Raw genomic sequence first — 57671 nt, 5'->3', positions numbered from 1 at the left:
ACCGCCGGGGCGCGGCCGCCACGCCGGTCCACGGCATCCCGCCCCTGCGCGAACCCCCTCCGGTACGCGAACCCGCGCCCGTGCCGGAGCCCGCGCCCGGTCCCGCGCCGTCCGCCACCCGGCGCACGCCCCCGCCGCAGCGGGCGCCCGTGGCCGAGGAGGCGCCCCGGGCCCCGGCGGCGACCGGGGGGCAGGAGCGGGTGCAGCCCGCGCAGCGGGCGCCGGTGCTCGCCGGGGTCGCCCTGGTGCTGGCCGTCGCGTCGGTGGGCACCGCGGCGCGGGCCGTGTACAAGGCGAAGACGGCCGTACAGGCGCTGCACGACCTCAAGGGCGACCTCGGACAGCACATCAGCGACTCGGGGATGCTGCCCGCGCTCGTCGTCTCCCTGGTCACGGCGGCCGTGGCCCTGCTGCTGTGCGCGCTCGCCCGGCGCGACCTGACGACCCGACCCCGCCTCTACCCCGCGTCCACGGCGAGCACCACGACCTCCGTGGTCTGGACGGCGCGGCTGCTGGCCGTCCCGGCGCTCGTCGTCGGCGTGATCATGGCGATCGCGTACCCCATCACCAACAGCATCTGGTGAGCCGGGCGGCGCCGCCGCCCGGGGTCACTTCAGCAGCCGTGACATCCGCCGGTCGGCGAGCGGCTTGCCGCCCGTCTGGCAGGTGGGGCAGTACTGGAGCGAGGAGTCGCTGAAGGAGACCTCGCGGATGGTGTCGCCGCACACCGAACAGGCCTCCCCCGTACGGCCGTGGACCCGCAGCCCGCTCTTCTTCTCGGCCTTCAGCCGCCCGGCGGCCAGCCCCCGTGACCGCTCGACCGCCTCGGTGAGGGTGGTGCGCAGCGCCTCGTACAGGGTGTGGATCTCCGGCTCGGTCAGGGAGGCGGCGAGCTTGAACGGGGACATCCGCGCCGCGTGCAGGATCTCGTCGCTGTAGGCGTTGCCCACGCCCGCGAGCAGGCTCTGGTCGCGCAACGCGCCCTTGAGCTGCCGGCGTTCCCCCGAGAGGAGCGCGGCGAGGCGGGGTTCGTCGAAGTCGGCGGCGAGCGGGTCGGGGCCCAGCCGGGCGACCCCGGGGACCTGCTGCGGGTCATGCACGACGTACACCGCGAGCCGCTTCTGCGTGCCGGCCTCGGTGAGGTCGAAACCCTCGCCCGTCTCCAGGGCGACCCGCAGGGCGAGGGGGCCCTTGCCGGGCTTGGGCGGGCCGTCGGGGAGGCGGTCCCTCCAGTGCAGCCAGCCGGCCCGGGCGAGATGGGTGACGAGATGGAGGCCGCCGTCCGTCTCCAGGCCGAGGAACTTGCCGTACCGGTGCACGGCGGTGACCTCGTGCCCCTCGACGGCGGTGACGGGAGGGTCGTACGTCTTCAGGACGCTGACGGCGGCGGGCAGGACGCGCACGATCTCATGGCCGACGAGGTGCTCCGTCAGGAAGTCCTTCAGCGCTTCGACCTCGGGAAGTTCCGGCATGGGTCCAGGGTGCCACGGGAGGTCAGGCGCGCTCGCGCACCGCGAACTCGCACCACACGCACTTTCCGCCGCCGCGCGCCTCCACGCCCCACACGTCGGCGAGCAGGTCCACCAGGAGCAGCCCGCGTCCGGAGACCCCGTTCTCGCCGGCCTCGCGGCGGCGCGGCAGGGCGCTGGAGGAGTCCTCGACCTCGACGCGCAGCCGCCGCTCGCCACCGCCGGTGAGGACCCGCAGGGTGACGATCCCGGCGCCCTCGGTGTGCATGAGGGCGTTGGTGATCACTTCGTCGGCGACGAGTTCGACCTCGTCGGCGCGGTCCTCGGCGCCCCAGGCGCGCACGGCGGCCCGGATCATGTGCCGGGCCGCGGTGAGTGCCTCGGGGTCGCCGGGGGCGACGTGCTGCTGGAGCCGTGCGCCGGTCTGCGGGGTGTCGAGTCCGCGCCGGCGCAGCAGGAGCAGGGCCACGTCGTCGTCGCCGTCGCGCTCTTCGGCGACGTCGATCAACCGGTCGGCGAGGCCGCGTACGTCGTCCGGGCCGGCGGCGACGAGGGCGGCGAGTGCGCGCATGCCGTCGTCGAGGTCGGCCCCGGGCTCTTCGACCAGTCCGTCGGTGGCGAGCAGCAGGATGTGGCCGGGGTCGAGCTCGATGGTGCCGACCGGGTACTCCAGGCCGCCGAACTCGGCGGACAGCCCGAGCGGCAGCCCGCCGGGGACGTGGACGCGCCGGCAGGTGCCGTCGGCGGCGCGCAGCAGGGGGTCGATGTGGCCGGCCCGCACCAGTTGGACGACCCCGGTGGACAGGTCGGCCTCGGCGTACAGGCAGGTGGCGAAGCGGTCGGTGTCGAGTTCGTGCAGGAAGACGGAGGCGCGGGCCATGACGGTGGCCGGCGGGTGGCCCTCGGCGGCGTAGGCCCTCAGGACGATGCGGAGCTGGCCCATGACGGCGGCGGCGTGCGTGTCGTGGCCCTGGACGTCGCCGATGACGGCGCCGACCCGGCCGCCGGGCAGCGGGATCAGGTCGTACCAGTCGCCGCCGATGTCGCGGCCGAGGGTGCCGCCGATGGTGGCGGCGCGGTAGCGGACGGCGACGTCGGCGCCGTGCACGCTCGGGATGGTGCGCGGCAGCATGGCCTGCTGGAGGCCCTGGGCGATGTCCTTCTCCTGCTCGTAGAACATCGCGCGCTGGAGGCTCTGGGCGATGCTGCTGCCGAGGGCGACGAGGATGTTGCGCTCCTCCTGGGTGAAGCCCTGGCGGTTGCTGTAGAGCAGGCCCATGGCGCCGATCGGGCGGGCCTGGACGATCAGCGGGAGATAGGCGGCCGAGGTGATCCTGAGGTCGGTGAGGTGCGGCCACAGCACGGGGTAGCCGGCTGCGAACTCCTCCGCCGACTCGATGAAGCGGGGGGTGAGGGTGCGCACGACCTCGCTCATCGGGTACGGCTCGTCGATCCGGGTGACCAGGGTGCCGGGGACGAAGCTGCCCTCGGGGCCCTCGGCGACCAGCCGGATCCGCCCGGCCTCGACCAGGCCCATGACGAGGCTGGTGGCGCCGAGGTGGGTGAGGCCCTGGGTGTCCTTGAGGACGTCGATGACGTCCTGCACGGTCCGGGCGTGGGCGAGGGCCGCGGTGGTGAGCTGGACGACGTTGGTCTGCTCGCGGCGGGCGTCGTCGAGGGCGGCCGCCTCGTCGCGGGCGGCGAGGTCGCTCAGCTCGTCGGTGGCGTCGCGGAAGATGCCGACGATCCGGCGGGGCCGGCCGGTGGAGTCACGGCGGATGTAGCCCTGGGTGTGGGCCCAGCGCAGGGTGCCGTCGCGCAGCCGCAGGCGGAAGTAGGCGCCGTAGTTCTCGCTGCCGTCCTTGATGGCCTGGGCGACGACCTCGTCCAGCCGGATGGCCTCGTTCGGCGGCACCCGGACCGCGAGGGTGGCGGGGTCGTCGTCGTATTCGTCGGGCCGCAGGTCGAAGATCTCGTGGGCGCGCGCGTCCATGTGGAACAGCCCCGAGTCCAGGTCCCAGTCGAAGCTGCCCATGCCGTTGAGCGCCAGGATCGGATCCGGGTGGGCGGGCCAGTCGTCCGTGAGTGACAGGGCGCTCGCTCCCCGATCAACCATGGGGCCACCTTGCCAGGATTTGTCCGATTCTTCGACTTCTGCGGACTTCTGCCGACTTCCGCGACCGGCCCGGGCGACCGGCGGCGCGGCCCGGTCGGCTCAGTTCAGGGCGACGCCGTCGACCAGCTCGGTGGTGTCGGACTCGTCGGGCCCGTCCGGGACCAGCCCGCCGCCGTCGGGCAGGTCGGGGATCTCGGGGACCGCCTCGGGCCCGACGCCCTCGGCGTCGGGGAGTCCCTGTTCCTCCGTGGCGGGCTGGGCGACGGCCGCGTCCGGCGGCGTGCCGTTCTCCTCCGCCTCCCCCGCACCGGCGCGGCCGGCGACGAGGAGCACGGCCGAGAGCGCACAGGCGGTGGCGGTCACAACGGGTACTCGCACCTCGGGCCTCCCACAGAGTGCGGATATTTCGCCCACTATTGTCTGCTTCCCCCGCCCGGGTCACGCAAACGGAGCGAGCGGGCACACACCGTCACGATGATCGCAACGAGGTGAAGGAGCGCAGGGCCGTGGAGTGGTTCACCGCACCCGAGTACTGGCTGAGCCGCCTGGTGTTCCAGCGGGCGCTGGCCGGGGTGTATCTGGTGGCGTTCCTGACGGCGGCCCTGCAGTTCCGGGCGCTGCTGGGCGAGCGCGGAATGCTGCCGGTTCCCCGTTACGTCGAGCGGGTGCCGTTCCGGGCGGCGCCCAGTGTGTTCCAGTGGCGCTACTCCGACCGGATGTTCGCGGGCTGCGCCTGGACGGGGTGCGCGGTGGCGGCCGCGCTGCTGGTGGGGCTGGACTCTCTGGTGCCGCTGTGGGCGGGGATGCTGCTGTGGCTGGTGCCGTGGGCGCTGTACCTGTCGATCGTGAACGTCGGCCAGACCTGGTACTCCTTCGGCTGGGAGTCACTGCTGCTGGAGACCGGTTTCCTCGCGGTGTTCCTCGGCAACGACCGGGTGGACCCGCCGGTCGTGGTGCTCTTCCTGGTGCGCTGGCTGCTGTTCCGGGTGGAGTTCGGGGCGGGGCTGATCAAGATCCGGGGCGACGCCTGCTGGCGCAGGCTCACCTGTCTCTACCACCACCACGAGACCCAGCCGATGCCCGGCCCGCTGAGCTGGTTCTTCCACCATCTGCCGAGGCCGCTGCACCGGGTGGAGGCCGCCGCCAACCATGTCACCCAACTCGTGGTGCCGTTCCTGCTGTTCGCGCCGCAGCCGGTGGCCACGGCGGCCGCGGCGCTGATGATCCTGACCCAGCTGTGGCTGATCCTGTCGGGGAACTTCGCCTGGCTGAACTGGATCACGGTGGTGCTGGCGGTGCCCGCGCTGGACCTGCCCACGGACCACCGGCGGCTCGCCGCCCCGCCGCTCTGGTACGAGGTCGTGGTGCTCCTCGCGGCGGCGCTGATCGTCCTGCTGAGCTACCGCCCGGTGGTCAACATGCTCTCCCGCCGCCAGGTGATGAACCGCTCCTTCGACCCGCTGCACCTGGTGAACACCTACGGCGCGTTCGGCAGCGTGAGCCGGATCCGCTACGAGGTGGTGGTCGAGGGCACCCGGGACGACGTACCGCGGGAGGACTCCGACTGGCGGGAGTACGAGTTCCGGGGCAAGCCGGGCGATCCCCGGCACTGGCCGCGCCAGTTCGCGCCCGGCCATCTGCGCCTGGACTGGCTGATGTGGTTCGCGGCGCTCTCCCCCGCCTACGCCGGACCCTGGTTCGGCGCGCTGGTGGAACGGCTGCTGGCGGAGGACCGCGACACGCTGAGACTGCTGCGCCGCTCGCCGTTCCCGCCCGGCGAGCCGCCCCGGTACGTGCGCGCCCGTCTCTTCCGCTACCGGTACACCACCTGGCGGGAACTGCGCGAGACGGGCGCGTGCTGGGACCGCGCCTACGTGCGGGAGTACCTGCCACCGACCCGGCTGACGTCGGCGGCGCAGAGGCCGTAGACGCGGACGGCGGTGTGCTCTGCCGAAGGCGTCGAGGACCCTCTCGGCGTACGGGCGCAGGTCGTCCGCGCTCCGGTGGGCGGGGGCGGCCCCGGTGAGCAGTCCGGAGAGCTTGCGGACGGTGTCGGGGAGGCGGCGAGGGCGCGCACGTCGCGGGCCCAGGGTTCAGGGCCGGAGGCGACGGAGGGTTTCCCCGGGTGTCGAGGACGAAGGTGAGCTGCGGCAGGGCGGCGGCGGCCTCGGCGCAGGCGGGGGGCTGGTGTAGGCGGGGAGGTGGTGCGGGCGGGGAGCTGGTGCGGGCGGACGACGAAGGCGTAGACCAGGCCCGCCGCCGCCACGGCGGCCGGCCCCCGCCGGACGTCCGGGCGCAGCAGCCGCGGGGCCGGGTTCGCCCTGGACCTGGTGGCGGATCCCCTTGCGATACCGGCCGCCGGGCAGGGTGCGCAGCCGGGCGAGTGCGTCGGCGGTGTCCGGGCGGGTGAGATCGGGGCAGCCGACGACGCCCGCGTTCGGCGGGTGCGTGGCGGCGAGCGCGAGGAGCGCGTGGGTCTCCTCTGCGACGGTGAGGGTCTGGACGAGAACCGTGCGGTCCACGCCGGCCGCGCGGGCGCCGGGTTCCAGGGCGGCGAGGGGGAAGTCGCGCCGGAGCGAGCTGCCGGCCTCGATCCAGTCCTGGTCCCGTACGGACAGGTCCCAGACGTGGTGGTGGGCATCCACGGTCACGGCCGCTCCCGCACGACGGGCAGGCCGTCGGCGCCCCGGCCGGACTAGGGCGTGCTTCGAAACCTAGCTGGGGACCCCGTCGACGAGGTCGGCCCTCCGGGCCCGACCCACGTCGACCGGCAGTCTCTCCCGCTCGGCGCGGACCTTGGTGTGCTGGGCGACCCTCATGACGGCTCTTCGGGGTGCAGCAGTCCGGTGTCCCGCAGCTCCTGCCAGAAGGCTTCGGGGACGGGGATGGCGAACTGCTCGGCGCAGTCCTCGGCCTCCGCCGCCGAGCGGGCGCCGACCAGGACGCTCGCGACCGCCGGATGGGCGGCGCAGAAGGCCAGGGCGGCGGCGCGCAGCGTGATGCCGTGCCGGTCGGCCACCGCCTTCATCCGCAGCGCCCTGTCGAGGACGTCGGGCGGGGCGGGTGCGTAGTCGTACGTGGCCGAGGGGCGGGGATCGGCGAGCAGCCCGGAGTTGAAGGCGCCGCCGATGACGACGGACACGCCCCGCTCCAGGGCCGCCGGCAGCAGTGCGGCGGCGGCGCGCTGGTCGAGCAGGGTGTGGCGGCCCGCGCAGAGCACCACGTCGACGTCGGTCTCGCGGACGAAGCGGGTGAGCATCTCGGTCTGGTTCATGCCCGCGCCGATGGCCCCGACCACGCCCTCGGAGCGCAGCCTCTCCAGGGCGGGGTAGCCCTCACGGAAGGCCTGTTCGGCGTGGTCGTCGGGGTCGTGCAGATAGACGACGTCGACGCGGTCGAGGCCGAGGCGTTCGAGGGAGGCGTCCAGGGAGCGCCGTACGCCGTCGGCGCTGAAGTCCCAGACGCGGCGGTGGGTGGCGGGCACGGCGAAGCCGTCGGCGAGGTCGTCGCCCCCGGCCGCGGAGGGCTCCAGGAGGCGCCCCACCTTGGTGGAGACCGTGTACGCCGAACGCGGGTGCGCGCGCAGGGCGGCGCCGAGGCGGCGTTCGGCGAGGCCGAGTCCGTAGTGCGGTGCGGTGTCGAAGTAGCGCACGCCGTGGCGCCAGGCGGCGGCGACGGTGTCGTGGGCCTGTTCCTCGGTGACCTCGGTGTAGAGGTTGGCGAGGGGTGCGGTGCCGAGGGCCAGGCCGGTGACCTGGACGGGACTGCGGCCGAGGGCGGTCACCGGGCCGCCTCCGGGCGCAGGCGCAGGCCCTGCACCCCGCCGTCCACGGCGAGCGCGGTGCCGGTGGTGGCGCCGGAGAGGGGGCTCGCGAGGTAGGCGATGGCCCCGGCGACCTCAGCGGGGCTGACGAGGCGGCCGGTGGGCTGGCGGGCTTCCAGGGCGGCGCGTTCGGCGGCCGGGTCGTCGGCCGCGTCCAGCAGCCGGCTGACCCACGGGGTGTCGGCGGTGCCGGGGTTGACGCAGTTGACGCGGATGCCCTCGCGGACGTGGTCGGCGGCCATGGCGAGGGTGAGCGAGAGGACGGCCCCCTTGGCCGCGCTGTACAGCGCCCGTTGGGGCAGGCCTGCGGTGGCGGCGATGGAGCAGGTGTTGACGATCGCGGCGTGCGGCGACCGCCGCAGGTGGGGCAGGGCGGCGCGGGTCACCCGGACCAAGCCGATCACGTTGACGTCGAGGACGCGGTGCCATTCGGCGTCGTCGTTGTCCTCGACGGTGCCCTGGGCGCCGACGCCCGCGTTGTTGACCAGGACGTCCAGGCCGCCGAGGTCGGCGACGGCCGCCGCGACCGCCTCCCGGACGGCGGTGTCGTCGCCGACGTCGGCGCGGTAGCCGCGGATCGGCCCGTCGACGTCGGCGGGGTCCCGGTCGAGGACGGCGACCCGGGCGCCGCGCTCGGCCAGCAGTGCGGCGGTGGCCCGGCCGATGCCGGACGCGCCGCCGGTCACCAGGGCCCTCAGTCCCGCGAAGTCGCTCACGCCTCGTTTCCTTCCGTGCGGCGAGGTCGGCGGACCAGGAGGTGCCGCCGGAACAGGTGTGGCGCTCGTACTTGGTACGCCAGCCGCATATTTATCAGACCACTTCGCCCCGCAACAGGGTCTGAAGGCTTCGAGTGGCAGTTTTGCCCCCAAGTGGTCCGACCACATCGCGACTAGACTGCGCGGCACCGGCGAGGAGGAGTGGACACGTGGACGAGCCGCGGCAGGGTGGGAGCGCCGCCCCCAGGGGCACGGTGACGCAGCGCGCCATCGAGCGGATCAAGGCGATGATCGGCGAGGGACTGCTGGAGCCCGGCCAGCGTCTGCCGACCGAGCGCGATCTCGCGGCCCAGCTGGGCATCTCCCGCAGTTCGATGCGGGAGGCGATCCGGGCGCTGACGGTCCTCGGCGTGCTGGAGGCGCGGCACGGTTCCGGGATCTACGTCACCCAGCTCCAGGCCGGTGATCTGCTGGAGACGTTCGGGGTGGTCGCCGATCTCTCGCGCGGGCCGCGTCTGGTGGAGCTGCTGGAGGTGCGGCGGGTCCTGGAGTCGACGGCGACCGCGCTGGCCGCGGCCCGGATCACGCCCGGGCAACTGGCCGTGGTGGAGGGGCACCTGGCGGCGATGAACGCCACCGAGGACCCGGAGGAGATCCTCGCCCACGATCTCGCCTTCCACCGGGCGATCGCCGAGGCCGCGGGGAACGAGACGATGGCGGCGATCCTGGAGGGCCTGTCCTCGCGCACGTTCCGGGCCCGGGTGTGGCGCGGCTACGGCGAGGAGGGCGCGTTCGACCGCACCCGGCGCGAGCACGCGGCGATCCACCGCGCGCTCGCCGCGCACGATCCGGAGGCGGCCCGCGCGGCGGCGGCCGCGCATGTCGGCGAGGTGGAGGAGTGGCTCCGCACGCAGGTGGGGTCCTGACCGGATTACCCGGCGGCCTCTCGACGCGGGCCGTCCGGCCGGGCATGGTTTCTCCCTACGTACTCACCAGTAGCACCAAGGAGTCGCCGTGAGCACCTGGGTCGGCCGGACCGCCGTCGAGATCGCCGCCGCCGTGCGGGAGAAGCGGGTCACCCCGCGGGAGGTGGTGGCGGAGCACCTCGCCCGGATCGTCCGCCTGGACGACCGCGTCGGGGCGTTCCGGGTGGTGCGGTCCGAGGCCGCGCTCGCCGAGGCGGACGAGGTGGCGGCCCGCTCCGACCTGGCCGAGCTGCCGCTGGCCGGGGTGCCGGTGGCGGTCAAGGACAATCTGGCGGTGCGGGGCGAGTCGACCCGGGTCGGCTCGGCGGCGACCCGGGACACGCCGGCCGGCGCCGACCATGTGACCGTGGCCCGGCTGCGGGAGGCCGGTGCGGTGGTCGTGGGGCTGACGAACGTGCCGGAGCTGTGTGTCTTCGGCACCACCGAGGGCGTGCACGGCACGGCCCGCAACCCCTGGGACACCTCGCGCACGGCGGGCGGCTCCTCCGGCGGCAGCGCGGCGGCGGTGGCCGCCGGGATGGTGCCGATCGCGCTCGGCAACGACGGCATGGGCTCCCTGCGCATACCCGCCGCGAACTGCGGTCTGGTGACCATCAAGCCGGGGCACGGGGTGGTGCCGGCGGGCATAGGCGACGGCGACTGGTTCGGGATGTCGGAGAACGGCCCGCTCGCCACGACGGTGGAGGACGCCCGGCTGATGCTGTCGGTCCTGGCGGACGACACGGGAGCCGTACGGCCGGACGGCGAGCCCGGTGCGCTGCGGATCGCGGTGTCGGTGCGCAGCCCGCTGGCGGGGGTCACGGTGAGCGCCCCGTACGCGAACGCGGCGCGGGACGCCGCCGGGGTGCTGATGAAGGCGGGCCATCAGGTACGGCGGGCCGACCCGAGCTTCCCGCTGTCGCTGGGCGTGACGTCGCTGGCCCACTGGACGGCGGGCACGGCCGTGGACGCGGCCCCGCTGGACCCCCGGCTGCTGACCCGGCGCACCCGGGTGCACGCGGCCCTCGGCCGGCACTTCCTGAACGGGGTGCGGGGCGGCTCGGCGCGGGAGGAGCTGCGGCGGCGCCTGGAGCCGTTCTTCGAGGAGTACGACATCCTGCTCACGCCGGCGCTGGCGCGGCGTTCGCCGAGGGCGCAGGCGTGGCACGAGCGGGGCTGGCTGCGCAATGTGCTGGTGAACACGAACTACTCGCCGCTCACACCGCCGTGGAACCTGACCGGGTGGCCCGCGATGGCGGTGCCGTTCGGCGCGCTGCCCTCGGGGGTGCCGGCCGCCGTCCAGCTGGTGGGGCGGCCGGGGTCCGAGGGGGAACTGCTCCGGGTCGCGGAGCAGTTGGAGGGGCTGCGTCCCTGGACGCGGACGGCGCCGCTCGACTGAGCGCGCGCCGTCGGGGGCCGGGCGGCTCAGTCGACGCTGGGCAGGATGTGGTCCTCGGCGAGGTCGTCCTCGTAGCCGGCCAGGCGGATCGGGGCGGAGCGCGCCCACACGTCGAGGCTGCCGATCTCGCCGGGCCTGCGGCCGGCGCGCTCCGTGCGTTCCTTGGGGCGTTGGTCGCGATTCGTCTTCTCCGGTGTCACCGCGCACTCCTTATGTGTCGGGTCACCCTCGGGGCGGGCCGGCCGGTCTGCGGTCCGGCGCTTGACGCTCCCTCGGGTCGGGCTGGAGTCGGTGGCGACGCGGTGGTGCCGGTGACTCCCAGGAGAGCTGGCCGTGGTGAACCGGCTTGTCCCGGACGGACGGTGGGTGGGGGTGGCACTCCGTCCTGCTGTCCGTCGATACAGACTAACCAAATGAGCGGGGTACCGCTCGATAGCGCCGAAAATTTGAGGTAACCATGGCGTGTCACCTGCGTCTCCACTGAGGTGAATTGAACACTTTTCGGTGGTTTCGCGCCGGTCGAGTTCACTCGTCCGGCGGATAGAGGCCCGTTCGGGCGACGGCCGGCCGCGTCGTTCAGGTGCCGTTCGCCCCGTGGCAAGCACGCCATGATCTGCTGAGGTACCGAACGGCTGTCTCGCGGGAGGACTGACGCATGGAGCTGCGCAGCGTCGAGGAGCTGATGGACCTGCTGTACGCGTGCCGGGGCGTGCCCGAGTCCCCGGGCGGTCCGGCCCACGGGGTCGACCTGCACGACCACGCGCTGCAGACGGCGGCGCTGCTGCGCCGAAGTCGCCCCGCGGACAAGGAGCTCCAGCTGACCGGCCTGGTCCACCCCATCGGCCACCTCCTGCGCCCCGCCGACCCCACCGGCCGCGCCGAGCGCACAGCGGAGGCGGTACGCCCGCTGCTCGGCCCCCGCGTCGCCCGTCTGCTCCGGCTGCACCCCTGGCGCGGCGGCGACGACGACCTGGCCCGTCTCCACCAGGCCGACGAGGACGGCCGCTCCCCCGACGTCGACGCGGGGGTCCTGGAGGACTGGCGCACGGTCCTGGAGCTGATCGCCGCCCGCAACTCCCGTCTCGGGGCTGTCGATTGAGCGCAGGCCGTGAGACCGTACCCGGATGACCTCGTCGTACGGCTTGCACGGCAGGGCCGCCGTCGTCACGGGCGCCACCCGGGGCATCGGCCGGGCGGTGGCACAGGGGCTGGCGGAGGCGGGCGCACGGGTGTGCGTGAGCGCCCGTGACCCCGACGAGGTGCGGCGGACCGCCCGTGAGCTGGGCGGGGTGGGCCTGCCCGGGAGCGTCGCGGACCCCGGGCACCCCGAGGCGCTCACCGACCTGTGCCTGCGGGCCTTCGGCCGCCTGGACGTGCTGGTCAACAACGCGGCGACGAACCAGCCGTACGGGCCCCTCATGGAGGCCGACCCGGCCCTGTGGCGCGAGGCCTTCACCGTCAACGTGGAGGCTCCGCTGCGCCTCGCGCAGTGCGCCTGGCACGGCTGGATGCGCGAGCACGGCGGGACCGTGATCAACATCTGCACGGAGGGCGCGGGCCACGTGGGCCCCGGCGTCGGCGCCTACGGCACCGGCAAGGCGGCCCTCCTCCACCTCACCCAGCAGCTCGCGGGCGAACTCGGCCCGGCGGTCCGGGTCAACTCGGTCTCCCCCGGCCTCGTGCGCACCGAGATGGCGCGGTTCGTGTGGGAGCCGAAGGAGGGCGCCATCGCGGCGGACCTCCCCCTCGGCCGGATCGGCGAGCCGGAGGACGTGGCCCGGGCGGTCCTGTGGCTGTGCTCGGACGACGCCGGATGGATCACGGGCGCGGACCTCCTGGTGGACGGCGGCACCCGCGTGAGAGCGGCTCGCAACGCACCGTGAGGGGCGCGGGCCGCCGCGCGAGCGGCCCCGGCGCACCCGCGCCCGACGAACTCACCACTTGCCCGGCGCGTAATCCTTCAGGAAGACCCCGTAGACATCCTCGCCGGCCTCGCCCCGCACCACCGGGTCGTACACCCGGGCCGCCCCGTCGACCAGGTCCAGCGGCGCGTGGAAGCCCTCCTCCGCGAGCCGCAGCTTGTCGAAGTGCGGCCGCTCGTCGGTGATCCACCCGGTGTCGACGGACGTCATGAGGATCTGGTCGGTCTGGAACATCTCCTGCGCGCTGGTCCGCGTGACCATGTTCATCGCGGCCTTGGCGGCGTTGGTGTTCGGGTGCCCCGCGCCCTTGTAGCCCCGGCCGAAGACGCCCTCCATGGCGGAGACGTTCACGACGTAGGACCGCCCGCTGGCCGCCCGCCGGGCCGCCGCGGCCATCGCCGGCCGCAACGCGCTGATCAGGATGAACGGCGCGGTGTAGTTGCACAGCTGGGTCTCCAGCAGCTCCACCGGGGAGATCTGCTCGATGGTCTGCACCCAGGTGTTGCTCTCGACGACGTCGGGGACGAGCCCGCCCGCGTCGATGGCGGTGCCGTCCAGGTGCCGGGCGACGCTGGCGTTGCCCGCGACCAGGGCGAGGTCCGCGACCTTCTGCGCGTCCAGTCCGCTGGTGCCGACGGGCAGCGCGGCCAGCCCGTCGACCGCGCCGGAGTTGAAGGCGCCGATGACGTGGTGGGCGGGCAGCTCACCGGCGGGCAGCGGGGCGCTCTCCCCGTCGACCAGCGCGGCGTAGGCGGTCGGCAGGCGCCGTACCGTCTGTGTGGCGTTGTTGATCAGGACGTCCAGCGGACCCGCCGCGGACACCTGCTCGGCGAGGGCCACGGCCTGCGCCGGGTCGCGCAGGTCGATGCCGACGACCTCCAGCCGGTTGATCCAGTCGGCGGAGTCGTCCATGGCCTTGAAACGGCGGATGGCGTCCTTGGGGAAGCGCGTGGTGATCGTGGTGTGCGCGCCGTCGCGCAGCAGCCGCAGCGCGATGTACATGCCGATCTTGGCCCGGCCGCCGGTGAGCAGGGCCCGCTTGCCGGTGAGGTCGGCGCGGGCGTCGCGCTTGGCGCGGTTCAGCCGGGCGCAGTCCGGACAGAGCTGGTGGTAGAAGTAGTCGACCTCGACGTACCGCGTCTTGCAGGTGTAGCAGGAGCGCGGGCGCTGGAGTATCCCGGCGATCCGGCCCGCCTCGGTGACCGACGACGGCAGGATGCCCTCGGTCTCGTCGTCGATGCGCTGCGCGGAGCCGGTCGCGGTGGCCTCGGTGACCGCCTTGTCGTGGGCGGTCTTGGCGGCCCGGCGCTCCTGACGGCGGCGCTGCTTCACCGTGCGGTAGAGGCCGGCGGTGGCCCGGCGCACGGCGATCGCGTCCGGGTGGTCGACCTCCAGCTTGTCGAGTTCCTCGAGCACGCCGAGGCAGACGGCCAGCCGCTCGGGGTCGATGCCGGGGCCGTAGACCATCTCCTCGGTGGCGGCCGAGCCGTCCTCTGTCACCGTCATCGCGCTGCTGTTCCCTGCTGAGAAGTGCGGCGCTCCGACCGCGCCCGCTTTCGAACGGGGAAGTCTACGGAGCGCCGGGCCTCTCCTCCAAACCGCCGGCGGTCAGGAACCGCAGGCCGTGATGAGCGTCTCCACCTCGGTGATCAGCGCCTGCGCGAACCGGTCGAGATCGGGGACGGCCTCGCCGTCGGCGACCAGCCCGTAGTGGACCCGGCCGCGGTACGTCGAGACGGCGACCGCCAGGGACTGGCCGCGGGCCAGCGGGGCGTACGGGAACACCTCGGTGACCGGGTTCCCGCCGAGCCGCAGCCCGAGGCTGGGCAGCGGGACGCTGGTGACCAGGATGTCGAACCAGAGCCGGGCGGCCTGGCTGACCAGCGGTCCGCCGAGCCGGTGGCCGAGCGCCGGGACGTGGTCGGCGAGCAGGGCGACGGCGCCCGCGCCCCGGCCGGGCCCGGCGTCCTTGTTGGCGTCCATGGCGGTGCGCACCTGGGCGAGCCGGCCGAGCGGGTCGGGGTCGTCGACCGGAAGCCGTATCAGGTACCCGGAGAGCCGGTTGCCCTGCGGGTGCGCGGTGCGCGGGCGGCGCTTGGAGACGGGGATCAGCGCACGGGGACGTACGCCCTCGCTGCCGTCGCCGCGCTCGTCCAGCCAGCTGCGCAGGGCGCCGGCCACCACGGCGATCAGGACGTCGTTGACGGTGCCGCCGACGACCTTGCGGACGCGGTGCACGTCGTCGAGGTCGAGGACCACCCCGGCGGTGCGGCGGGTGCCGGTGGGCGCGGCGGCGAGCGCGGGGGTGGACCGTACGCCCAGCCGCGACACGGCGACGGAGGCGCCGATGTCGAGGGCGCGCCCCACGTCGGAGACGGCGCCGCGCAGCAGCCCGGGGAGTCTGCGCACATCGGGGATCAGCCCCCGGGCGGGCTCGGCGGGGCGTGGCCGGGGCGCGGGCAGGTCCATCGGGTCCAGGACGGCGGCGGCGAGCGTCAGGGCGCGCAGTCCGTCGGCGAGGGCGTGGTGGAACTTGAACAGCACGGCGAAGGACAGACCGTCCTCGCCGGGCAGGACGTGCGCCTCCCAGGGCGGGCGGTCGCGCTCCAGGGGGCGCTCCATGAGCCGGCCGGCCGCGGTCTGGAAGTCGGCCGTGGGCGCGTGCAGCAGGACGTGCCGGTGGGGGTCGAAGTCGGGGTCGCTCTCGCGCACCGCACCGCCCAGGGCGAGCGGACGGCGCAGGTCGAGGGGGAGGACGGGGTCGAAGGGCCGCCACACGTCGCGGATGCGCATGCGCAGCCCGGGGACGGCCGCCGCGCGCGCAGCGAGCAGATCGGCCGCGTGGGCGCCCGCGGTGGGCGACTGCGCGCCGAAGACGCCGAGGGCGCCGAGGTGCATCGGGTGCTCGGGGGACTCGATGTTCCAGAACGCCAGATCGAGGGGTGCCAGGAGATCATCAGCAGACAAGGGCTTGCCTCGCGTCGACGACGGGTGAGGCAGCAGTCAACCCCCTGGAGGCGATTACGGTCAAGCATCTTCAAGCTACGCTCAGTTAACAGCCGATTAAGTTCACGACACCTGCTGCCCCTTGCCGAGGCCGATGACGCCGTTCTCGGACACGGTGTACAGCTCTGCGTCGCGCTCGGGGTTGACCCCGATGGTCGCGCCCGGCGGGACCTCCACGTTCTTGTCGAGGACCGCGCCGCGCACCACCGCGCCCCGGCCGATGTGGACGTTGTCGTGCAGGATCGAACCCTGGACGACCGCCCCGGGGTCGACCCGGACACCGGGCGAGAGCACGGAGCGGGTGACCTGGCCGCGGATCAGGCAGCCCGCACTGATGATCGACTCGCTGGCCATGCCGCCCGCGTTGAACCGGGCCGGGGAGAGCTGGTAGGAGTGCGTGTAGATGGGCCAGCTGCGGTTGTACAGGTTGAACGCGGGGCGCTCGGCGATCAGGTCCATGTGGGCGTCGTAATAGGCGTCGAGCGTGCCCACGTCCCGCCAGTAGCCCTGGTCGCGGCTGGTCTCGCCGGGGACGTGGTTGGCGCTGAAGTCGTACAGGTGGGCCTCGCCCCGCCGGGTGAGCTGGGGCAGGATCGAGCCGCCCATGTCGTGCACGGAGTCCTCGTCCTCGGCGTCCCGCTGGAGGGCCTCGATGAGGGCCTTGGTGGTGAAGAGGTAGTTGCCCATCGACGCGAACACGGAGTCGGGGTCGTCGCGCAGGCCGGGCGGGTCGGCGGGCTTCTCCAGGAAGTTCTCGATCGTCTGGCCGTCCGAGCCGGGGGTGATCACCCCGAAGGAGGACGACTCGCCGCGCGGCACCCGGATCCCGGCCACCGTGACCCCGGCGCCGCTGTCGATGTGCTGGGTGAGCATCTGGCGCGGGTCCATGCGGTACACGTGGTCGGCGCCGAAGACGGCGACGTACTCGGGCCGCTCGTCGTAGACCAGGTTCAGCGATTGCAGGATGGCGTCGGCGCTGCCCAGGTACCAGCGCTTGCCGAGCCGCTGCTGGGCGGGCACCGGGGTGACGTAGTTGCCGAGCAGGCTGGACATCCGCCAGGTGGTGGTGATGTGCCGGTCGAGCGAGTGCGACTTGTACTGCGTGAGCACACAGATCCGCAGGATGTCGGCGTTGACGAGGTTGGACAGCACGAAGTCGACGAGCCGGTAGGTGCCGCCGAACGTGACGGCCGGTTTGGCGCGGTCCGCGGTCAGGGGCATCAGGCGCTTGCCCTCGCCGCCCGCCAGCACGATGCCGAGCACAGAAGGTCCACCACGACGCATTGGCCGCTCTCCTCACCCTGGTTGGAACCCATGGATGCCCCGCCGCGGGGCCCGCTACGCCTGTTTGACGATCTCCTGGTACAGCCGGACCGTCCGCCGGGCCACGGCGTCCCACCCGAACTCGCCCACCGCGCGCACCCGCCCGGCTTCACCCATCCGGCGTCCGGCCTCCGGATCGCCGAGGACCGCGTCCAGCGCCCGGGCGAGCCCCGCCTCGAACACGGCGGCCTCCTCGTCGAGCGGGACGAGGAGGCCGGTCACCCCGTCCTCGACGACCTCCGGTATCCCGCCGACCCGGGAGGCGACCACGGGGGTACCGCAGGCCATCGCCTCCAGGTTGACGATGCCCAGCGGCTCGTACACCGAGGGGCAGACGAACACGGCCGCGTGGGTGAGGAGTTGGATCACCTCCGGGCGCGGCAGCATGCGCGGGATCCAGTGCACGCCGTCGCGGGCGCGGCTCAACGCGGCGAACAGGTCGCGGAACTCCCGGTCGATCTCCGGCGTGTCGGGGGCGCCCGCGCAGAGCACCACCTGGGCGGCCGGATCGATGTCCCGCACGGCGCGCAGGAGATGGGGCACGCCCTTCTGGCGGGTGATGCGGCCGACGAACAGCACGAAGGGGCGGTCCGGGTCCAGTCCGATCCGGGCCAGGGCGTCGGTGCCGTGGTCCGGGCGGTAGAGACCGGTGTCGATGCCGTTGTGCACCACGTGCACCCGCTCCGGGGCGAGCGCGGGGTAGCAGGTGAGGATGTCCTCGCGCATCGCCGCCGATACGGCGATCACCGCGTCGGCGGCCTCCAGCGCGGTCCGCTCGGCCCAGCTCGACAGCGCGTAACCGCCGCCGAGTTGCTCGGCCTTCCACGGGCGCAGGGGTTCCAGGGAGTGCGCGGTCACCACGTGCGGCACGCCGTACAGCTGCTGGGCGAGACGGCCGGCGAGGTTGGCGTACCAGGTGTGGGAGTGGACGAGTTCGCGGCCTTCGAGGGCGGCGGCCATGGCGAGGTCCACGGAGAAGGTGCGCAGCGCGTCGTTGGCGTCGTCCAGGGCGGACCAGGGGCGGTGGCGCCGGACGCCCGCCGCGCGCTCCCGCAGCGAGCTCTCGCCCCAGCAGTGCACGTCGAGATCGACGAGGCGGTGCAACTCCCGGGCGAGGAACTCGACATGGACGCCCGCACCGCCGTACACGTCCGGGGGATACTCCCGGGTCAGCAGTCCCACTCGCACCCGGAACCCCCCATTCTCAGCGGCTGGTTCCCTTCATGGTCACCCAGACGGGGCGCGCGGGGAAGAGCGCGGGGGTCGTGTGAAGCAACAGTCACCGCAGACCCCGCCGCCGGGCACCCGGTAGTAGAGACAGCAGCTGCGGCGGCGGAAGGCGGTGCCGGCCGGGGTGTCGGTGCGGCTGCCGGTGTCCGCGAGGAGGGGATGGGCGAGCAGGTCGGCGGTGAGGGCACGCGCGCGTGCGGCGGTCGCGGGGCGCCCGTGCGCCCGCGCCCACTGTTCCAGCTGCCGGGCGGCCCCGGCCAGCGCGGAGGCGGCGTTGCCCCGCAGCAGACCGGGCGCGAGGCGGTGGTGGGCGCGCAGGGCCGCCGACAGCGGCACGAGATGCCCGTCCAGTACGGCGGTGGCGAGCGTCGCGGCGTCGGGGTCCCCGGGCAGCGCCCTGACCTCGGTCAGCCAGAGGTCGTCGGGGGCGCCGCCGTCCGGGTCCCAGTGCAGCAGCCGCGGATCCAGGTCGGGGACCACGCCGTACAGGACGGCACAGCCGAGGGCCGCCGACCACAGCCGGGCCGCGAGCCCCTGCTGGGCCACGGAGGCCCCGATCCGCTCCTCGGGGGCCCGGAGCGCCCCGCTCACCTTCCGGACACGAAAAGTCAGCGCATTTCCGTAAACATCCGACGACTGGTTCGCGTAGACCCCTGCGAGGGTCGGCAGCGGGCGCGGCGGCTGTGCGGCCACGCGTAGGAGGAAGAAGCCGCCGAGCGGGCGCAGCGCGGCGAGACGGGGGTCGAGGTCCACGAGGTGCAGTAGTACCAAGCGCGGCCGTAGCCGGGATCAGGGGGATCCCTCAGACGTCACCCGTCCGAGGGAGGACGGCCGTCCCGTCGTACTCCATCGGCAGTAGGACGCATTGAGTGCTCAGGGACGACGACGGGAACAGATCGACAGGGCATCGTGTTGGTCATGAAAGCCGACCGTTCGCCGCGCCGGGTCCCGGGCCCGGGCCTCACGCAGAGGAGCAGCTCATGAGCGCCCTCGCGTTGTCCGTGGTCCTGTCGCTGGTCTCCGCCGTGGCGTACGCCTCCGGCGCGATCGTGCAGGAGCAGGTCGCGGTCTCCTCGCCGGACGAGGAGTACGCGCCGCTGCGCCGCCCCGGCTGGTGGGCGGCGGTCCTGCTGAACGGCCTCGGCGGGCTGCTGCACGTGGTGGCGCTGGCCTACGGTCCGCTGAGCCTGGTGCAGCCGCTGGGTGCCCTGACCATCGTGTTCGCGCTGCCGATGGCCGCGCTGTTCGTCGGCCGCAGGGCCGGGGCGACGGCCTGGCGGGGAGCGATCATGGCGACCGTGGGTCTGGCCGGTCTGCTCTCCCTGGTCGGCGCCTCCGACGCGCAGTCCCTGAGCACCGCGCAGCGGGTGAGCCTGGCCGTGGTGACCGCCGGTGCGGTGGCGGCGCTGATGGTCGCGGGGCGGGCCGCGCACCGGCATCCGGCGGTGCGCAGCATGCTGCTGGCGACCGCGTCCGGCATAGCCTTCGGCATGTCGTCCGTCTTCACCAAGACCGTCGCGGTCGACTGGACCGACGGTGTCTCGACGGCCGACCTGCCCTCGCTGGCGGTGATCGGCGTGCTGGCCACGGCGGGCATGCTGCTGTCGCAGGCCTCCTACCGGGGCGCGGGCCTCGCGGCGCCGCTGGCCACGCTGACCGTGGTCAACCCGGTGGTGGCGGCCGCGGTCGGTATCACGATGTTCGGCGAGACCTTCCGGTACGGCACGACGGGCACCGTGCTCGCCCTGGGCTGTGGAGTGGTGGCGGCGGGTGGGCTCATCCTGCTGACCACCGAGCGTCTTCAAGGCGGATCCGCTGTGGCCGGGGCTGTGGCCGCGCCGGTGGAGACGGACGAGGTGGACGAGATGGTGGCGGCGGTGGCGGTGGAACCGCCGAAGCCGGCTGTGACGGCGGCGGACCCCGCCCCGGCACCGCTCGTGGCGGACCTGCCGGAGGATCTGCCGGCGGCCGTGGAACTGCGGGACGCCATGTGGCAGGAGGGGCGGGACCGGGCGGAGCAGCCGCTCGTGCCGGTCCAGGCCGGGGATCCCCTCGCCGCGCTGGACGCCCTCGACGCCCCGGCGTCCGGGGAGCCGGACCCGGGCGACCGGGCGATGGTCTTCCTGCAGAGCCCGTTGTGGAGCGCGACGTACATCCCGATGCCGGCCGTCGACCGGCATCGGGTGCGGGTCAAATCCTGACGCCGCCGGCCCGCAGATAGGCCAGCGGGTCGACATCCGAACCGAAGCCGGGCCCCGTCCGCACCTCGAAGTGCAGATGCGGGCCCGTGCTGTTGCCGGTGGAGCCGGAGCGCCCGATGCGCTGCCCGCCGCCCACCGACTGCCCGTCCCGCACCGAGATCGCGGACAGGTGGGCGTACTGGGTGTAGCGGCCGTCGGCGTGCCGTATGACCACCTGGTAGCCGAAGGACCCGCCCCAGCCCGCGCTGACGACCGTGCCCGCGGCGACCGCCTTCACGGAGGTCCCGGTGGGGACGGGGAAGTCGACGCCGGTGTGGTAGCCCTTCGACCAGTGGGAGCCGGTCGCGTGGTACGGGGTTCCGGTGGCCGCGGCGACGGGGGCGACCAGGGAATGGCCGGTATGCGCCTTGTCGTCGGCGTCGGATTCCTTCTCGGTGTGGTGTCTGGACGGGCTGTGACTCTTCGTGGGGGCCTTCGGGCCGGCCGGTGCGCTCAGTCTCAGGCGCTGGCCCGGCAGGATCAGGTCGGGATCGGCGCCGATCGTGGACCGGTTCGCGGCGTAGAGCCGGTGCCAGCCGCCCTTGACGTCCTCGGTGTCGGCGATGCCGGAGAGGGTGTCGCCGCGGACGACGGTGTACATCTCGGCGGTTCCGGCCCGGGACTGGGGCGTGGCCTGCGGCTGTACGTCCTTCAGGGACGTCCTGGCCTTCTTGCCGGCCTTGGCGGACGTGGCGGACGTGCCCGCGGAGGTGTGGCCCGAGGTGCCGTTCGGGTGGATGTCCGGGGTGTCGCCGCCCCGGGACAGTCCGGCCCGTACCGAGCACACCGGCCAGGCACCGGGGCCCTGGCCGTCCAGGACCTTCTCCGCGACGGCGATCTGCTGGTCCCTGGTGGCCAGGTCGGCGCGCTGGGCGTACCGCTTGCCGCCGTACGCGTCCCACGTCGACCGGGTGAACTGCAGGCCGCCGTAGTAGCCATTCCCGGTGTTGATGTGCCAGTTGCCGCTGGACTCGCAGGCGGCGACCTTGTTCCAGGTGTCCACGTCGGCCGCCTGGGCCGCGCCGGCGCCGATGAGCGGGATCGCCATACCGGCGCCGCCTGCGGTGACCGTGAGTGAGGCCCGGTTGATCCTGTTCGGCTGGTACCGGCGGTGCCGGCCGCGTACGGCCATGGAGTTCCCCCTCGACAAGCGTCAGGAGGGGCAAAAGTACGGGCCGTTCACAGCCCGTGACAAGACCGCAACCAGCCGCTCCGGGTTCACCCATGGAGGGCGGAAACCCGCAAGGATGGCCTCCAGGACGAAAACGACCGGCACCACCCCCTAGGAGCCAGCCCTATGAGCACTACAGCGCAGATCGGTGTGACGGGACTCGCCGTCATGGGCCGCAATCTCGCCCGCAACTTCGCGCGCAACGGTTACACGGTGGCGCTGCACAACCGGACGGCGGCGCGCACCCACGCGCTGGTGGAGGAGTTCGGGCACGAGGGAACATTCGTGGCGGCGGAGAGCGCCAAGGACTTCGTGGCGGCGCTGGAGCGGCCCCGCCGACTGGTGATCATGGTGAAGGCCGGGGAGCCGACCGACGCGGTCATCCGGGAGTTCGCCCCGCTCCTGGAACCAGGTGACATGATCATCGACGGCGGCAACGCGCACTTCGCGGACACCCGGCGCCGAGAGCGAGAACTGCGCGAGCAGGGACTGCACTTCGTCGGCACGGGGATCTCCGGCGGCGAGGAGGGAGCACTGCACGGGCCGAGCATCATGCCGGGCGGCTCGACGGAGTCGTACGGCTCGCTCGGACCGATGCTGGAGAAGATCTCCGCGAAGGCGGCGGACGGCGCGCCCTGTGTGACCCACGTGGGGCCGGACGGCGCCGGCCACTTCGTGAAGATGGTCCACAACGGCATCGAGTACGCCGACATGCAGCTGATCGGTGAGGCGTACCAGCTGCTGCGGGACGTCGCCGGGTACACGCCGGCGCAGATCGCGGAGATCTTCCGCACGTGGAACACGGGCCGGCTCGACTCCTACCTGATCGAGATCACGGCCGAGGTGCTGTCGCACGTGGACGCCGCGACCGGCGAGCCGTTCGTGGACGTGGTCGTCGACCAGGCCGAACAGAAGGGCACGGGCCGCTGGACGGTCCAGATCGCCCTCGACCTGGGGGTGCCGGTGTCCGGGATCGCGGAGGCGGTCTTCGCCCGCTCGCTGTCCGGGCACGCGGCGCTGCGGGAGGCGTCCCGGGGGCTGGCCGGGCCGAAGGCGGCCCCGCTGGGCGAGGCGGAGGCGGCGGCGTTCGCGGACCGGGTGGAGCAGGCGCTGTACGCGTCGAAGATCGTGTCGTACACGCAGGGGTTCCACGAGATCGCGGCGGGCAGCGAGGAGTACGGCTGGGACATCGACCTCGGCGCGGTCTCCGCGATCTGGCGGGGCGGGTGCATCATCCGGGCGGCGTTCCTGGACCGGATCCGGGAGGCGTACGACGCGCGGGCGGACCTGCCGAGTCTGCTGTCGGACGAGACGTTCGCGGCGGAGATCGGGGCCGCGCAGGACGACTGGCGCGAGGTGCTGGTGGCGGCGGTGCGCCAAGGCGTGCCCACGCCCGGCTTCGCGGCGGCGCTGGCGTACTACGACGCGCTGCGCGCGGAGCGGTTGCCCGCGGCGCTCACGCAGGGGCAGCGGGACTTCTTCGGGGCGCACACGTACCGGAGGGTGGACCGGGAGGGTGCGTTCCACACGCTGTGGGGTGGGGATCGGTCGGAGGTGGGGGCGTAGCGGTTTCGTCGGGTCGCGTCGGCGCGTCGGCGCGTTGGCGCGTCGGCGCGTTGGCGCGTCGGCGCGTTGGCGCGTTGGCGCGTCGGCGTCGGCTGCGGGATTGCGGGGGCGGCGCGTTTTCGGGCGCCGGCGGCGGGAGGGCGCGCACGGCGTACTTTCCGGCGCCGGCGGGGGCGGCGTGTTTTCCGGCACCGGCGGCGGGAGGCCCCGGGGGGCGCTTCGGGCGCTTTCTTGTGGCGCCGACGGCGGGATCGCAGGAGGGCCGCGTCTCTTCCCGCGCCGCCCCCTGACCTCGGCTCCGCTCTTCACCCCGCGCGCCCTGCCCTCCGAGCGGATGTCAGGTCAACGGTGGGCCCGGTTCCGGGGTGGGGGGTGGTTCCGGGCCGGGCGGGATGGGGGACGGGGACGGTCCGGGGGGTGGGCCCGGGACGGGTGGGGGCTGGGGGGCCGGAGGGGGTTCCGGGGAGGGAACCGGGCTGGGATACGGGTCCGGTGGGCCCGGAGGTGGGGCGGGGTCGGGGGGTGGGGTGGTCATCGTGTCCTCCGGCCAGTCGTGTCGCGGCTCTGGACTACTCCTCCGCGTACCCGGCACCGCCCCGGACACTCACCCGGGTGGGTCCGCCCGGCCGTCAGAAACGGCCGGGATGGGCGCGCAGCCAGTCCTTGGCCGCGGTCAGCAGCGCGGGGTCGGCCGGCGGGGCCTCCTCCGGGTGACGGGCGGCCCACTTCACGACGTACGGGCAGAGAGGCGCGACCGGGACGCCCTCGCGCGCGGCGATGCCGTACAGCTCGCGCGCGAGGGAGCCCGCGATGCCCCGGCCCTCGTGGGCCGGCTCCACGATGGTGTGCACCGGGACGAGGGCGCGGGCGGGCGACTCCAGCACGAAGTACTCGATCCGGCCCACGACCTCGGCCCCCTCGCCGAGGGCCTCGAGACGGCCCGCCGTCCGGTCGTCACGGATCTCGATGTCGCTCATGGGCACTCCCGGTGCGATGGCTGGCGGTCGGTACGTACGGCCGACGCGTCGCTCAGACGGACACCGCCTGCGGGCTGCGCCGCTGGTCGGAGCCCGGGACCGGCTCCGAGGCGTCGGCCCCGAGGGCCACGATCCGGTTGTCGCCGTCCACGTGCACGACCCGCGGTTGCAGCGCCCTCGCCTCGGCGTCGGTGACCTGAGCGTAACTGATGATGATCACCAGATCTCCGGGGTGGACGAGATGGGCGGCGGCGCCGTTGATCCCGACCACGCCCGAGCCTCGCTCGCCCTCGATGACGTACGTCTCCAGCCGCGCGCCGTTGGTGACGTCGACGATGTGGACCAGCTCCCCGGGCAGCAGATCGGCGGCGTCCAGCAGGTCGGCGTCGATGGTCACGGATCCCACGTAGTGCAGGTCGGCCTGGGTGACGGTGGCGCGGTGGATCTTGGACTTGAACAGAGTACGCAGCACTTTGGACTCCTGGAAGACGGCTCCCCGCCGGCTTTCTGCAGGTCAGGGGCGTTGTTCACTGTACACCGGCACTCCCCACCCTCGAAGATGCTGGGGAACATCGATCTTTCTTGGGCAAGAAGGTTCCCCACCTGCGCTTCCGCTGAGAATCCGGCTGTCGTGCCATCGCCGTCCCAGGACCCGCTCACGCACCCGCCTCGGATTATGCGAGGACTCATGCTGACCAGATGCTGACTTACCTGCCGTGGGCCCGGCGCACGGGAGTCGCCCACCAGCCTGGCGGTGGCCCCCTCGATGCAGTCGCCTGCATCAGACGACGGCCGAGGATCGCAACGTGAGCACTGGGTACGTGGAGCTCCGGGCACCACCGACCCTGTGCTCCGATCGTCCGGGCCCCCGCTCAGCACCTAGGACAGACGCTCAAGGGGTGAGCACGAACCGGATCGGGTCGCCGATCTCCTTCTCCAGCCGGCTGACGGCGTCGGCGGCTTCGGCCGGCGGGATGTGGGCGGTGATGGAGGGGGCCAGGTCGAGCAGGCCGGTGGAAGCCAGGCCGATGAGCTGGGTCACATGTTCAGGTCCGGAGCCGTAGTGGCCACGGATCTGGTTGCCGCGGAAGCAGAACTCTGTGCTGTCGGTGACGGTGAGGGGCTTGGGGGTGAGTCCAGCCAGTACCAGCACCCCGCCGGGGCCCAGGACGGCTGCGGCCTGATCCCGAACCACGGGGACGCCGGCGAAGTCGAAGGCGGCGTCCAGGCCACGGCCACCAGTGGCGTGGTCCACAGCAGCGGCGAAGTCCGCCGCGGCAGGGTCGAGCGCGAAGTCGGCGCCGAAGGCGAGGGCGCGCTCGCGGGCCTTCGGCAGCGGGTCGATGGCGATGACGGGGGGTCGCCCCGGCCAGGCGGGCGAGCCGGATGCCGTGCGCGCCCAGGCCGCCCGCACCCCAGATGCCGACGGCCTGCGCCGGGCGGACGGCACCCGTCTCGGCAATCGCGGCGTAGGGGGTGGAGACCGCTTCGGGGATGATCGCGGCCTGGTCGAACGGCAAGGGGTCGGGGATCGGGGCGAGCGTGTCCTCGCGGGCGATCGCGTACCCGGCCCAGCCGCCGTCGTAGTCGACTCCACGGGTCAGCGGCGTCCGACACGATGAGCGCCGCATGCAGTCGTCGCACTGGCCGCACGCCTGCCCGGCCTGCAGAGCGACACGCATGCCGGTGGCCCAATCCCCCATCAGGTCCGGGCCGAGGGTGTGGACAACGCCCGCGACCTCGTGCCCGAGGGTGACCGCACGCGAGCGGACCACCTCGTCAACAGGGAAGGACGAGCTGAGGCTGCCGTCGATCAAGTGGACGTCGGACAAACAGACTCCGGCGGCCCTGACTTCGACCAGCACCCGCGGCCCCGGCGGCGGGGTGTGGGCAGCGACGGACGGGGCCGCTGCGACGGTGAGTCGCGGGAGGGGCTTCGCGCCTTGCGGCGGCCGGTGGGTGGAGAGGTGTTTGCCCAGGCCTTGGTCCGGCCTGACGTTTCAAGGCCTCCGAACGTTCCCTCATCCGACCGTGTCGGGTGCCACAATCGAACGACATTGTCGAGCGACAATGTCGCATGTATGGTTCTGGCCAGCGACAGCCTGCGCCGAACGAAAGGCAAGCTCATGACTCACGAGACCGTGCGCGGAACCGAGCCGATCCCGCAGCGTCCCGCCCTGCCCCTGGTCGGCCACGCGTTCGACATCCCCAGCGGCGCCGACGGTCTGCACTACGTGATGAAAGAGGCCAAGGAGCTGGGGCCGCTGTTCAAGCTCCGCATCTTCGGCAACGAGATCAACTTCGCCTCGGGTCTCGACCTGGTCGCCGAGCTGGCGGACGAGAGCCGGTTCCGCAAGAACGTGCACCCCGACCTCGTGATCCTGCGAGATATCGGTGGCGACGGACTCTTCACCGCGTTCAACGACGAGCCCAACTGGCGCAAGGCGCACGACGTGCTGATGCCGGCGTTCTCCCTGGGTGCGATGCGCGGCTACCACGCGACGATGCTCCAGGTCGCCCGGGAGCTGATCGGGAAGTGGGACCAGGCCGCCGGTGCCGAGGCTGTGAACGTCGCCGATGACATGACGCGGCTGACCCTCGACACGATCGGCCTGTGCGGCTTCGGCTACGACTTCGAGTCCTTCAACCGCGACGAGCCGCACCCCTTCGTCACCGCCCTGTCGCGAGCGCTCGGCTTCGCCCAGGCCAAGGGGGAGTCCATCCCCGGCGCGGAGTTGTTCAAGTGGAAGCAGGCGGAGCAGTTCCGCGAGGACGTGGCCTTGATGGAGGGCCTGGTCGACGATGTGATCCGGCAGCGCCGGGCGTCGGGAGACCAGAGCACGAACGACCTGCTGGGGCGCATGCTGCACACCCGGGACGCGGTGACGGGCGAGCCCCTGGACGACGTCAACATCCGTTACCAGGCGATCACGTTCCTCATCGCCGGCCACGAGACCACCAGTGGCGCCCTGTCCTTCGCCCTCTACTACCTGACCAAGCACCCCGAGGTCCTCGCCCGCGCCCAGGCCGAGGTCGACACGCTCTGGGGCGACTCCGACGCCCCCGAGCCGGACTACGGGGACATCGGCAGGCTGACGTACATCCGCCAGGTGCTCAACGAGAGCCTGCGACTGTGGCCGACGGCCCCCGCGTATGCCGTGGAGCCGCTGGAGGACACCGTCATCGGCGGGAAGTACGCCGTCCGCAAGGGCGAGTCGATCCAGGTGCTCATCCCGCAGCTGCACCGGGATCCCGCCTGGGGCGAGAACGTCGAGCTGTTCGACCCCGACCGGTTCCTGCCCGAGCGGGAGGAGGAGCGGCCGGTCCACCTGTTCAAGCCGTTCGGCAGCGGCGAACGCGCCTGCATCGGCCGCCAGTTCGCGCTGCACGAGGCGACGCTGGTCCTCGCGCTGGTGATCCACCGCTACCGCCTGATCGACCACACCAACTACCAGCTGAAGATCAAGCAGTCCCTCACCATCAAGCCCGACGCGTTCACCCTGAACCTCGCCCGGCGCACCAGCGGCGAGCGCCGCCTGCCCACCGCCGCGGCCCTCGCCGCGGGCAACGCCCCCGCCGACCAGGACCGGACCGCCGTCCGGCGCGCCGCCGGCACCGCGCTGACCCTCCTGCACGGCTCCAACCTCGGCACCTGCGCCGGCATCGCCCGCGACCTCGCGGCGGACGGCGACGAGCGCGGCTTCGCCCCGTCCGTCGCCCCCCTCAACGACGCCGTCGGCAAGCTCTCCCCCGGTGGCGGACCGGTCGTGATCGTCGCCGCCTCCTACAACGGCAGGCCCACCGACGACGCCACCGCTTTCCTCGCATGGCTGGAGGGCCAGGCACCCGGCGCGCTCGACGGCCTTCAGTACGCCGTGCTCGGGGTCGGCGACCGCAACTGGGCCGCCACCTACCAGCGCGTCCCCACCCTCATCGACGAGCGGCTCACCGCCGCGGGCGCCACCCCCCTGCTGGCGCGCGGCGCCGCGGACGCCGCCGGCGACTTCGCCGGCACGGTGGACCGGTTCACCGGCGACCTGTGGACCGCCCTGCTGGAACGGTACGGAGCCGCCGCCGAGGCGGGGAAGGCGGAGCCGGCCGCCGACCAGGAGACAGGACTGTACGAGCTGGAGGACACGACCGACTCGGTCATCGGCGGGCTCGCGGCACGGCACGGCGTCCAGCCGACGGAGGTCCTCGACGCCTACGAACTGGTCGACCTGAATCACGAACTGGGCCGCTCCAAGCGCTTCCTCAAGCTGCGGCTGCCCGAAGGCGTCACCTACCGCACCGGCGACCACCTGGCCGTGCTCCCGAGCAACCCGGACGCCCTCGTCCAGCGGGTGGCCGACCGCTTCTCCCTCGACCTGGACCGCACCGTCCGGCTCCGTGCCCGCCGCCGCAGCCGGGGCGCCCTGCCCGTGGACCGCCCGCTCACCCTGCGCCGTCTGCTCACCGACTTCGTCGAACTGCAGGATGCCGCCACCCAGGAGCAGATCGCCGTACTCGCCGAGCACACCGCCTGCCCGCCCGAGAAGCGCCCCCTGGCCGCACTCGCGACGGCGGACGCGGAGACCTTCCGCGAGCAGGTGACCGCCACCGGACACAGCCTCCTCGACCTGCTGGAGCGCTACCGCGCCTGCGAGCTGCCCTTCGAGGTCTTCCTGGAACTGCTGCCCGTTCTGCGCCCGCGCCACTACTCGATCTCCTCGTCCGCCGCGGCCTCTCCCGGCGAGGTCGACCTGATGGTGTCGCTGCTCGCCGCGCCCCACCGCTCCGGCGAGGGCACCTTCCGCGGCATCGGCTCGCACTACCTGCAGACCGTGAACGCCGGCGACACCGTCCAGGCCCGGGTGCTGCCCTGCAGCGAGGCCTTCCGCCTGCCCGAGGACGACTCCGTTCCGGTGATCCTGGTCAGCGCGGGCACCGGTCTGGCGCCCTTCCGCGGCGCGGTCCTGGACCGCCAGCACGCCCGGTCCACCGGCACACTGCTGTGCTACTTCGGCTGCGACCACCCCGACGTCGACTACCTCCACCGTACGGAGTTCGAGGCGGCCGAGGCCGCCGGAGCCGTCAGCATGCGGCCCACCTTCTCCTGCGCCCCCGAGGACGGGGCGCGCTACGTCCAGGACCGCATCGCCAAGGAGAGCGACGAGGTCTGGGCGGTGCTGGAGGCCGGCGGACGTGTCTACATCTGCGGTGACGGCCGCCGCATGGCCCCCGCCGTGCGGGAGGCGTTCATGAAGATCTACCGCGACCGCACGGGCAGCGACGACGCCGAGGCCAGCGCCTGGCTGAACGCCCTGATCGAGTCCGGCATCTACGTCGAGGACGTCTGGGCCGGCTGACCCGTCCACCGTGCGCGGCCGGCACCCACCGCCGCCCCGCCGACCCCACAGACCGACAGGGCCACGGACACCCACTCCCCCAACGTCCGTGGCCCTGTCTTCTTCGAAACGTGTCCCGCCCCCTCCTGAACTCGTGAGGCTCTCATGCTCGTCGCGCACTCGGCACCCCGCCGAGGAACGGTGGTAGTCCCCAACTCCTCGCAGAGGAGCGGTCGGTGAACGCGCGCAGCGGCTCCGCCCTGACCTTCGGCGTGGCTGTCGCACTCATCGCCGGAGTGACCCTGGGCAACGGCGGAGCGAACGTGATGCCCGTCTTCGTCGACGACTTCGCCTCACGCTTCGCGCTGTCGGACTCCGCCGCCGGACTCGTCGCCGCCACCCAGCTGATGGCGACCGCCATCGTCACCCTGCTGCTGGCCAAACGGGCCGCACGCCCGGGGCGAGTGCTGATGACCCGCTTCGGCCTGGCCGTCTCGGGAGCCGGATTCCTGGGAGCAGCGGCGGCCACCGGCCCGGTGACCCTGGTCATGGCCAACCTGGTCCTGGGCGCCGGGCTGGGCGCGGTCTACGCCGCGGCCACGGCCGCGCTCGCCGCCACTGACGACGCCGACAAGGCCTCGGCCGTCACCATCTGCGGCGTGGTCGGCGTGACCGCACTGCTGATCATGGGCGTCCCCGCAGCCAACCACGATCTGGGCGAGGGCACCGGCTTCCTGCTCATGGCGCTGTGCTGCCTGTTCGCCTGGCCACTGACACGCCGGCTCCCCGATGGCCCGGCGGTTCCGGCCTCCGCAACCGCCAGCACGGCAGAGACGGTCTCGGCCAAGCCGGCGGTCGTGCTACTCGTCGGCACCGGGCTCCTGTGGACCGTCACCCAGGGCGCATGGTCGTACGCCTCGGTCCTCGGTCGCCAGCACACGGGCATGTCCCACTCCGCCGTGTCCGCCGTCCTCGCCATCTCCAGCGTCGTCGCGCTCGTCGGCGCGGCGGTGGGGCCCACGGCGGCGCGCCGCTTCGGGCGCATGCGGTCCATGGCCGTCTTCGTCACCGGGCAGGCCCTCGCGATGCCGGTCCTGGTCCTCACTCACGACCCCGTGTTCTTCACCGTCGCGGCGGTCCTCTGGCAGGCCTGCCAACTGGCCGTCCTGGTGCAGATGCTCGCCGCCGCGGCGCTCATCGACCCGACCGGACGCCTGGTCGCCTCCCTCAGCGGCGCGGGCGCCCTGGGCACCGGTATCGGGCCCCTGGCCGTCGGCGCCGTCCTCGACGGCGCCGGGGCCGACGTGCTCGGTCTCGTCCTGGCGATCGGCACCTGCGTCGCCTCGCTGCCCTTGCTGAGGATGACGGTGGCCAGTGGGGAAGCCACCAACGAACCGCGGCGCGGACGCGTACCGGCGGTCTGAAGACGTCGTCCGACCTCGCGGAACGGCCGCTGCCCCTGATGGATGTCAGGGGCAGCGGCCGCTGGGCGTTGAGGACCGGTTGCCTCGGCAACGGGGCGCGGACGCTGCTCCAGTGCGGAGATGACAGCGCCGGAACCCGGAGGTCTACGACCGGCCCCTCACCGTGGAACCGGGCACCTTCCGGCCGGCCGACGTCCGCAGCACATCGCTCTGCGACGGCGACAAGGGCGAGGCCGGCCTGTGCCATCCTGCCGTCAGCTCGTCGGCAGGGTCACGAGCTCCATTCGGCCTCCGGCAAGAGCGACGACAGCGGAGACCAGGGCCTGCAGACAGGTGAGCTCGGCCTTCTCGTCGGGCAGTGAGAGATGCTGCGCCGAGAGGCCGTCGAAGCCGGCCAGGAAGAACCGGGCGATGGTCTCCGCCGGCTGGGCCAGCTGGTGACCGGTGCGCTCGGCCGCCTCGGTCACCAGCCTCGTTGTCACGGCCGTCACCTCGCCGTAGTGGCCCTCAAGGGCCTCCTGCAGCCGTGGTGTCCGGAGCGCGAACATGGACAGTTCGGTGAGCAGCTGGTGGGTGGTCGGCTGCTCGCGCACGGTCTGCCACAGGGCGGCGGCGAGTGTCGCGACCGTCTCCTCGAAGCCCGCGTCCGCGGGCGCCGCCCGTTCGACCTGTGCGATCAGATTGTGGGTGAGCTGCTTCATCACGGCTCCGTACAGATCTTCCTTGGTGCCGAAGGTGTAGTGCACCGTAGCCTGGGCCACGCCCAGCTCGGCCGCGATCGCACGGGTGCTTCCGGCAGCCACACCCTCCCTGGTCATGAGGTCGATGGCGGCCTTGATCAGCTGAGGGCGGCGCTCAGCCGCAGAAACATGAGCCATGCAGACATCATAGCGACTTAGTCCAGTGAATGAATCGGTCGATCAGGTCACGTTTTCCGGCACTCCTTCTTGCAGGGGGTGCCACAACGGTGATTCCACCAGCGGTCCCATCCCGGTCCCATCCCGAAAGGCAGGTCGACGACGGTCGTACCGCTGCCGGAAGGAGCCAGACGGGCGGCACGCTCAGAGAGCACACCCACCCGGTCGGTGCCCGCGATGAGGTGGGCAGGGAGAGGAGGTTCTCGGTGCAACAACATCGCCGAGACCCTGCTGCGGATGACCGCGCCGCGCGCCGGGCAGCCCGCCACGTTCGAGGGCGGCGTAGCGGTCGTACGCGAGGTGCTGAGCCGGCGGTACGGAGTGTCGCTGGATAACTTCGAGATGTACGACGGGAGCGGCCTCTCCCGTGCCAACCGCATCCCGTCCCGGACACATAGAGAACGGCTCCACGGCCAAAAGCCGCCATCAAGGACGCGATGGGCGGCCTCGCCGCGACCGTGAACGGCTGCCGGGCATAACGACTGCTGGACCTGACGCGAACGTACGCCCCGGGGCGCACGTTCTCTGTGCATGCCTCTCCTGGAGGACCCTCGACACCGCGGTCTGCGGCGCGAGGACGCGATGGCAGGCCGGTACGGCACCGTGAGGCTGCGTCGGCTCGTCGGCCTGGAGACCGACCGGGGGACGGCTACTTCCGCGCGGCCGAGGAGCGGCTCCGCCAAGCGTCCGCTCGCCTGGACGCTTGGCATCCGGCCAAGCCTGCGCCGCCACATGAGCCAAGCCGGCTTCGGGTAGCGCGAGATACCAGTCGTCGCCGATTCGAAACGGTGCCTCTCCCAGTTGGTCACGATTCTTGGCATAAGGTGCGGTCGAGTTGACGTTCGAATCGTTCATCCATAGTGAGCAAAGGGCCGGTCAGTCATGCCGTTCACGGTGCCGCAGGCGGTGATACGCCGAACCGAAGGTTGGCTTGTCCGGCGAGGTGCACCCACGATGATCGAGGGGTACCGCTTCGTCGATCACGTGCTCCCCCGAATGCTGCCGTCGCTGGCCTTCGTGGCGCTGGCCAGCCTGGCCTGGCTCGTCCCGCTCAGATCCGCGGGCTCGCACGGGTGGATCCTCCTCGGTGGCGTCGCCGTGATGACGCTGGCCGCGTGGGGCACAAGTACCGTTCTCGTCCGGCGGCTTCCCCGTTTCTCGCGCAGGGCCGCCACCGCATTCCTCGCCGTGTACGCCACGATGCCCGTCGCAGTACCTCTGTTGCAGCTCGCCGTCGACGGAGCCGTCACTCCGCCGGGCGGCAGAGTGGTCGGGCTGCTGGGTTTCGTGATCTTCTTCGCCGCCGTCTTCGTCTCCACGCTTCTGGCCACTACCTACGGTCTCGGCACGCTGCTGCGTCGGGCGGTCCGCCACTCGGTCTTCGACCTGCGCAACAGCGTGCACCTGCTTGGCCGGGCGCTGCCCGCGTTGCTCTTCGTCACGCTGTTCCTGTTCTTCACCGGCGAGTTGTGGCAGGCCATGAACCGGCTGGCGTGGTGGCGGGTCGTACTCGTCATCGTGCTGTTCGCCGCGATCACCGTGCTTGCCGCCGCTGCCCGCCTGCGTGACGAGATCGGCCGGGTCGAGCAGGACCTCAGCCGGCCCACGCTCGCGGCGGCGTGCCGGGGCACCCCCTTGGCCGGTGTGCGGTTCGAGCAGCTGGCGCCCGAGGGTCAACTGCCTGCGATGCCGCTGACCCCACGGCAGGAACGCAACCTGCTGTTGATGCTGGCCAGCCGCCAGCTCATGCAGGCAGCGGTGGTCGGCCTGACGCTGTTCACCTTCTTCCTCGCCTTGGGCGTGCTGGTGGTCACGCCCGAGACAGCGGAACAGTGGATCGGCGGGAAACCACAGATGTCTGCCCTTTTCCCCGTGATCCCCGTCGCGATGTTGCGGAACGCCACGCTCTTGGCTGCGTTCGGCAGCATGTACTTCGCGGTCACCTCGATGACGGACGCGGACCATCGACAGCGGTTCTTCGCGCCGATCATCGACGAGGTCGAGCACGTGCTCACGGTGCACGCGGTGTACCTGGCCGTGCGCGAACGGACCCCGGCCGCAGCCCATCGCCCGGGCATCGGATGACCTCCGGGCCGGCCAGGGGCATCACTCAGCGCCGCAACGGTGGGTTCGGCTGGAGAACCTGTCCGCCGAGCACGGTGCGTCCGATCAGGTGTAGTCGGCGGCGGCGACGTGTTCCTCGGCGCCGCGGATCTTGGCGAAGCGGCGGTCATCGGCCCCCTATCCTCCTGTGGTGGGCGGCGGGCGTTTCTACCGCCCCGGCGTCAGCCCGAGGCGCGGGGTGTGCGACCGGTGAAGCGCTGGTGGGTCAAGCGAAGTCAGTGGTGTCGCGCAGGGTGGCCAGAGCCGGGCCCGGAGGTCAGCGGCCCTCTTGCGGGGACGCGAAGAACATGCCGCGGATCACGAACTCGTACGTGCGATCTCGGGCTCCTTCTCCCGGGCTACCGAGGTCTTGATCGCCTCTCCGGCCTTGGTCGTGTCCTCCGCCCCAGCTTTCGCACCACGGCCCTTGCCGAGGCTGGGGCTCCGGAAGAAGCGGGGAGCGCGCCGCGGCGTTGTACGGGGGCCACAAGGGCAGGCGCGTGGCGATGGCCACGGTGCGCAGGGAGTACGGGGCACGGATCGGCTCGGTGCTTGTCAACGGGGTTCTGTGCCAGCCGCGGCAGCGGGTGTCGTGGAGATCAGCCGCCGCTCCGGCCGAGGCGGCGCGGACGGCCCGAATCGCTGTGTAGCAATGGAGTGGTTCGGGTGGCGTCAGCAGTGGTGTGACGCCACCCGGGGCGGGATCAGGCAGTCGGTTCGCCGGTCCTGGCGGGCTGGGGGTTGATCGCCTCGCGGAGCCTCTGCTCCTCGGCCAGGGTCAGTGAGGTGTGCAGGAGGTCACCGCCGTACGGGGCGATCCGGGGCAGCACCTTTTCCTCGGTGACATCGATGATCAGGGCGATCACGGCGGCGCCGCCGGGCTGAAGGCGGTGGCCGAGCTGGTTGATGAAGGCGGTGTTGTCGTCCTCGCCCTCGGACACGGCTGCCGTGACGCTGCCGGTGGCGGCGCCTATCGCGGCGCCCAGCAGCGGCTGGAGCAGGAGCAGCCCGATGAGGCCACCCCAGATCGCGCCGGAGACCGCACCGTCGACCACCGGGTTGTCCGAGGAGTGAATCTTGACCCTGCCCTCCTCGTTGCGGGTGACGAGAACCACATCGGCGAGGTGCAGGGAGTGTTCGGTCTTGAGGGCGTGCAATTCGGCCAGCACCTGCTTGGCGGTGGCCTCGTCGTTGTAGGCCACGGCGATCATGTCGGTCATGGGATGGCTCCTGTCGTGTCGGGACGTGCCTGCACACCGGGATCGCCGACAAACGCGATGCGGTGGTGCGCATCGGGAAGCTTTTTGTCCTGTCCGGGGCTCGGTGACGGCACTACTCTGGACTATGTCGAACGACAAAGTCAATCGAGTGACAAAGTCGCGAGTATTGCCGGGCGCGGGAGGCGGAAGCGTCGGTTCGCCGAAACGAACCAGTCGTTCATCAAGCAGGGCGATCTCCTCTTGACCTGTGGGCTGCCGGGCCACGCCCGAGCCGCGCACCGAGTCGTTCTGGCAGGTCAGGTCAGTACCAGGGGGCGGATCGTCGGCCCTCACGGAGGCAGAACACCGTGCGGCAGAGAAGGGTGGGCCCCAAGCAGCAGCCTGGCCGGCCGGCGATTGTCCGTCGGAGGCGGCGCCGGAGCATGGGCCAGCCCGCGCCGACGAGCGGGTCCCGAAAGGTTCGTGGGCTTGCTGCCCAGGGGGCGCTACAGGATCGGCGCGCTCGCGGGAACGGTTGGCTGATGGATGTCGGCGCCGGCCGTCACGGTGGCTGTGGCCCGGCGCGAAGATGCGGCAGAGGGTGTTGCGACTGGCTCTCGCGCCGATGCCTCGACGGGGAAGCCAGTGCCGAAGCGTCGCCCCCGAGTGAAGTGGCTTGCAGCGCAGGAAGAGCTGACTCGCTCGGGCAAGGACTTCGTATCGCCGGTGGGCATCGCATCCAAGGATGGGTGGTATCAGGATGAGGCTCGGTTACCTGGGCCTTTGGTGTAGTAAGCGGGCGAAAGGGTGATCGTCGAGGGGTCGCGCCCTCTCCTGGCTCGCATGCAGTCGCTGTGCGGCGGAGCTTCCCTATTCGGCACGGCGTCCAGTCCGTTCCTCCGGTCCTCCCTGCCGCGCATGTCGCGTTCCCATGTCGGAGAAGGAAACGGGAAACAGCATCGATCGTCTTGTCCGCCCCGGCCAGACTGCCGCACGCTACGTGCAGCGCCGACTCGGCCGATGGCGGAAGGGGTTGGAGGTTTCCGTGCCACAGCCGTCCACCGGGTTCGGCGAGGAGTTGAGGAAGCGGCGTCTGGAGGCAGGGCTCAGCCTCACCGCCCTGTCCGGCTCCGTGCACTACAGCAAGGCGCAGTTGAGCAAGGTGGAGCGGGGCCTGAAGGCCCCCAGCCGTGACCTCGCCCGCCTGTGTGACGCCGCCCTCGGGGCCGGCGGGGCCCTGCTGTCCCTGCTCGCACCAGAGACCACCGACCCGCCCGTCGATCCGGCGCCGGGCTTTGTCCACGAGGAGGACTGGATCATGCAGTTGTCGCCGGACGGCCCGAACACCTTCCAGCCCTTGAGTCGGCGGGACGCCATAGGCGCCGGAGCCGCTTCGCTGATGGCGTGGCGGTCCGACAGCGCGGGCCCGGCCTCGCTGGCCGCGGGCGCGGAAATGGTGGAAGCCTCCCGCTCGCTGTTCACCCACTACCGCAGACTCGGCCAGACGGTGGCGCCCGGTCTGCTCCTGCCCGTTCTGATCGCACAGACCCACACCCTGCGGGAACTGTCCGCCCACTGTGACAGCGGCACCCGTCGCCACCTGCTGGCCCTTGGCTCCCGGTACGCCGAATACGTCGGCTGGCTGGTGCAGGAGACCGGGGACGAGCGGGCGGCTCTGTGGTGGACGCAGCGCGCGGTCGATCTGGCGGCCGCCGGCGGCGACCGGGCACTGGCGGGTTACGCGCTGGTCCGCAGGGCGCTGATCACGCTGTACCGGGACGACGCCGAGCAGACAGTCGCTCTGGCCCGTCGCGCGCAGAGCAGGGCCCTGCCCCCGCGGATACGCGGGCTCGCTGCACAGCGCGAAGCCCAGGGCCACGCCCTGGCGGGTGACCGCCGGGCCTGTCTGGACGCGCTGGACCGCGCGCGTGCGCTTCTTTCTCTTCAGGACGAAGGGACCGACGAGCCGGTGATCGGCACCATGCACCTTCCCGATCCGGTCGGCATGGTCACCGGCTGGTGCCTGGTCGATCTCGGGCAGCCACGGGAGGCGAGCGAGGAACTGGACCGACAACTCGCCCTGGTCGGCGGGGACGCGATTCGCACCCAGGTCAGGTACGGCGTCCGCCGCGCACTCGCCTACGCGTCGGCCGGCGAGGTCGACCACGCCTGCGACCTGGCGGCGCCCCTGCTGGACGGAGTGGAGGCCGTGGGTTCCGCCACGGTCACGACCGACCTGAGACGGCTCGCCCGCGCCCTGGCGCGCCACGCGAACCATTCCTCCGTACGCCGGCTGGGACCGCGACTCGGCACGTTGTCGCGCCCCTCCACCATCTGAAGGAGTCACTGGCATGCCCCACGTGTTCATCAACTACCGCACCGGCGACGGCGAGCGGACCGCAGCCCTTCTCGACCAGGAGCTGTCACGTCGCTTCGGCCAGGACCGCGTCTTCCGCGCGTCCAGGTCCATCACCCCAGGGGAGGCCTACCCCGAGGTTCTCCTGACCGCGTTACGCCACAGCTGCGTGCTGCTGGCCGTCGTAGGACCGGACTGGACGAACTTCCGCAGTCGGTTGCAAGATCCCGACGACTGGGTGCGCAAGGAGATCGAGGCCGCGTTCGAGTGCGGGCTCATCGTCGTTCCCGTGCTGGACGGCCGCAAGACCGACCGGCTGAACAAAGCGGCCATGCCCCCCGAGCTGGCGCGGCTCGCCGATCTGCAGTCCGTACCGTTCGACACCCACGACACCGAGGCCGGCGTCCGGCGTATCGGCGATCTGATCGCCGAGCTGGTGCCCGAGCTGCGGGACCTGATCGAGCCCGGCGAGCCGTCGCCGACGTCGAACAGCGTGCACAACTCGATCGGGGACGTGAGTGGAACGTCCGTCCAAGCGGGCGACTTCAGCGGTGACGTCGGCGGCACGATCGTGAAGAACTCCCACGGCACGATCCACACGGGCAGCGGCAGCATCTACAACAACTCACGCCATGTGTCGGGCGACCGCTACATCTCGGGCACCGGGACGACGTACACCGAGGGCGACCACCACGGGGACGTCCACCAGCGGTTCGGGGAGCCGGAGCGGCCCCAGGACGACCGACGGTGAGCACAGAACACACCACCCGGGTCGAGAGCACGCGGGGCGTCACGCACACGGGCGACGGCCACATCTACGTCAACCTCGGCGCCGCTGCCGACGAACCCCGAAAGCCGGTCTTCCGGCAGCTTCCCGATGACCAACTGCGTTGGATCCGAAGGGCGTTAGTCGCTCCGGTCAACATGGGAAGGGCACGCAACACGCTCGAGGAGACGGGCACCGTCATCCTCGACGGGGCTCCCGGCAGCGGCCGCTCGGCCACGGCTCGCGTACTGTTGCGCGAACACCACCGTCCCGGCGGTGCCTTCCGCGAACTCCTGCCCGCCGAGCGGGACGAGCTGCCGCTGTACGACCCGGCCTTCGTCGACCCGGGCGACCGCCTGCTGCTCGACCTGTCCACCGCGGAGGCCGGTCTGTGGCATGCGGCCCGGGGCGGCCTTCCCGCCCTGCGCCAGAGGGTGCGCGAGCGGCGGGCCCATCTCGTCGTCGTCATGCCGCACGAAGGGGCCCTCGATCCCGACCTGCAGCACTTCCGTGTCGAGATCGGACCGCCGGCTTTCCCCATGGAGGTTCTCAGACGACACCTGCGCGCTCACGGCGTGCCGTGCGAGCAGTTCCTCCGGAACGACGTCACTGTCGACGAGTTCCTGAGCGAACGCAAACCCATGCGGGAGATCGCCGACTTCGCCGACCGCATACGCCGTGCCCGGGAAACGGCCGGGCCCGGCGTGGGATTCCCCGAGTGGTGCGCGGCCGCGAAACGTGCGCACGCCGGGCGCCGCGCCGAAGTCGCCGACCGCGTCGCCGGTCTGCCCGACGCCTCCCCACGCGCCCTGATGGTCGCCGTGTCCATGCTCCACGACGCGCACGCCGACGTCGTCCACCGGGCGGCCGCACTCCTGCTGAGCACGGTCGGGGCCCCCGAGGAGGACACTCCGCTCCTCCAGCGCAAGGACCTCGCCCAGCGGCTTTCGGAGATCTCGGCCCGCTCCGGGCCCGACGGTCGCGTGCGGTTCACCGAGCTGGACTACGACTCCGCCGTCCGCGCCCACTTCTGGGACCACATGCCCGACCTGCGGCCGCACCTCGGCGCGTGGGCCGCGCAGGTCGTCGAGTCGAGCGACCCGCATCTCGTGCCGGACGTCCGCGACGGACTGGTGGCCCGGCTGGCGGGTGAGTATCTGCGAACCGGGCGGCCCGACGCGCTCGCCGCGCTCGCCGAACGGTGGAGCGCGCAGGGAGCGGGCAGAGCCCGGTCGGAGGCCGCGGTTCAGGCGCTCACCTGCGGTCTCGCGGACCCCGCCCACGGCAGGGACTTCCGCGAGCGGATCTACCAGTGGTGCGCGTACCGCCGGCTGACCGGTGAGTTCGCAAAGGTGCTGGTCCAGGTCTGCGCCGACGTCCTCGCGCTGGACCATCCGGACCACGCCCTGATCCGGCTGCACCATCTCGCCCGGGGTGAGCGTGGCACGGCCCATGCGCTGCAGGCCCTGTGCGACCTGGTGGCCGGCAGCCGACGGCTACGCCGAAGGCTGCTCGACCGGCTGGCACGCGGCGACCTCGCACCGACCGACCTGGCCATCTTTCTGCGCGTCAGCGATCCGGAGCCGCTCACGGAAGGCTCCGTCGCCACTCGCGCCCTGGTCGACGAGGACGGGGTACGACGCTCGCTGATCACGTGCTGGCGTGCCGTGCTCACCCACGCGGTATCGCGGCCGGAAGGCCGACGCGTGGCACCACGGGCAGAGTTACGGAGCTGGCTGCACTGGGCGGCCGAGGGCGCCGGTGACCGGGGGGAGGTCCTCCTCGACCTGCTGGTCGCTGCCGCCGACCGATGCGGGGAGGACCGGGGCGCGGCGTTCGCCGCGTTGTACGCGTCCGCGCGCCAGGCGGAGTTCGCTTCTCAGGGCGCCGGCGCCCACTCCACCGAGACGACCGACCTGTTGCTCCACAAGATCGGCGTGGCACAGAACCTCGGTCCTGCCGCCCCGTCGGCATCGGCCGGAAGGGAGCGATCATGACGACCGCACGCAAGACGACGACCGTGTTCCTCACTGTTATGTGCGGCCTGCTGCTGACCATCGTCGGCCTGGTGCAGCGATGGCCCGGCTGGACGTGGCCGGCGCTGGCCGCGCTTCTTCTCGTGCTGCCCGCGGTGACCTTCCGGGTGGCCTCGCAGCGCCGCGGCCCGGTGCCGGTCAGCTTCGAGGAGCAGCTCACGGCTGCCCCGGTGGAGCGAACCGAGTACCGCGTCAACCGAGTCGCGCTCCCGAGCCTCTGGGACGACTACCACTTCGTCTTCTCGGCGACCGTACGGTGGTGCTTCGCCGACGGTCCGGGGCGCGGCACGGTCGTCAACCCGGCCGGCCTCGCCGTCGACGCGGTCCTCAGCCGGGCCCGCGCGATTGCCGAGAAACGGGAACCCGGCCACGCCTCGCTCCTTCAGCACGAACTCGGTGGCGCCCTCAGCCGCATGTGCCCCGATTCCACGGGCCACCTCCGGGCGATGGCGGAGGACGTCAACCTCACGTTGCCCGAAGAGGATCAGGAGCGTCTGGATCGGCTCGCCGGCGTACGCAAGGACGAGGCGGTCTGGGAGCACCAGCGCAAGTACGAGCAGAGCAAGCGCCGGTATCTGGGCGAGGACGCCCTCAAGGACACCCGCAGCGCCGTCGTGTGGTGGCTCACCAGGAACGACGAGCACGTGGCGAAGACCGTGGCCGACCTCCCCCTGCTGGCGCAGCTGACCTCCGCTGCCAACGACACCGACATCCCCGAGCGCCTGCTCGAGATGCTGCCGAACCGGCCAGGAGGACCCTGGACGCCGGACATCGGCACGGAGTCTGCCGATCTCCCGGCCCGTGAGCCCTCGGCTGCAGACCACCTGTCGGGGTTCTTCGAAGCCATGGGCTTCACGGAGGACGACGACCGGCGGGCGATGCTGGCCCGACAGTTCTCGCAGCTCGTCGAGCAGCACAACCGCCATGAGACAGCGGAGGACCTCCTACGCCGATTCGATCCGCCGAGACCTCCCGCTCCCGAGACCGGAGCGGAACCGGCGCCCGACCTGGGGCCGCCGGCCGGCACGGGCTGACCGTCGACCCGGACATTTCATCCCTGCGCATCCAGGAGGACGCGATGGACGCAGAACTGGCCGCGATCGCGGCATCGGGGGCCACCACCCTGGTCTCCCTCATGGTCACCGATTCCTGGACGCACGCCCGCGCACTGATGGGCCGGTTCCTGGCACGTGCGGGCGCGGACGCCGTCGCGATCACCGGCCTGGACGACGCGCGTGCGCGGCTGCTCCTCACGGACACCGCGGCGGACGAGCGCGCCGCGGCCGGCATCGCGGCCGAGTGGCAGACTCATCTCTGCGGGCTGGTGGAAGCCGGGGCGCTCACCGGCGAGGAACTGAGTGCTCTCGGGGCGTCGCTGCGCCGACTGGCGGCCGCCGCAGCGGGCCGCCCAGCGACGGTGCACAACACCGTCTCCGGCGGTACCCAGTACGGCCCGATCGTCCAGGCCGGCACCGTCACCGGCCTGGCCTTCCCGCCGGATCCGTCCCCGCACCGGGAATAGTCGCGGGGCGGGGCAGCAGGACCCCTGCCGCGGTGCAGGTCAGCAAGCCGGGAACCGTCCGGCCTGATGCTGACCGTTCGCTGACCCGAGCGGGGCTGCGCAGGTGCGTCAAACGATCACTGGCAACCGGGCGAGGCGCCAGTGTCCGGGCAGCTTCAGGCGCTCCCGGCGCTCCAGTTCCTCCGGGTCCCGAGCGAGCCGTATGTCCGGATAGCGTTCGAACAGGGCGGCGAAGGCGACCTCGGCTTCCTGCCGGGCGAGGGAGGCACCGAGGCAGTAGTGGATCCCGTGGCCGAAGCCGAGGTGGTTCTCGGCCTGGCCCGAGGGGTGGCGCCGCAGGTGGAGGCGTTCCGGATCGGTGTAGCGGCGTGGATCGTAGTTGGCCGAGACGAAGACCAGAAGGACGGCGTCGCCGCGGGGGATCCGGGTGCCGGCGACCTCCAGGTCCTCGGCGGCGTAGCGCAGTCGGCTCGTGTGCACCGGGCCGCACCACCGCATCAGCTCGTGCACCGCGCCGGGCACGGCCTCGGGGTGGGACCTGAGGTAGTCCAACTCGTCGGGGTGGGAGAGCAGGGCGGCCGTGCCGTTGCTGATGAGGTGGGCGGTCGTCTCGTGGCCGGCGAGGACGAGCGTCACGACGAACGTCACGATCTCCATGTCGCTGATGCTGCCGTCCGTCTCGTCCTGGCCCCGGATGAGTCCGCTCAGCAGATCGTCTCCGAGGTCGGCACGGCGTTTCCGGATCAGCTCGTGGGTGTGCTCGATCATGGCGGGGAACGACGTCGCGAGGCGCTCCGGCCTCATGGTGATCAAATCGTCGCCCCACTGCTGCCACCTGTCGCGCTCCGGCTCGGGAACGCCCACCAGGTCGCAGATCACCTGGATCGACAGCGGGTAGGCGTAGTGCGTGAGCAGGTCGGTGACGCCGTCGACTGCGTGCTCCGGCAGTCCGTCCAGCAGCCGCTTGGTGATGTGCTCGATCTGGGGCCGCAGGTTCAGCACGCGCCGCGCGGTGAACTCACGGAGCACCCGCCGGCGCAGCCGGGTGTGTTCCGGCGGATCGGTGTCGAGCATGGAACCGAGCAGGTAGGGACGCAGCTCCTCGGGAATGGCGAGCATGTCCATCATCTTCAGCCGCGGGTCCTCGCCGGTGGTACCGGGCACCGAGGCCGGTGTGTTGACGAGCCGGCGGTCGTGCAGCAGCGCGCGGACGTCGTCGTAACGCGTGACGAACCAGGCCGGTGTGCCGTCGAGATACCGTCCGTGCACGACGGGGGCCTGTTCCCGCAGCCGTCCGTAGCCGCCGAACGGATCGGTCATCAGGTCCTGGGACATGGCGTGCGGTTCCGCGTCAAGGTCCGCCTGTGAAACGGGTGGAGGCGTGGACATGCGCTTCGGTTCCTCCTCGTGACGTCAGTCCTCGACGACTGCGATGGCCTGCACCGGACAGGCGAGTTCCGCCTGTCGAATCAACCGGTTCTCCGCTTCCTCCGCACCGCCCGGCAGTACGTAGACGATTCCCACGTCGTCCTGGGCGAATACGTCGGGAGCGGTCAGCGCGCATTGTCCGCTGCCGATACAGCCGTCCCGGTCGATGCTGATGCGCACCTGTGCGACTCCTCTGGTCGGCATGGTTCGGAAGCTGCACGATTTCGTTGTACGCGTCATTCCGCCCAGGGAATTCCACGTTTCATCGATACCGGCACCGTTTGGCCGACGCTAGTGCAGCAAGATTCGATCAGGCAAGCTTGTCCGTGCTTCCCCCGGGCCAGTCCGGCTTTGTCCCGCCAGCGGGACAAAGCCGTTTCCAACCATGTCCGTCGGCGCGATTCGAGAGGCTGTATCTGAATGAGTTCCGGTGAAAGCGTCGTCAGCATTGACTCTACGCTGGCCGTCGTCGACTCCTGGCTGACCGAGTACATTTCGGCCCGCCATCCGGAGATCGGCCGCATCGGCCCGATCTGCCCGTTCGTCGCACCTTCACGCAAGAACAGGACCCTGGAGACACGGGTGCGGTTCGTAGGGCACTCGCCCACGCTCGAGCTCATCGAGGAGATCGCGCGGAGCAGCCTGCGCGAGTACGGGCTGATCTCCTGGCAGGGCCGGAACCCCATGCTGCGGTCGATGATCGTCGTCCTTCCCGACCTGCGCTCCGAGGACACCAAGCTGCTCGACGAGGCGCAGATACGCGTGAAGGACGAGTTCGTCGAGCAGGGTCTGATGGTGGGCCAGTTCCATGAGAACTGCGAGGTCACGGCGGCCAGGAATCCGGACTTCGCGGTGAGCAGGGCGCCGGTGCCCGTCCTCGCCATCCGTACGATCGCCCTGCACGACATCTTCTTCCTGTCCGAGCACCGGCACTGGTTCGAGAAGTACCGGGAGAAGTTCGGGAAGTTCTACACGCCCGAGTCGATGGAGTCGGACGATCAGTTCCGTGTGGAGCACTACCTGGGGGCGGCGCGGGCCTACGGCTACCCGACGTAGCGTACGGTCGGCGCGAGAAGGCACGCACGGGGCGGCGGACCGGAAGTGAATCCGGCCCGCCGCCTCGTGTGCCGTGACCGCGACGGGGGCGCGGTCGTCAGGAGGACGCCGCCCGCCCCGCGAGCCGGTCGAGGGCCATGCGGGCCAGTCGGTGGATCGCGGACGCGTCGGGGACGCGCACGTTGACGAACGACAGGACGTCGCCCTCGACGGCGACCGCCCAGGAGCCCTCGATCCGGTACTCCTCCGACGTCGTCACCCACCGTGTGACCACCGCGTCGCCGGTGCTCCCGTCGAGCGGTTCCACGGCGGCCTTGGAGACGTCGAACTGCATGCCGTCGTTCAACTGCATCCGGTAGGCGTCGCACTTGTGGAGGGCTTCCACGAACTCCTGGAAGACCCGCTGGGCGCCGGTGCCGGCGAACCGCGAGACGTTGTGGAAGACCACCGATCCGACGACGCTGGTGTAGAGCGCGGAGGCGTGGTCCGAGGCCTCCGGGTGCGAGCCGTGGGTGAGCATATTGATCAGGTCGATGAGCACCCTGCCCGACTCGTCGCCGGAGACGAAGACGGGATCGTACGCGACACTGGGCTCCTCGCCGAAGAACGACTCGTCCAGATCGTCCTCGGTCAGCAGGAACTGCTGCATGTCGGCGCCCATCACGCTTCTCCCATCTGCCGCACGAGGCTGAGCGGTCGCATATCGGTCCAGTGTTCCTCGACGTAGTCCAGGCACGATTGTCGATCGGTTTCCTGGAGGGCCACGGTCCAGCCCGCCGGCACCTCGGCGAAAGCCGGCCAGAGCGAATGCTGGCCTTCCTCGTTGACGAGCACGAGAAACGTGCCATCGGAGTCGTCGAACGGGTTGGACATTCTATGCTCCCTCAGTAGGACGGTGGACGCGAGGTTTTTCTTCTCACCAGAAAAGCAGCAAGGGAAGGAGGCTGAGCGGGCGTCTGCCGGCCGCCGCCGGCGCGATTTCCGGAATCACCTTATCCGGCGGCCGCGCGCCTGTCGTGTGTCCCGCCGGCGGGACGGACCGGTGCGTTCTTTGCGGTGCGGCGCGGGGTCAACGAGTCACCTCGTGCGGGAGGGATTCGCTCTGCTCCGGCGTGGGCGCGGCCGGGCGCGCGGGGTAGATCAGTTGCAGCAGCGGGCCGGCCATCGCCGTGGTGACGAGTGCCATCACCACCATGATCGAGTACAACTCCTCGTCCAGCAAGCCTAGTTGCAGACCGACGGTGAGGATGATGAGTTCCGTCAAACCGCGCGTGTTGATGAGGACGGCGAGCGCGCTCGCCGGCCGGTTCTTCATGCCGGTGGCGCGGGCCGCGAGGAAGGCTCCGGCGAACTTGCCGCCCACCGCCGCGGCCAGGATGAGTGCGAGCTCCACGACGTCGGTGCCGCTCATACCGGACAGGTCCACCTTCAGACCCGCCACGATGAAGAAGATGGGCAACAGCAGCAGATCGTTCAGGGTGGACATGTGCGTCCGGACCTGGCCGGTGACGTCCGACGGCTCGCCCGCGGAGGTACGTCGCGGCATGACCGCGCCGAAGGCGAAGGCGCCGAAGATGAAGTGCAGGCCGATCCACTCGGTGAAGGCGGCAGAGGTCAGCAGGCCGACGAGGACCACGACCAGCGCGGCCGAACGGCCCGGTCCGTCCATGCTCCGGTTCTCCAGGAGGCGGCGCAGGAGGGGCCGGACGACCGTGACCATCAGCAGCACGTACGGCACAAAGAGCAGGAGGAGCCACGGGGCACCGGTGCCCGCCCCGCTGACCGCCACCAAGACGGCCAACAGCGTCCAGGCCAGCACGTCGTCGATCGCGGCACAGGCCAGCGCGACGGTTCCCAGCCAGGTGCGCTGCATCCCGCGATCGGTGAGGATACGGGCCAGCACCGGGAACGCGGTGACCGACATCGCGGCGCCCATGAACAGCACGAATCCCGTCCGGTCGTCGGTCGGGTGAGCGTGGAACAGATACAGGGCGAGCAGCGCGCCGAGCGCGAAGGGCAGGGCGATGGAGCCGGCCGCGACGGTGCCGGCCACGACCCGGCGTCCGCGCATCATCCCCGCGTCCAGCTCCGCGCCCACACCGAACATGAACAGGGCCACGCCGATGTTCGCCAGGGCGGTGAGGAAGGGGCGGATCTCCGCGGGGAACAGCGTGTCCGAGACGGCGCCGTCGAGCAGCGTCGGGCCCAGCAGCACGCCGAGGAGGACCTCGCCGATGACCGGTGGCTGGCGCAGCCGCCGGGCCAGGGCCCCGGCGGCTGCCGCCAGGAGCGAGATCGCCGCCAGAGCGAGGAAGAGCATGGTCACCTGATGGGTGGTCATAGCCGTGCGCTCCCGGGGGATGCGGTCCGGAGATCGGTGGTGTCCAGAGATCGGTGGTCGAGACGTCCGTTCGCGACAGGCGGGCCTGATGTCAGGTGATGCGGGCCTTCTCGCGCGGCAGTCGGGTGTGCCGGCCGCTATCCACCAGGCGCCTGGTCCGGTCGAGCGCGTCCCAGACGTCCGTGAAGCGGGTGTACGCCGGGGACGGCCCGATGCGCAGCCGGTCGGGCTCCCGGTAGTCGCAGACGACGCCCGCTTCGTCGGCCAGTGCCCGGCAGATCCGCCAGGCCTCCGGGTGCCACAGGGTGATGTGCGAGCCGCGCCCGTCCGGATCCTCCGGGGAGGCCAGCCGGAACCCGAGCGATGCGAGCCAGCGGGCCGCGAGGTCCACGGCGAGTTCGCCGAGCAGGCGGCCTTTCGCCCGCAGCCGGTCGACGCCCGCCTCCTCGACCAGCCCGAGCGCGGGCACCAGTGCGGCCGTGGAGAGCATCGGCGGCGTGCCCGTCAGGAACCGGTCGATCCCCTCGACGGGATCGAAGTCCGCTGCCATCGCGAACTGGTCGCGCTGCCCGAACCAGCCCTGGACCGGCTGCCGGAGCCGCCGCTGCAGCGGGCGGCGGACATAGAGAAAGGCAGGCGAGCCGGGGCCGCCGTTGAGGTACTTGTAGGTGCAGCCGACGGCGAGGTCCGCGCCGTCCTCGGTGAGCCGGACCGGAACCGCCCCGGCGGCGTGGGACAGGTCCCACAGCACCAGCGCCCCGGCCTCGCGGGCCATGGCGTTGACGGCGGCCATGTCGGCCAGCGCCCCGCTGCGGTACGCCACGTGCGACAGGATGACGAGGGCGACCTCGTCGTCGAGCACGGCCCGCAGCCGCTCCAGGTCCATGCCCCGGTCCAGGTCGGAGTGGACCAGGCGCAGGCTGAGGCCGCGTTGCCGTGCGAGGCCCTGGGCGACGTACCTGTTGGTGGGGAAGTCGTCCGCGTCCACCACGAGGGCGTGCCGGTGCGGGGCGAGGTCGAGGGCCGCCCAGGCGAGCTTGTAGAGGTTGACGGTGGTCGAGTCGGACAGCGCCACCTCGCCCGGGCCGGCGCCGAGGACATGGGCCGCCAGCCGGTCGCCGATCCGCCCGCTCCAGTCGATCCAGTCGTTCCAGGAGCGGATCAGGCCGCGGCCCCAGCCGTCGCGCACGACGTCGGCCACGAAGTCCGCGGTGGCGGCGGGCAGTCGCCCGAGCGAGTTGCCGTCCAGGTAGATCAGGTCCGGCTCGGCGTGCACGAAGCGGTCGCGCAGAAACCCGAGCGGGTCGGCCCTGTCGTACCGTTCGGCCTCGTCGCGCGTGCCGTCGAAGCGGCCCACCACCGATGTGAACGCGTCTGTCGTCATGCTGTCACCTCCGCGGTCCGGTCGTCCCGCTCGTCGTCGAGGAGCCGCATCTGTGCCAGCACCGCGCGGCCGAGCGGCGTCGACGGGTCCGCGAGGTCGTAGGGCAGGTCGAAGTGGTTGCGGTCGGGTTCCACGACGTCCGCCGCCAGGGCGCCCCGGCGGCGCAGGGCGTCGCCCATGAGGGCGTGCTGGCGGACGTACTCCTCGGTCTCGATGCCACCCCGCGCCAGTACGACCGGCGGCAGTACGGCGGGCAGCAGACCGGGCGGGCTGTTGCGGCGGACCCCGTCGGCGTCCAGCCGCAGCGCCTCGTTGACGTAGGAACGGCTGACCGGGGCGAGGTCGTAGATGCCGCTGAGCAGGGCGGCACCGGCGAGGAGGCCGGCCGCTCCGGTATCGCGCGGGCCCGCCGGGACCAGGGCCATCGCGGCGAGGTGGGCGCCCGCCGAGGTGCCGCTGAGGTGCATCCGCCGCGGGTCGATCCCCAGGCCGTCGGCTTGCTCGTGGATCCATCGGACGCACCGGCGCACACTGGCCACGATCTCGTCCAACGGCGTGGCGGGGGCGAGTCCGTATCCGACGGCGGCGAACGCGGCGCCGGCGCGGCGGAACGGGAGCGCCGCGAACGCCGAGCTGCGTTCGGTGAGTTCCTGCCAGTTGCCGCCGTGCACGAAGATCTGGACCGGGGCGGGTCCGCGCTGCGCCGGCCAGAAGTCGAGCTTCTCCGCGGCCCCGGAGCCGTAGCGCAGGCCGGTCCGCACACCGGGTGCGCGGCGCGCCTCGGCGCTGAGGGCGGCGTACTCGTCGAGGTAGTGCGGCAGGCTCGGCACCAGATGGCTCGGCGCGTACTGGCGGTCCAGTTCGGCCCTGGTCAGGGGCGTCCGGGCGGTCATGAGAGGCCCGTTCCGCGCAGCGCCGCGGAGACGGCGGCACCGACCTGGGCCAGCGAGGCCGGGCGGGAGAGCAGGGTTCCGTGGTCACCGGCGACGACGTGGGTGTGTACCTCCCCGGTGAGGTAGGGGCGCCAGGCGGCGGCGGTGATCTCGGGGGCCTGCTGGTCGGTGGCGGCGAGCAGCAGGATGTCCCCGTCGAACACCGCGGGCCGGTAGTCGATCATCAGGTGGTTGTTGTTGGCGGAGATCGCCACGATCGAGCGCAGCCGGTCCTCGTCCAGGGCTCCCAGGGCGCTGCCGCGGCTCCGCAGCAGCTTCATGACCTCGTCGAAGACGAAGACGTCGTCGTCGAAGAGGTCGGGGTCGAAGCCGACCAGTCGCATCAGGAACTCCAGGTGGGGTCGCATGTTCTGGTCGTCCAGGGGAGGCACGTCGTCATGGGTCAGGCCCTGCCAGCCGGGGTGGACGTCGAGCACCGTGAGCAGGTCCACCGTCCTGCCGCGCCGTTGCAGTTCCGTGGCGAGGGCGTGCGCCGCCAGTCCGCCGAACGACCAGCCCAGGACGCGGTACGGCCCGGAGGGGTAGGTCGCCTCGAGGTGGTCCGCGTAGTCGGCCGCCATCTGCTCCATACCGGCCGGGCGCTTCTCCTCGGGCCGTGCGAGACTCCGCGCCTGGACCGCGAAGACGGGGATGTCCGGGTCGAGGTGGCGGATCAGGCCCATGAAGGACCAGCCGATGCCGCCGCCGGGATGCACACAGAACAGGGGCGGCTCGTTGCCGGTGGCCCGCAGCGGCAGGATGACGTCGTAGCCGCTGTCGGAGTCGTCCATGTCCAGCCGGCTCGCCACCCCGGCGGGTGTCGGCGACTCGAAGAGGGACCGCAGGCCGACGTCCACGCCGAAGGCCGACTTGATCCGCGCGATGAGCCGCGTGGCGAGCAGCGAGTGTCCGCCCAGGTCGAAGAAGTTGTCGTCGAGCCCGGCGGAGGGGACGCCGAGCAGTTCGGCGAACAGCTCGCACACGACCTGCTCGTGCGGTGTGCGCGGCGCCCGCGCGGCCGCACCCGGGCGGGGATCGTGGCGTGGCAGAGCGGCCCGGTCGAGCTTTCCGTTCGGAGTCAGCGGCAGCGCGTCCAGCGGGACGAACACCGACGGCACCATGAAGGCGGGCAGCCGCTCCTGGGCGAACTCGCGCAAGGACGTCACCAGGGCGGCGTCCCCGCGGGCCGCGGTCGGGTCGTTGGTGAAGCGCGCCGTCGGTTCCGGGGCGTCGGTTCCGGTGGCGCCGGGGGCGGGCAGCGCCGAGCCGAGAGTGGCCGGCAGGGGGTCGGGCGCCCCCTCCAGCGCGACGGCGTCGGCGAACACGACGTCCACGCGGTCGCGGGCTGTGGCCGACCAGGTGACCGCGACCCGGTACGACAGCCGCTCCCCCAGCTCGTACCAGTCGTCGACGGTGGTGCGGGCCTCGGCGGCGGGCGCCATCTCGCCGGAGCGCAGCGCGTCGGCGAGGGCCACGTCGGCGGTGACCCGGGGGTTGGGCACATCCGTGACGACCAGGGCCGCGGGCCGGGTCGACTCCAGCCGCTCCACCACCCCGGCCGGGCCGGCCGCGGTGGTCCAGTCCAGGGTTTCCGCGGCGAGGGCCGGCTTGGGGTTCCCGTCCCTCTTGCGCAGCACCACGTCGTAGCGGAAGCGGGACAGCTCGGTGTCGTGGCGGCCGCGCTTGAGCCGTACGGACACCTCCCCCAGTTCCGGCAGTTGGGCCCGCAGCGCGGTGAAGTAGTACGGGTCGATGAGGAGTTCGTTCTCCAGCCGGGTCATCTGGGCGACGGCGTCACGCAGGGCGGACAGGTCGTGCGTGCCCGTACGGCCGGCCTGCACCCCGGCGGCGAACGCGTCCAGCAGGCGGAGGTTGCGGACGTCACCGACGAATACCGAGCCGCCGGGGGCGAGCAGCCTGAGGGCGGTGTCGAGGACCTCGGCGAGGTAGTCGGCGTTCGGGAAGTACTGGACCACCGAGTTGATGACGACCGTGTCGAAGTGCCCCTCCGGCAGGCCGGCGAGCTCGTGCGCGGCCCGGGTCAGCAGGCGGACCCGGCCGGCCAGCGCGGGGTCGGCAGCCACCCGCCGCCGCAGCGCGTCCACGACCGTCGGGGAGAAGTCGGTCGCGACGTATTCCTCCGCGTCCGGTGCCAGGCGGGCGAGCAATAGGCCGGTGCCCACGCCGATCTCCAGGATCCGGGTGGGGTTCAGCTCCTGGATTCGCTCGACGGTGCGCTCGCGCCACTCGCGCATGGCGTGGCCGGCGACGGGCTGTCCGTCGTAGCTGCTGACCCAGCCCGTGAAGTCCTCGCCGAGGACCTCGTCGCGCTCGGATCCGTACAGGGAGTCGTGCACCTCGAGCCACTCGCCGACCTGATCGGCCTCGGCCTGCCGGTCCCGCTCGGCGTTCCCGGGCACGACGTAGGCGACCAGTTGTGCTTCCTCGGCGAGGTCGCGCCGCATCACCGCCGCGGCCTGTGTCACGCCCGGGTGTTCCAGCAGGATCGCCTCGATCTCGCCGGGCTCGATGCGGAAGCCGCGCAGCTTCACCTGCTGGTCGACGCGGCCGGCGTACTCCAGCACGTGGTCCGGTGTCCACCGGGCGAGGTCGCCGGTGCGGTACATGCGCAGGCCGGGCGGGCCGTAGGGGCAGGCGACGAACCGTTCGGCGGTGAGTCCGGGGCGGCTCAGGTATCCGCGGCCGACTCCGGTCCCGGCCAGGTACAGCTCGCCGACCACGCCCGGCGGGACCGGCCGCAGCGCGGCGTCGAGCACGTAGGTGCCCATGTTCGCCATCGGTCGCCCGATCGGCACCGACGTGCCGAGCGCGGCGGCCTCGGCGGCGGGCACGGGGTGGTAGCTGGCGAAGGTCGTCGCCTCGGTGGGGCCGTAACCGTCGACCACCAGCAGGTGGGGGTGCAGCTCGAGCAGCCGCCGGACGGAGGCGACGGACACCGGCTCGCCGCCCGCCCACGCCTGCTCGACCGCGGCGAAGCAACCCGGCTCCAGGTCGGCCATCAGGTTGAACAGCGAGCTGGTCAGCCACAGCGAGGTGATCCGCCGCCGCACGATGACGTCGGCGAGGGTGCGCGCGTCGAGTTCCCCGGGCGGGGCCAGCTCGATGCGCCCGCCGGTGAGGAGCGGCACCCACAGTTCGTACGTCGACAGATCGAACGCGAGAGGTGAGTGCAGCAGCACCCGGCGTTGGGCGCCGCCGTGCCAGCACGGGTCGGCGACGAAGTCGGCGATGTTGCGGTGGGTGACGACCACGCCCTTCGGGCGCCCCGTCGAGCCGGAGGTGTACATGATGTACGCCGCATCGTCGCCGTCGATCCGCACTGCGGGCGGTGCGGACGCCGCGAGGGAGTCCGGCTTCGGGTCGAGCACGAGGAGGGGTGTTCCGAAGTCGCCGAGGCCGGTCTGCGAGGCGGGGTCCGTCAGCAGCAGCGCGGCGGTCGTCTCCTCCAGCACCAGGCGCTGACGGGAGGCGGGATACCGGGAGTCGAGCGGGACATAGGCCGCCCCGGTCCGCAGCACCGCGAGGATGGCCGCGACCAGGACGGGCGAGCGCTGCATCAGCAGTGCCACCGTGCTGCCGCGGGTGACGCCGTGCTCGGCGAGCACGGCGGCCAGCCGGGCGGACCAGCCGTCGATCTCTGCGTAGGTGTAGGTGCTGTCGTCGTCGGCCACCGCGACGGCGTCGGGGGTCGCGGCGGCGCGGGCGGTGAACAGTTCGGGCAGTCCGGCCGCGCAGGGCGGCACGGTGGGCCCGACGGCGGCGGCGAGCATCTCGTGCCGCTCGTGCGGAGCCAGCAGCTCCAGCCTGCTGCACGGCCGGGCCGCGTCGGTCACCGCCGACTCCAGCAGCTGCACCCAGCGGGCGAACAGGTCGCGCACGGTCGCGGCTTCGTAGAGGTCGCCGGCGTATTCGACGACACCGGAGATGCCGTCCGCCGCTCCGTCCGGGCCGCGCTGCTCGGCGAGGCTGAAGAACAGGTCGAACTTGGCGGTGCCGGTGCGCCCGGGGACGACCTCGACGCGCAGGCCGGGGAGCTGGAAGGTGCCTTCCGCCGCGTTCTGGAGGGCGAACATGACACCGAAGAACGGATGCCTGCCCAGCGAGCGCGGCGGGTTCAGCTTCTCCACCAGGTACTCGAACGGCACGTCCTGGTGCGCGTACGCGGCCAGCGCGGTCTCCCGGACTCGTTCCACCAGTTGTTCGAACGTGGGGTCGTCGGAGAGATCGGTGCGCAGGACCAGCGTGTTGACGAAGAAGCCGACCAGTTCGTCCAGCGTCTGGTCGGTGCGCCCGGCGATCGGGCTGCCGGTGACGATGTCGGTGCCGGCGCCGAGCCGGTTCAGCAGGGCGGACAGGCCCGCCTGGAGCACCATGAACAGGGTCGCGCCCGACCGGCGTGCCAGGTCGGCCAGCCGCTCGTGCAGCGGGGCCGGGATCCGCACGGTGACGTAGTCGCCGCGGTAGGACGCCACCGTCGGCCGCGGCCGGTCCGTGGGCAGCTCCAGCGCCGCCGGGGCGTCGGCGAGCTGCTGTGTCCAGTAGGAGAGCTGGCGGGCGAGGAGACTGTCGGCGTCGTCCTGGTCGCCGAGCAGCTCGTTCTGCCACAGGGTGTAGTCGGCGTACTGGACCGGCAGTTCGGCCCAGTCCGGCTCGGCCCCGGCCGCGCGGACGGCGTAGGCCCGGGCCAGATCTCCGGCGAGCGGGCCGAGCGACCAGCCGTCCCCGGCGATGTGGTGCACCACCAGCAGCAGGACGTGCTCGTCCGGGGCCGCCTGGAACAGGTCCGCGCGGATCGGCGGCTCCGTCGCCAGGTCGAACGGGTAGCGCGCCGCCCTCTCCAGCGCTGCCGGAAGCTCCTCTGCGGTGAGCGCTCGGTCGTTCAGGACCAGCTTCGCCGACTCGGGCGCGAGGACCACCTGGCGCGGTACTCCCCCGTCGTCGGGGAACACCGTGCGCAGGCTCTCGTGCCGGCCGACGACGTCGGTCAGGGCGACCTGGAGGGCCTGCCGGTCCAGCGTGCCCGTCAGTCTCAGGCCGAGCGGGATGTTGTACATCCCGCCCAGCCCCTCCATCTGGTGGATGAACCACAGCCGGCGCTGGGCGAACGACAGCGGCAGCACCTCGGGACGCGGCCGGCGCACCAGTGCCGGGCGGGCCGCGCCCCCCTCGTCGAGCCGGGCGGCCACACCGGCCGGGGTGGAGGCCTCGAACAACACGCGCAGCGGCAGTTCGACGCCGAACATCGCCCGCAGCCGGGCGATGAACTGCGTGGCCAGCAGCGAGTGGCCGCCGAGGTCGAAGAAGCCGTCGTGGACGCCGACCCGCGCCAGACCGAGCACCTGCGCGAAGAGGTCGCAGACGATGTGCTCCTGCGGTGTACGTGCCTCGCGGGAAGAGCCGCTCACGGCGAAGTCCGGCGCGGGCAGCGCGTCCCGGTCGAGCTTGCGGTGGGGCGTGAGCGGAAGGGCGTTCAGCAGCACGAACGCCGCCGGCGTCATGTAGTCGGGGAGCTGCTCGCGCACGTGGTCCCGCAGGCGGCCGATGAGGGCTCCGCTGTCCCGTCCGGTCAGCGGACTGTTGGTGAACGACGACAGCTCGGCCCGGGAGGACGGGGAGACGGCCGGCCGGTACAGGTCCGCCGGCGGTCCCACCGCCGTCCCGGCGGCCGGGACGGCGCCGGGGTCGGCGAAGAGTGCCTCCAGGGCGTTCGGGTCGGACGCCGACCACGTGACCCACACCCGGTAGCCGTGCACGGCCGCGAGGTCGTACAGGTCCTCGGTCTCGACACCGGCGCCGACCGGTGCGTCGGGCAGGCGGGTGCCGTCCCGCACCGCCTTCGCGAGGGCCGCCTCGTGCGTGATCCGGCCGTTCGGGATCCCGGTCACGCGCACGGCCGCGGGCCGTTCGCCGCCGAGCAGTGCGGCCACCGCGGCGAAGCCGCCGTCGGACCAGGGCAGCTGCCCGGCCTCGGTGATCCGGTGCAGCGGGCGACCCTGCTTGGCCAGGACGACGTCGTACCGGTAGCGGGTCATCTCGTTGTGCGCCCGGCCGCGCCTGACCTGGATGGCGTGACCCGTCAGCTCGGGCACACGGCCCTGGAGCAGGGTGAAGTACTCCGGGTCGACCAGGAGTTCCTTCTCGAGGATCACTCCGTGCTCGACGGCCCGCCGCAATGCGTCGGGGTTGTCCCCGGTGCCCGCGCGGGCGGCCTGGACTCCGGTGACGAACGTGCGGTGCAGGCGCAGGTTGCGGACGTCACCGAGGAAGACCGCGCCGCCGGGGGCGAGCAGCCGCAGTGCGCCGCTGATCACGCGTTCGAGGTAGTCGGCATGGGGGAAGTACTGGATCACCGAGTTCAGGACGACGACATCGAAGTGCCCCTCGGGAAGCCCCTCTACGTCGTGCGCGGGCCGCACGAACAGGCGTACCCGCTCGGCGAGCTCGCGGTCGGCGGCCACGTGCCCGCGCAGCGTGTCGATCACCGACGGCGAGATGTCCGTGCCCCAGTAACTCTCGCAGTCGGCAGCCAGTCGCGACAGCAGCAGGCCGGTGCCCACGCCGATCTCCAGGACGTGCCGCGGCCGGAGTTCACCGATCCGCTCCACGGTGCGGTCGCGCCACTCGCGCATCTCGTCGAGCGGCACGGGTCGGCCGTCGTAGCTGCTGTTCCAGCTGGCGAAGTCCTCCCCGAAGGGCGCCTGGGCGGAGGAGGCGTACAGCGTGTCGTAAAGGTCCCGCCAGGCGTCGACCTGGTCGTGCTCCTGCGGCCGGCCCGCATCCGGCGCCTCCCCGTCGGCGCCGGGCACCACATACGCCACCAGGCGCCGGTCCCCCGGCCGGTCCTCACGGACCACCGCCGCCGCCTGGGCGACCCTCGGGTGGGCCGCGAGCACGGACTCGACCTCGCCCAGTTCGATCCGGAAACCGCGGAGCTTGACCTGGTGGTCCACCCGCCCGGCGAACTCCAGCTCGCCGTCGGCGGTCCAGCGGACGAGGTCGCCCGTGCGGTACATACGCGTTCCGGCCGGGCCGTACGGGTCCGCGGTGAAGCGCCCGGCGGTCAGCGACGGCCGGCCGAGGTAACCGCGGGCCAGCCCTTCACCGGCGATGTACAGCTCGCCGAGCGACCCGGAAGGCACCGGCTGGAGCCACTCGTCCAGCACGTAGAGCCGGGTGTTGCGAATCGGGCGGCCGATCGCGGTGTCGGTCCGGCCGGCCAGCGCGGCGGCGGTCGACCAGATCGTCGTCTCGGTCGGGCCGTAGACGTTGAGCACCTCGCGGCCGGTGTCCCGCATCCGGTCGGCCAGCGGCGCCGGCAGTGCCTCGCCGCCGACCAGCATGCGCAGGCCGCCGAGCCCGCCGAGGTCGTGCGAGGCGACCATCTGCCACCAGGACGGCGTCGCCTGGACCACGGTCACACCGGTCCGCCGGATCAGCTCGACCAGGGCGGCGGGCCGGGCGACCGTCTCCTCGGCCGCGAGCACCACCCGCGCTCCGCTGATCAGCGGCAGGTAGATCTCCAGCGCGGCGATGTCGAAGGCGATCGTCGTCACCGCGAGCAGCGCGTCCTCGGCCCCCATCGGGACGAGGTCCCGCATCCCCAGCAGGAGGTTGGCAAGCGCCCCGTGTTCGACGACGACGCCCTTCGGCCGGCCGGTCGACCCGGACGTGAAGATCACGTACGCCGCCTCCCTCAGCCCGGTCCGGGCCCGCGGAGCCTCCTGCGGCGCGTCCGCGACGGCGGCCCGCAGGTGCGGGTCGTCGAGGGCCACCGACGTCGTGCCGTGGTCGGGCAGGTCCGCCAGGGTCGGCCCTGTGCCCACGATCAGCGTGGGCCTCGCCTCCCGCAGAATCAGCCCGATCCGCGCGGCCGGGTGGGCGAGGTCCAGGGGGACGTAGGCGGCACCGGTCTTCGCGATCGCCAGCAGTACGGTGACCAGGTCCGCCGAGCGCGGCAGCGCCACCGCGACCAGCCGCCCCGGACTCGCTCCGCGCCGGGCGAGCACATGGGCCAGCCGGTTCGACCGCTCGTGCAGCACGCCGTAGGTCAGCTCCTCCTCGTCGGCCACGACCGCCGGGGCGTGCGGAGTCCGCTCGGCCTGCCGGGCGAACAACTCGACGAACGGCGTGCGAGCGCCCTCCGCCTGTGTCGCGTTCCGGTCGTGGAGGAGCGTGCGCCGTTCGGCGGCCCCCAGCACATCGATCTCGCCCAGCCGCTGGGACGGGTCGGCGGCGGCCTCGGTGAGCAGGCGCGTCCACCTGAGGAACAGGCCGCGCACGGTGTCGGCGTCGTACAGATCCGACGCGAACTCGACCGCGCCCTCGATGCCGTCCGGCGCCCCGTCGTCCGTCTTGCGCTCTGCGAGGCTGAAGAACAGGTCGAACTTCGCGGTGCCGGTGCGGGCCTGGAAGACGGTGGCTTCCAGGCCGGGCAGTTCGAAGCGGGCCTTGGGCGCGTTCTGCAGGGCCAGCATCACCTGGAACAGCGGGTGGTGTGTCAGCGACCGGGCCGGGTTGAGCACCTCGACGAGGTACTCGAACGGCAGGTCCTGGTGGGCGTAGGCGTTCAGGGCGGTGTCCCGGACGCGGCGGACCAGTTCCTCGAAGGTGGGATTTCCGGAGGTGTCGGTGCGCAGGACGAGGGTGTTGACGAAGAAGCCGATGAGGTCGTCCATGGCCTGGTCGGTGCGTCCGGCGATGGGGCTGCCGATGGGGATGTCGGTGCCGCAGCCCATGCGTGTCATCAGGGCGGCCAGTCCGGCCTGGAGGACCATGAAGAGGGTGGTGCCGTTGCGGCGGGCCAGCCCGGTGAGGGCGCGGTGCAGGGCGGGGTCGATCCGGACTTCGAGGTAGTCGCCGGTGTGGGTGGCGGCCGGTGGGCGGGGGCGGTCGGAGGGCAGGGTGACTTCTTCGGGCAGGCCGTCCAGCGTGGTGCG

41 protein-coding genes and 3 pseudogenes (1 of these 44 running past the window's edge) are annotated in these 57671 nt (G+C 72.1%); 18 read left to right on the top strand and 26 right to left on the bottom strand.

Annotated elements, in window-relative coordinates; translation table 11 throughout:
• On the top strand, positions 1-584 hold the 3' end of the coding sequence (locus AQJ58_RS26335; protein WP_067254398.1) for a caspase family protein. The gene continues 1690 nt to the left of window position 1, outside the view; the window shows 584 of its 2274 coding nt (coding positions 1691-2274); its start codon lies beyond the left edge, outside the window; its stop codon occupies positions 582-584.
• A gap of 24 nt (positions 585-608) precedes the next feature.
• Here AQJ58_RS26335 and AQJ58_RS26330 read toward each other — a convergent pair whose 3' ends face one another.
• From AQJ58_RS26330 to AQJ58_RS26320, 3 genes are all read right to left on the bottom strand, one after another.
• Positions 609-1472, bottom strand: coding sequence for an Fpg/Nei family DNA glycosylase (locus AQJ58_RS26330; RefSeq protein ID WP_067254395.1), 864 nt, complete (start codon positions 1470-1472; stop codon positions 609-611).
• A gap of 22 nt (positions 1473-1494) precedes the next feature.
• Positions 1495-3585 (bottom strand): SpoIIE family protein phosphatase, encoded by a 2091-nt coding sequence (locus AQJ58_RS26325; RefSeq protein ID WP_067254393.1) that lies wholly within the window; start codon positions 3583-3585, stop codon positions 1495-1497.
• Positions 3586-3684: 99 nt separating this feature from the next.
• Positions 3685-3963, bottom strand: a complete 279-nt coding sequence (locus AQJ58_RS26320) for a hypothetical protein (RefSeq protein WP_159056342.1) — start codon at positions 3961-3963, stop codon at positions 3685-3687.
• Positions 3964-4091: 128 nt separating this feature from the next.
• On the opposite strand from AQJ58_RS26320, the gene AQJ58_RS26315 reads away from it, so the two are divergent.
• A complete protein-coding gene (locus AQJ58_RS26315; protein WP_067254388.1) occupies positions 4092-5513 on the top strand; it encodes a lipase maturation factor family protein in 1422 nt (473 codons plus the stop codon).
• 21 nt (positions 5514-5534) lie between these two features.
• Here AQJ58_RS26315 and AQJ58_RS41565 read toward each other — a convergent pair.
• The 3 genes and pseudogenes from AQJ58_RS41565 to AQJ58_RS26300 all read right to left on the bottom strand — a co-directional run.
• A pseudogene (locus tag AQJ58_RS41565) lies at positions 5535-6236 on the bottom strand (amidohydrolase family protein); the annotation flags it as partial.
• 164 nt (positions 6237-6400) lie between these two features.
• Complete coding sequence (locus AQJ58_RS26305) at positions 6401-7369, bottom strand: aldo/keto reductase (protein ID WP_067254383.1); 969 nt, start codon at positions 7367-7369, stop codon at positions 6401-6403.
• Entirely contained in the window at positions 7366-8124 is a 759-nt protein-coding gene (locus AQJ58_RS26300; RefSeq protein WP_067254380.1) for an SDR family NAD(P)-dependent oxidoreductase, read from the bottom strand. Before AQJ58_RS26300 ends, AQJ58_RS26305 begins: the two co-directional genes overlap by 4 nt.
• Before the next feature lie 209 nt (positions 8125-8333).
• Here AQJ58_RS26300 and AQJ58_RS26295 point away from each other — a divergent pair, with 209 nt between their 5' ends.
• Together AQJ58_RS26295 and AQJ58_RS26290 are read left to right on the top strand one after the other, a co-directional pair.
• Positions 8334-9050, top strand: coding sequence for a FadR/GntR family transcriptional regulator (locus tag AQJ58_RS26295; protein WP_067254377.1), 717 nt, complete (start codon positions 8334-8336; stop codon positions 9048-9050).
• Between the two features lie 88 nt (positions 9051-9138).
• Positions 9139-10488, top strand: a complete 1350-nt coding sequence (locus AQJ58_RS26290) for an amidase (RefSeq protein ID WP_067254376.1) — start codon at positions 9139-9141, stop codon at positions 10486-10488.
• 26 nt (positions 10489-10514) lie between these two features.
• On the opposite strand, the gene AQJ58_RS42850 is transcribed toward AQJ58_RS26290, so the two are convergent.
• Complete coding sequence (locus AQJ58_RS42850) at positions 10515-10688, bottom strand: hypothetical protein (RefSeq protein ID WP_107122162.1); 174 nt, start codon at positions 10686-10688, stop codon at positions 10515-10517.
• Between the two features lie 455 nt (positions 10689-11143).
• Between AQJ58_RS42850 and AQJ58_RS26285 the strand changes: the two genes are divergently transcribed.
• Entirely contained in the window at positions 11144-11587 is a 444-nt protein-coding gene (locus tag AQJ58_RS26285) for an inositol oxygenase family protein (RefSeq protein WP_067254374.1), read from the top strand.
• A 25-nt stretch (positions 11588-11612) separates the two neighbouring features.
• A complete protein-coding gene (locus AQJ58_RS26280) occupies positions 11613-12371 on the top strand; it encodes an SDR family oxidoreductase (RefSeq protein ID WP_067254372.1) in 759 nt (252 codons plus the stop codon).
• Between the two features lie 51 nt (positions 12372-12422).
• Here the strand turns inward: AQJ58_RS26280 and AQJ58_RS26275 are convergent, their stop codons facing one another.
• From AQJ58_RS26275 to AQJ58_RS26255, 5 genes are all read right to left on the bottom strand, one after another.
• Positions 12423-13916: an SDR family NAD(P)-dependent oxidoreductase gene (locus tag AQJ58_RS26275; RefSeq protein ID WP_067254369.1), complete on the bottom strand. Its 1494-nt coding sequence runs from the start codon at positions 13914-13916 to the stop codon at positions 12423-12425.
• Positions 13917-14018: 102 nt separating this feature from the next.
• On the bottom strand, positions 14019-15377 hold the full coding sequence (locus AQJ58_RS26270) for a wax ester/triacylglycerol synthase family O-acyltransferase (protein WP_067254367.1): 1359 nt from the start codon (positions 15375-15377) through the stop codon (positions 14019-14021).
• 102 nt (positions 15378-15479) lie between these two features.
• Entirely contained in the window at positions 15480-16700 is a 1221-nt protein-coding gene (glgC, locus tag AQJ58_RS26265; protein WP_067254365.1) for a glucose-1-phosphate adenylyltransferase, read from the bottom strand.
• A gap of 54 nt (positions 16701-16754) precedes the next feature.
• On the bottom strand, positions 16755-17927 hold the full coding sequence (gene glgA, locus AQJ58_RS26260; RefSeq protein ID WP_067254364.1) for a glycogen synthase: 1173 nt from the start codon (positions 17925-17927) through the stop codon (positions 16755-16757).
• 39 nt (positions 17928-17966) lie between these two features.
• Positions 17967-18740 carry a (2Fe-2S)-binding protein gene (locus AQJ58_RS26255; protein ID WP_079079253.1) on the bottom strand — a complete coding sequence of 258 codons (774 nt, stop codon included), beginning with the start codon at positions 18738-18740 and terminating at the stop codon, positions 17967-17969.
• A gap of 209 nt (positions 18741-18949) precedes the next feature.
• On the opposite strand from AQJ58_RS26255, the gene AQJ58_RS26250 reads away from it, so the two are divergent.
• Positions 18950-20170, top strand: coding sequence for a DMT family transporter (locus tag AQJ58_RS26250; protein WP_199844687.1), 1221 nt, complete (start codon positions 18950-18952; stop codon positions 20168-20170).
• On the opposite strand, the gene AQJ58_RS26245 is transcribed toward AQJ58_RS26250, so the two are convergent.
• Positions 20160-21341 carry a transglycosylase family protein gene (locus AQJ58_RS26245; protein WP_067254358.1) on the bottom strand — a complete coding sequence of 394 codons (1182 nt, stop codon included), beginning with the start codon at positions 21339-21341 and terminating at the stop codon, positions 20160-20162. The genes AQJ58_RS26250 and AQJ58_RS26245 overlap by 11 nt on opposite strands.
• A 165-nt stretch (positions 21342-21506) precedes the next feature.
• Between AQJ58_RS26245 and gndA the strand changes: the two genes are divergently transcribed.
• Complete coding sequence (gene gndA / locus AQJ58_RS26240) at positions 21507-22946, top strand: NADP-dependent phosphogluconate dehydrogenase (protein WP_067254357.1); 1440 nt, start codon at positions 21507-21509, stop codon at positions 22944-22946.
• Between the two features lie 629 nt (positions 22947-23575).
• On the opposite strand, the gene AQJ58_RS26235 is transcribed toward gndA, so the two are convergent.
• From AQJ58_RS26235 to AQJ58_RS26225, 3 genes and pseudogenes are all read right to left on the bottom strand, one after another.
• Positions 23576-23923, bottom strand: coding sequence for a GNAT family N-acetyltransferase (locus AQJ58_RS26235; protein WP_067254354.1), 348 nt, complete (start codon positions 23921-23923; stop codon positions 23576-23578).
• A gap of 52 nt (positions 23924-23975) precedes the next feature.
• Positions 23976-24395 (bottom strand): aspartate 1-decarboxylase, encoded by a 420-nt coding sequence (gene panD, locus AQJ58_RS26230; protein WP_067254352.1) that lies wholly within the window; start codon positions 24393-24395, stop codon positions 23976-23978.
• Positions 24396-24815: 420 nt separating this feature from the next.
• Positions 24816-25902 (bottom strand): annotated as a pseudogene (locus tag AQJ58_RS26225) (zinc-binding dehydrogenase).
• Positions 25903-26049: 147 nt separating this feature from the next.
• Here AQJ58_RS26225 and AQJ58_RS26220 point away from each other — a divergent pair.
• Positions 26050-29271: a cytochrome P450 gene (locus AQJ58_RS26220; RefSeq protein ID WP_067254349.1), complete on the top strand. Its 3222-nt coding sequence runs from the start codon at positions 26050-26052 to the stop codon at positions 29269-29271.
• Between the two features lie 215 nt (positions 29272-29486).
• A complete protein-coding gene (locus AQJ58_RS26215; protein ID WP_067254346.1) occupies positions 29487-30674 on the top strand; it encodes an MFS transporter in 1188 nt (395 codons plus the stop codon).
• A 254-nt stretch (positions 30675-30928) separates the two neighbouring features.
• On the opposite strand, the gene AQJ58_RS26210 is transcribed toward AQJ58_RS26215, so the two are convergent.
• Entirely contained in the window at positions 30929-31552 is a 624-nt protein-coding gene (locus AQJ58_RS26210; protein ID WP_067254344.1) for a TetR/AcrR family transcriptional regulator, read from the bottom strand.
• 249 nt (positions 31553-31801) lie between these two features.
• Here AQJ58_RS26210 and AQJ58_RS42845 point away from each other — a divergent pair.
• A pseudogene (locus AQJ58_RS42845) lies at positions 31802-31999 on the top strand (D-alanyl-D-alanine carboxypeptidase); the annotation flags it as partial.
• Between the two features lie 546 nt (positions 32000-32545).
• A complete protein-coding gene (locus AQJ58_RS26205; protein WP_067254341.1) occupies positions 32546-33676 on the top strand; it encodes a hypothetical protein in 1131 nt (376 codons plus the stop codon).
• Between the two features lie 722 nt (positions 33677-34398).
• Here the strand turns inward: AQJ58_RS26205 and AQJ58_RS26200 are convergent.
• On the bottom strand, positions 34399-34914 hold the full coding sequence (locus tag AQJ58_RS26200) for a DUF1269 domain-containing protein (protein WP_067254339.1): 516 nt from the start codon (positions 34912-34914) through the stop codon (positions 34399-34401).
• Positions 34915-35938: 1024 nt separating this feature from the next.
• Between AQJ58_RS26200 and AQJ58_RS26195 the strand changes: the two genes are divergently transcribed.
• The 5 genes from AQJ58_RS26195 to AQJ58_RS26175 are packed head-to-tail and all read left to right on the top strand — an operon-like array spanning position 35939 to position 41573.
• Entirely contained in the window at positions 35939-37231 is a 1293-nt protein-coding gene (locus AQJ58_RS26195) for a helix-turn-helix domain-containing protein (protein WP_067254337.1), read from the top strand.
• 13 nt (positions 37232-37244) lie between these two features.
• A complete protein-coding gene (locus AQJ58_RS26190; protein WP_067254335.1) occupies positions 37245-38000 on the top strand; it encodes a toll/interleukin-1 receptor domain-containing protein in 756 nt (251 codons plus the stop codon).
• Complete coding sequence (locus AQJ58_RS26185) at positions 37997-40012, top strand: hypothetical protein (RefSeq protein ID WP_067254332.1); 2016 nt, start codon at positions 37997-37999, stop codon at positions 40010-40012. Before AQJ58_RS26190 ends, AQJ58_RS26185 begins: the two co-directional genes overlap by 4 nt.
• On the top strand, positions 40009-41085 hold the full coding sequence (locus tag AQJ58_RS43960) for a hypothetical protein (protein WP_067254330.1): 1077 nt from the start codon (positions 40009-40011) through the stop codon (positions 41083-41085). Before AQJ58_RS26185 ends, AQJ58_RS43960 begins: the two co-directional genes overlap by 4 nt.
• 44 nt (positions 41086-41129) lie before the next feature.
• Positions 41130-41573, top strand: a complete 444-nt coding sequence (locus AQJ58_RS26175) for a hypothetical protein (protein ID WP_067254327.1) — start codon at positions 41130-41132, stop codon at positions 41571-41573.
• Between the two features lie 108 nt (positions 41574-41681).
• Here the strand turns inward: AQJ58_RS26175 and AQJ58_RS26170 are convergent, their stop codons facing one another.
• Both AQJ58_RS26170 and AQJ58_RS26165 read right to left on the bottom strand, forming a co-directional pair.
• A complete protein-coding gene (locus tag AQJ58_RS26170; RefSeq protein ID WP_067254324.1) occupies positions 41682-42908 on the bottom strand; it encodes a cytochrome P450 family protein in 1227 nt (408 codons plus the stop codon).
• A 78-nt stretch (positions 42909-42986) separates the two neighbouring features.
• On the bottom strand, positions 42987-43181 hold the full coding sequence (locus AQJ58_RS26165; RefSeq protein WP_067254322.1) for a ferredoxin: 195 nt from the start codon (positions 43179-43181) through the stop codon (positions 42987-42989).
• A 240-nt stretch (positions 43182-43421) separates the two neighbouring features.
• Here AQJ58_RS26165 and AQJ58_RS26160 point away from each other — a divergent pair, with 240 nt between their 5' ends.
• On the top strand, positions 43422-44057 hold the full coding sequence (locus AQJ58_RS26160; protein ID WP_067254319.1) for a DUF6875 domain-containing protein: 636 nt from the start codon (positions 43422-43424) through the stop codon (positions 44055-44057).
• Between the two features lie 97 nt (positions 44058-44154).
• On the opposite strand, the gene AQJ58_RS26155 is transcribed toward AQJ58_RS26160, so the two are convergent.
• The 6 genes from AQJ58_RS26155 to AQJ58_RS26130 form a co-directional block, all read right to left on the bottom strand.
• Positions 44155-44718 carry a hypothetical protein gene (locus AQJ58_RS26155; protein WP_067254317.1) on the bottom strand — a complete coding sequence of 188 codons (564 nt, stop codon included), beginning with the start codon at positions 44716-44718 and terminating at the stop codon, positions 44155-44157.
• A complete protein-coding gene (locus tag AQJ58_RS26150; RefSeq protein ID WP_067254314.1) occupies positions 44718-44930 on the bottom strand; it encodes an MbtH family protein in 213 nt (70 codons plus the stop codon). The genes AQJ58_RS26155 and AQJ58_RS26150 overlap by 1 nt, the downstream gene beginning before the upstream one ends.
• 196 nt (positions 44931-45126) lie before the next feature.
• On the bottom strand, positions 45127-46398 hold the full coding sequence (locus AQJ58_RS26145; RefSeq protein WP_079079249.1) for a cation:proton antiporter: 1272 nt from the start codon (positions 46396-46398) through the stop codon (positions 45127-45129).
• A 91-nt stretch (positions 46399-46489) separates the two neighbouring features.
• Positions 46490-47782, bottom strand: coding sequence for a kynureninase (gene kynU / locus AQJ58_RS26140; protein WP_067254311.1), 1293 nt, complete (start codon positions 47780-47782; stop codon positions 46490-46492).
• Positions 47779-48675 (bottom strand): alpha/beta hydrolase, encoded by an 897-nt coding sequence (locus tag AQJ58_RS26135; protein ID WP_067254309.1) that lies wholly within the window; start codon positions 48673-48675, stop codon positions 47779-47781. The genes kynU and AQJ58_RS26135 overlap by 4 nt, the downstream gene beginning before the upstream one ends.
• Positions 48672-57671 (bottom strand): non-ribosomal peptide synthetase (locus AQJ58_RS26130; protein WP_159056341.1); only part of this gene is annotated, 9000 nt, incomplete at its 5' end. The genes AQJ58_RS26135 and AQJ58_RS26130, both read right to left, overlap by 4 nt.

The sequence above is a fragment of the Streptomyces sp. DSM 15324 genome, from assembly GCF_001514285.1.
Lineage (GTDB): Bacteria > Actinomycetota > Actinomycetes > Streptomycetales > Streptomycetaceae > Streptomyces.
The sequence above is the reverse complement of the archived record's forward strand: the minus strand, read 5'-3'. Positions and strand labels throughout refer to the sequence as shown.

Bases quoted from the DNA above. Each gene is read 5' to 3' on its own strand.
- gndA (WP_067254357.1), top strand. From the start codon at position 21,507: ATGAGCACTACAGCGCAGATCGGTGTGACGGGACTCGCCGTCATGGGC.
- AQJ58_RS26285 (WP_067254374.1), top strand. From the start codon at position 11,144: ATGGAGCTGCGCAGCGTCGAGGAGCTGATGGACCTGCTGTACGCGTGC.
- AQJ58_RS26190 (WP_067254335.1), top strand. From the start codon at position 37,245: ATGCCCCACGTGTTCATCAACTACCGCACCGGCGACGGCGAGCGGACC.
- AQJ58_RS26330 (WP_067254395.1), bottom strand. From the start codon at position 1,472: ATGCCGGAACTTCCCGAGGTCGAAGCGCTGAAGGACTTCCTGACGGAG.
- AQJ58_RS26160 (WP_067254319.1), top strand. From the start codon at position 43,422: ATGAGTTCCGGTGAAAGCGTCGTCAGCATTGACTCTACGCTGGCCGTC.
- AQJ58_RS26220 (WP_067254349.1), top strand. From the start codon at position 26,050: ATGACTCACGAGACCGTGCGCGGAACCGAGCCGATCCCGCAGCGTCCC.
- AQJ58_RS26170 (WP_067254324.1), bottom strand. From the start codon at position 42,908: ATGTCCCAGGACCTGATGACCGATCCGTTCGGCGGCTACGGACGGCTG.
- AQJ58_RS26135 (WP_067254309.1), bottom strand. From the start codon at position 48,675: ATGACCGCCCGGACGCCCCTGACCAGGGCCGAACTGGACCGCCAGTAC.
- AQJ58_RS26205 (WP_067254341.1), top strand. From the start codon at position 32,546: ATGATCGAGGGGTACCGCTTCGTCGATCACGTGCTCCCCCGAATGCTG.
- AQJ58_RS26155 (WP_067254317.1), bottom strand. From the start codon at position 44,718: ATGGGCGCCGACATGCAGCAGTTCCTGCTGACCGAGGACGATCTGGAC.
- AQJ58_RS26150 (WP_067254314.1), bottom strand. From the start codon at position 44,930: ATGTCCAACCCGTTCGACGACTCCGATGGCACGTTTCTCGTGCTCGTC.
- AQJ58_RS26275 (WP_067254369.1), bottom strand. From the start codon at position 13,916: ATGACGGTGACAGAGGACGGCTCGGCCGCCACCGAGGAGATGGTCTAC.
- kynU (WP_067254311.1), bottom strand. From the start codon at position 47,782: ATGACGACAGACGCGTTCACATCGGTGGTGGGCCGCTTCGACGGCACG.
- AQJ58_RS26280 (WP_067254372.1), top strand. From the start codon at position 11,613: ATGACCTCGTCGTACGGCTTGCACGGCAGGGCCGCCGTCGTCACGGGC.
- AQJ58_RS26145 (WP_079079249.1), bottom strand. From the start codon at position 46,398: ATGACCACCCATCAGGTGACCATGCTCTTCCTCGCTCTGGCGGCGATC.
- glgC (WP_067254365.1), bottom strand. From the start codon at position 16,700: ATGCGTCGTGGTGGACCTTCTGTGCTCGGCATCGTGCTGGCGGGCGGC.
- AQJ58_RS26210 (WP_067254344.1), bottom strand. From the start codon at position 31,552: ATGGCTCATGTTTCTGCGGCTGAGCGCCGCCCTCAGCTGATCAAGGCC.
- AQJ58_RS43960 (WP_067254330.1), top strand. From the start codon at position 40,009: ATGACGACCGCACGCAAGACGACGACCGTGTTCCTCACTGTTATGTGC.
- AQJ58_RS26200 (WP_067254339.1), bottom strand. From the start codon at position 34,914: ATGACCGACATGATCGCCGTGGCCTACAACGACGAGGCCACCGCCAAG.
- AQJ58_RS26235 (WP_067254354.1), bottom strand. From the start codon at position 23,923: ATGAGCGACATCGAGATCCGTGACGACCGGACGGCGGGCCGTCTCGAG.
- AQJ58_RS26175 (WP_067254327.1), top strand. From the start codon at position 41,130: ATGGACGCAGAACTGGCCGCGATCGCGGCATCGGGGGCCACCACCCTG.
- AQJ58_RS26250 (WP_199844687.1), top strand. From the start codon at position 18,950: ATGAGCGCCCTCGCGTTGTCCGTGGTCCTGTCGCTGGTCTCCGCCGTG.
- AQJ58_RS26245 (WP_067254358.1), bottom strand. From the start codon at position 21,341: ATGGCCGTACGCGGCCGGCACCGCCGGTACCAGCCGAACAGGATCAAC.
- AQJ58_RS26325 (WP_067254393.1), bottom strand. From the start codon at position 3,585: ATGGTTGATCGGGGAGCGAGCGCCCTGTCACTCACGGACGACTGGCCC.